This window comes from Streptomyces sp. RLA012, assembly GCF_056270325.1.
Genome location: NZ_JBWDPA010000006.1, coordinates 1 through 57671 on the forward strand (window position 1 = coordinate 1; position 57671 = coordinate 57671).

23 protein-coding genes and 8 pseudogenes (1 of these 31 running past the window's edge) are annotated in these 57671 nt (G+C 73.3%); 14 read left to right on the plus strand and 17 right to left on the minus strand.

The window, feature by feature from the left end; all coding sequences use genetic code 11:
- The 8 genes and pseudogenes from RV986_RS53855 to RV986_RS53890 form a co-directional block, all read right to left on the minus strand.
- A partial coding sequence (locus RV986_RS53855; protein ID WP_475924989.1) for a type I polyketide synthase occupies window positions 1–5624 on the minus strand: 5624 nt, incomplete at its 3' end.
- Window positions 5537–9145: pseudogene (locus RV986_RS53860) on the minus strand (type I polyketide synthase); the annotation flags it as partial. The gene RV986_RS53855 and the pseudogene RV986_RS53860, both read right to left, overlap by 88 nt.
- A 71-nt stretch (window positions 9146–9216) precedes the next feature.
- Window positions 9217–9267: pseudogene (locus RV986_RS53865) on the minus strand (hypothetical protein); the annotation flags it as partial.
- Window positions 9268–9402: 135 nt separating this feature from the next.
- The gene (locus RV986_RS53870; RefSeq protein WP_475925012.1) at window positions 9403–10728 is read right to left on the minus strand and encodes a beta-ketoacyl reductase; all 1326 of its coding nucleotides are present in this window, start codon (window positions 10726–10728) and stop codon (window positions 9403–9405) included.
- Window positions 10729–10819: 91 nt separating this feature from the next.
- The gene (locus RV986_RS53875; RefSeq protein WP_475924990.1) at window positions 10820–18496 is read right to left on the minus strand and encodes an SDR family NAD(P)-dependent oxidoreductase; all 7677 of its coding nucleotides are present in this window, start codon (window positions 18494–18496) and stop codon (window positions 10820–10822) included.
- 12 nt (window positions 18497–18508) lie between these two features.
- Window positions 18509–18625 (minus strand): annotated as a pseudogene (locus tag RV986_RS53880) (hypothetical protein); the annotation flags it as partial.
- Window positions 18626–18713: 88 nt separating this feature from the next.
- Window positions 18714–19892 (minus strand): annotated as a pseudogene (locus RV986_RS53885) (beta-ketoacyl synthase N-terminal-like domain-containing protein); the annotation flags it as partial.
- A 60-nt stretch (window positions 19893–19952) separates the two neighbouring features.
- The gene (locus RV986_RS53890; protein WP_475924991.1) at window positions 19953–20813 is read right to left on the minus strand and encodes a 1,4-dihydroxy-6-naphthoate synthase; all 861 of its coding nucleotides are present in this window, start codon (window positions 20811–20813) and stop codon (window positions 19953–19955) included.
- Between the two features lie 382 nt (window positions 20814–21195).
- Here RV986_RS53890 and mqnE point away from each other — a divergent pair, with 382 nt between their 5' ends.
- The 12 genes and pseudogenes from mqnE to RV986_RS53950 form a co-directional block, all read left to right on the plus strand.
- Window positions 21196–22359 (plus strand): aminofutalosine synthase MqnE, encoded by a 1164-nt coding sequence (gene mqnE, locus RV986_RS53895; RefSeq protein WP_475925013.1) that lies wholly within the window; start codon window positions 21196–21198, stop codon window positions 22357–22359.
- A gap of 75 nt (window positions 22360–22434) precedes the next feature.
- Window positions 22435–22737, plus strand: coding sequence for a ferredoxin (locus RV986_RS53900; RefSeq protein ID WP_475924992.1), 303 nt, complete (start codon window positions 22435–22437; stop codon window positions 22735–22737).
- A gap of 225 nt (window positions 22738–22962) precedes the next feature.
- Window positions 22963–23727 (plus strand): thioesterase II family protein, encoded by a 765-nt coding sequence (locus tag RV986_RS53905; protein ID WP_475924993.1) that lies wholly within the window; start codon window positions 22963–22965, stop codon window positions 23725–23727.
- 152 nt (window positions 23728–23879) lie between these two features.
- A complete protein-coding gene (locus tag RV986_RS53910; RefSeq protein WP_475924994.1) occupies window positions 23880–24782 on the plus strand; it encodes a menaquinone biosynthetic enzyme MqnA/MqnD family protein in 903 nt (300 codons plus the stop codon).
- A gap of 69 nt (window positions 24783–24851) precedes the next feature.
- Complete coding sequence (gene mqnC, locus RV986_RS53915) at window positions 24852–26087, plus strand: cyclic dehypoxanthinyl futalosine synthase (protein WP_475924995.1); 1236 nt, start codon at window positions 24852–24854, stop codon at window positions 26085–26087.
- Between the two features lie 82 nt (window positions 26088–26169).
- On the plus strand, window positions 26170–27162 hold the full coding sequence (locus RV986_RS53920; RefSeq protein WP_475924996.1) for an ATP-binding cassette domain-containing protein: 993 nt from the start codon (window positions 26170–26172) through the stop codon (window positions 27160–27162).
- A complete protein-coding gene (locus tag RV986_RS53925; RefSeq protein ID WP_475924997.1) occupies window positions 27162–28019 on the plus strand; it encodes an ABC transporter permease in 858 nt (285 codons plus the stop codon). Before RV986_RS53920 ends, RV986_RS53925 begins: the two co-directional genes overlap by 1 nt.
- A 29-nt stretch (window positions 28020–28048) precedes the next feature.
- A pseudogene (locus RV986_RS53930) lies at window positions 28049–28666 on the plus strand (AMP-binding protein); the annotation flags it as partial.
- 77 nt (window positions 28667–28743) lie between these two features.
- Window positions 28744–32226 (plus strand): AMP-binding protein, encoded by a 3483-nt coding sequence (locus RV986_RS53935; RefSeq protein WP_475924998.1) that lies wholly within the window; start codon window positions 28744–28746, stop codon window positions 32224–32226.
- A gap of 122 nt (window positions 32227–32348) precedes the next feature.
- Entirely contained in the window at window positions 32349–33380 is a 1032-nt protein-coding gene (locus RV986_RS53940) for a ketoacyl-ACP synthase III family protein (RefSeq protein WP_475924999.1), read from the plus strand.
- 513 nt (window positions 33381–33893) lie between these two features.
- Entirely contained in the window at window positions 33894–35015 is a 1122-nt protein-coding gene (locus tag RV986_RS53945; RefSeq protein WP_475925000.1) for a beta-ketoacyl-ACP synthase III, read from the plus strand.
- Window positions 35016–35334: 319 nt separating this feature from the next.
- A pseudogene (locus RV986_RS53950) lies at window positions 35335–35508 on the plus strand (PEP/pyruvate-binding domain-containing protein); the annotation flags it as partial.
- Between the two features lie 247 nt (window positions 35509–35755).
- On the opposite strand, the gene tgmC reads toward RV986_RS53950, so the two are convergent.
- The 5 genes from tgmC to RV986_RS53975 all read right to left on the minus strand — a co-directional run bounded on the left by tgmC (window position 35756) and on the right by RV986_RS53975 (window position 39118).
- Window positions 35756–36934, minus strand: coding sequence for an ATP-grasp peptide maturase system methyltransferase (gene tgmC, locus RV986_RS53955; protein ID WP_475925001.1), 1179 nt, complete (start codon window positions 36932–36934; stop codon window positions 35756–35758).
- A complete protein-coding gene (gene tgmB, locus RV986_RS53960) occupies window positions 36927–37886 on the minus strand; it encodes an ATP-grasp ribosomal peptide maturase (RefSeq protein WP_475925002.1) in 960 nt (319 codons plus the stop codon). The genes tgmC and tgmB overlap by 8 nt, the downstream gene beginning before the upstream one ends.
- 11 nt (window positions 37887–37897) lie before the next feature.
- A complete protein-coding gene (tgmA, locus tag RV986_RS53965; RefSeq protein WP_475925003.1) occupies window positions 37898–38170 on the minus strand; it encodes a putative ATP-grasp-modified RiPP in 273 nt (90 codons plus the stop codon).
- A 263-nt stretch (window positions 38171–38433) separates the two neighbouring features.
- A complete protein-coding gene (locus RV986_RS53970) occupies window positions 38434–38718 on the minus strand; it encodes a DUF7848 domain-containing protein (RefSeq protein ID WP_475925004.1) in 285 nt (94 codons plus the stop codon).
- 166 nt (window positions 38719–38884) lie between these two features.
- Window positions 38885–39118 carry a hypothetical protein gene (locus RV986_RS53975; protein WP_475925005.1) on the minus strand — a complete coding sequence of 78 codons (234 nt, stop codon included), beginning with the start codon at window positions 39116–39118 and terminating at the stop codon, window positions 38885–38887.
- A 143-nt stretch (window positions 39119–39261) separates the two neighbouring features.
- Between RV986_RS53975 and RV986_RS53980 the strand changes: the two genes are divergently transcribed.
- Window positions 39262–40092 (plus strand): helix-turn-helix domain-containing protein, encoded by an 831-nt coding sequence (locus tag RV986_RS53980; RefSeq protein WP_475925006.1) that lies wholly within the window; start codon window positions 39262–39264, stop codon window positions 40090–40092.
- Window positions 40085–40297 (plus strand): DUF397 domain-containing protein, encoded by a 213-nt coding sequence (locus RV986_RS53985; RefSeq protein WP_475925007.1) that lies wholly within the window; start codon window positions 40085–40087, stop codon window positions 40295–40297. Before RV986_RS53980 ends, RV986_RS53985 begins: the two co-directional genes overlap by 8 nt.
- A gap of 410 nt (window positions 40298–40707) precedes the next feature.
- On the opposite strand, the gene RV986_RS53990 is transcribed toward RV986_RS53985, so the two are convergent.
- From RV986_RS53990 to RV986_RS54005, 4 genes and pseudogenes are all read right to left on the minus strand, one after another.
- Window positions 40708–41085 carry a hypothetical protein gene (locus tag RV986_RS53990; protein WP_475925008.1) on the minus strand — a complete coding sequence of 126 codons (378 nt, stop codon included), beginning with the start codon at window positions 41083–41085 and terminating at the stop codon, window positions 40708–40710.
- Window positions 41086–41660: 575 nt separating this feature from the next.
- A complete protein-coding gene (locus RV986_RS53995) occupies window positions 41661–42305 on the minus strand; it encodes an alpha/beta fold hydrolase (RefSeq protein WP_475925009.1) in 645 nt (214 codons plus the stop codon).
- A 335-nt stretch (window positions 42306–42640) separates the two neighbouring features.
- Window positions 42641–52672 (minus strand): annotated as a pseudogene (locus tag RV986_RS54000) (type I polyketide synthase); the annotation flags it as partial.
- Window positions 52673–52710: 38 nt separating this feature from the next.
- A pseudogene (locus RV986_RS54005) lies at window positions 52711–57671 on the minus strand (type I polyketide synthase) (it continues 5361 nt past the right edge of the window).

Genomic DNA, 57671 nt, shown 5'->3' on the forward strand with positions numbered 1-57671 from the left:
CGGAAGGTCCGCCCGGGGGCGACGGCGGCGAGGTCGGTGTGTCCGAGGACGGCGGCGGCACGTCCCCGGACCAGGTCGAGGAGTTCCGCGTCGCGGTCCTCGGCCGGCCGTGCGGCGAGCCGCTCGCGCAGCGCGGCACCGGCACGCGCGCCGCCGGCCGTGGCCGCACCGGCGCCGTGCAGCGCGTCGGCGGCCTCCGGCAGGCCGGACAGCAGCGGGCTGGGGCGGCCGGTGGTGAACGCGGGGGCGAAACGGTCCCAGTCCACGTCGGCCACGACCACGGTGGTGTCGCCGAGTTCGAGGGCGCGGGACAGGGCGCGCAGCGCGCCCGCGGGCTCCAGCGGGAGCAGTCCGCGGCGGCGCAGCAGGTCCTGGGCGCCGGCGTCGGCGGCCATGCCGCTCTCGCCCCAGGGGCCCCAGGCGACGGCGGTACCGGCGAGGCCGCGGGCCCGGCGGCGCTCGACGAGGGCGTCCAGGTGGGCGTTGGCGGCGGCGTAGGCGGCCTGGCCGCCGCTGCCCCACACCCCGGCGATCGAGGAGAACACCACGAACGCCGACAGGTCCGTGCCACGGGTCAGTTCGTCGAGGAGGTCGGCGGCGACGGCCTTGGCGCGCAGGACGGCGGCCAGGCGCTCGGGGGTCACCGCGTCGATCACGTCGTCGTCCAGGACGCCCGCGGCGTGGAAGACCGCGTCGACCGGGTGCCGGGACAGCAGGCTCCCGACGGCCTCGCGGTCGGCCATGTCGCACGCCTCGACGACCACGCGGGCGCCGAGTCCTTCGAGTTCGCCGCGGAGTTCGGCCGCGCCGGGGGCGTCCGGGCCGCGGCGGCTGGTGAGGACGAGTTCCTCGGCACCGCGGCCGACGAGCCAGCGTGCCACCCGCGCGCCGAGGGCTCCGGTGCCGCCGGTGAGCAGCACCCGGCCGGGCGCGCTCCACTGCGCGCCGGTGGCGGCCGGCGCGGAGGCGTGGGTGAGCCGGCGGGCGGACACGGCCGCCGCGCGGACGGCGACCTGGTCCTCGGTGCCGTCGGCCACGACGGCGGCCAGCGCGCGGACGGCGACCTGGTCCTCGGTGCCGTCGGCCACGACGGCGGCCAGCGCGGCCAGGACACGGCGGTCGGGGCGGGCCGGCAGGTCGACGAGACCGCCCCAGCGGTCCGGGTACTCCAGCGCGGCGACCCGGCCCAGGCCCCACACGGCGGCCTGTGCCGGGTCGACGACACCTTCGGAGGGGGCGCCGACGGCGACGGCGCCCCGCGTCAGCAGCCACAGCGGTGCGCTCACTCCCGCGTCGCCCAGGGCCTGGACGAGTTCGAGGGCGGCCGTCGTACCGTCCAGGCACGACAGGACGCCCGCGACGGGCTCGTCCGTGACGGCCGCGGCGAGGAGCCACGCCAGTTCGGCGCGGTCCGCCTGCGGCGGGCAGGTCAGGCGCTCGGTCCCGGGCAGGAACTCCTCGATGCCGTCGAGGGCGGGGGCGCCGTCCGCCTGCAGCAGAACCCACCGCCCGGTGTCCGCCACGGTGGGCGGGCCGGTGACGGCCGGGCCGCCGGCAGCCAGGCCGGTGACGGGTTCCCAGCCGACGCGGTAGCGCCAGCCGTCGGCGCGCGACCGCTCGGCCTGACCGCGCCGCCAGGCGGACAGCGCCGGTACGACGGCGTCGAGTTCCTGCTCGTCGACGCCCAGGACATCGGCCAGTCCCTGCGCGTCGCCGCGTTCCACGGCCTCCCAGAAGCTCGCGTCCAGCGGGTTCACACCGGCCGACACGGCCGCGCCCCGCGCGGGCTCGGGCCAGTACCACTCGTGCTGGAAGGCGTACGTCGGCAGGGTCACCGTCCGGGCACCGGAACCGGCGAACAGGGCAGGCCAGTCGACACGGACCCCGTGCGCGAACACCGTCGACAGAGCGGCCACCGCGGTGTCCGCCTCCGGCCGGTCCTTGCGCAGAACGGGAACACACAGGTGATCCCGCATGTCACCCAGGCAGGCACGCGCCATGGCCGTGAGCGTGCCGTCCGGACCGACCTCCACGAACCGCGTCACACCACCGTGCCCGGCCAGCCACTCGATGCCGTCGGCGAACCGCACGGCCTCCCGCACATGCCGCACCCAGTACTCCGGAGACTCCAACTCCCCCGCCACGGCGGCCTGTCCGGTCACGTTCGAGACGATTGCGATACGGGGCTCGCCGTAGGTGACGCTCTCCGCGACCGTGCGGAATTCCTCCAGCATCGGTTCCATCAGCGGCGAGTGGAAGGCATGGCTGACACGCAGGCGCGAGGTGCGGCGGCCCAACGCCGCCACCTCCCCTGCGACCGCCTCGGCAACCGACTCCACACCCGAAATGACCACCGAGCGGGGTCCGTTGACCGCCGCGACCGACACCTCCGCCGCACGGCCCTCCAGCAGCGGGAGAACCTCGTCCTCGGACGCCTCGACGGCGAACATCGCACCACCGGACGGCAGTTGCTGCATCAGGCGGCCCCGTGCCGACACCAGACGGCACGCGTCCTCCAGCGACAGCACACCGGCCACATGGGCGGCGGCCAGTTCGCCGATGGAGTGACCGACCAGGAAGTCGGGGCGCACCCCCCACGACTCGACGAGCCGGAACAGGGCCACCTCGATCGCGAACAGGGCGGGCTGGGTCCACGCGGTGTTGTTCAGCAGGCCGGCGTCCGTGCCGAAGACCACGTCCGTCAGGCCGTCGTCCAGGTGGGCGCAGACGGCGTCGAAGGCTTCGGCGAACGCGGGGAAGGACTCGTACAGTTCACGGCCCATGCCGAGGCGCTGGGCGCCCTGGCCGGAGAAGAGGAAGGCGAGTTTGCCCTCGGAGGCGACGCCCTGTGCCACGCCCGGCAGGGTCTCGCCGTCGGCGGCGGCGGTGAGACCGGCGAGCAGTTCTTCGCGGTCGGTGCCGCGCACGACCGCGCGGTGTTCGAAGACGGACCGGGTCTGTGTGAGCGACAGGGCCACGTCGGCGGTGTCCAGGTCCGGATGGGCCTGTATGTGGGCGAGCAGGTGTGCGGCCTGGCCGCGCAGTGCGTCGGCGCTCTGGCCGGACACGACCCAGGGGGTGACGGGCAGCGGCAGCCGGGGCACCTCGGTCACGGCTTCTTCGACGACCGGGTCCGGTACCTGCTCCAGCACCACATGCGCGTTGGTCCCGCTCAGGCCGAACGAGGACACACCCGCACGCCGGGGCCGCCCAGGCTCCGGCCACTCGGCCGGCTCCGTCAGCAACCGCACATCACCAGCAGCCCAGTCCACATGCGAAGAGGGCTCATCAGCATGCAGGGTGGCGGGCAGCACACCGTGCCGCATCGCCTCCACCATCTTGATGACACCCGCCACACCGGCAGCAGCCTGCGTATGACCGATGTTCGACTTCACCGAACCCAGCCACAACGGACGACCCTCCGACCGCTCCTTCCCGTACGTCGCCAAAAGCGCCTGCGCCTCGATCGGATCACCCAGAGACGTGCCCGTGCCGTGCGCCTCGACCGCGTCGACATCGGACGCCGACAACCCCGCACTCGCCAACGCCGCCCGGATCACCCGCTGCTGCGAGGGACCGTTCGGCGCCGTCAGACCATTCGACGCACCGTCCTGGTTGACCGCGGAGCCGCGGACGACGGCCAGGACGGGGTGGCCGTTGCGGCGAGCGTCCGACAGCCGCTCCACCAGCAGCACACCGACACCCTCACCCCACCCCGTCCCGTCCGCACCCTCCGCAAACGCCTTGCACCGGCCATCGGTGGCGAGGCCGCCCTGGCGGCTGAACTCCACGAACGCACCCGGCGTCGACATCACCGTCACACCACCGGCCAGCGCCAGATCGCACTCGCCCGACCGCAGTGCCTGGACCGCCAGGTGCAGGGCGACCAGGGAGGAGGAGCAGGCGGTGTCGACGGTGACGGCGGGGCCTTCGAGGCCCAGGACGTAGGAGACCCGGCCCGAGAACACGCTCGCGGCGTTGCCCGTCCCGATGTACCCGCCGAAGTCCGCGTCCGACGCCGCCAGCAGCGCCGGATAGTCCTGGCCGTTCGTACCGGCGAACACACCCGTCCGGCTGCCCCGCAGCGCACGGGGATCGATACCCGCCCGCTCCACCGCCTCCCACGACGACTCCAGCAGCAGACGCTGCTGCGGGTCCATCGCGAGGGCCTCACGCGGCGACACCCCGAAGAAGCCCGCGTCGAAGCCGCCCACGCCGGCCAGGAAGCCGCCGCGGCGGGTGTACGCCGTGCCCTGACGCCGGGATTCGGCATCCAGGCCGTAGAGCGAACTCAGGCCTTCCCAGCCGCGGTCGTGGGGGAAGTCGACGATGCCGTCGCGCCCTTCGGACAGCAGGCTCCAGAACGCCTCCGGAGAATCCACTCCCCCGGGGAAACGGCACGCCATCCCGACGATCACCACCGGGTCACCCGCCACCGCGACCGCGACCGCCGGGGACACCTCCGTGACCACACCGCTCAACTCACCGTACAAAAACTCCGCCAGAGCGACCGGAGTCGGATAGTCGAACACCACCGTGGCCGGCAACGACAGACCGCACTCCGCACCCAGGGCGTTGCGCAGCTCAACCGCGATGAGGGAATCGACACCCAGGTCACGGAAGGCGGAGTCGGCGGGAACGGACTCCGGGCCGGAGTGGCCGAGGACCGCCGCCGCGCGGGCGCGGACCAGGTCCAGAGCGGCCTGGACGCCCGCCTCGCGCGGCAGGGAGCCCAGGCTGTCGGTGCGTGCCGTCGACGGCTCCGGACGGGTGGGCCGGGACAGGGCGGCCTCGGGCAGTTCCGCCAGGAGTGCGCTCGGCCGGGTCGCGGTGAAGGCCGGTGCGAACCGGCTCCAGTCGATGTCCGCGACGAACTCGCCCGCCACGCCCGAGTCCAGGGCCGTCGCGAGGGCGGCCAGGGCCAGGTCGGGGTCCAGCGGTGCCACGGCGCCCCGGCTGCGGCGTCGGTCGCCCGTGGCCTCGGCTGCCATGCCGCCGCCGGCCCACGGTCCCCAGGCGAGGGAGGTGGCGGGCAGCCCCTCGGCACGGCGGCGCTCGGCAGGCGCTCGGCCACGGCGGCGCTCGGCCAGCGCGTCGAGGACGGCGTTGGCGGCGGCGTACGCGCTCTGTCCGGCGCTGCCCAGGACCCCGGCGAGCGACGAGAACGTCACGAAGGCCGACAGGTCCTGGTCTCGTGTCAGTTCGTCGAGGTGCAGGGCGGCTTCGGCCTTGGCCCGCATGACGTGCCGTATGCGCTGGGGGTCGGTCCCGCGCAGGATGCCGTCGTCGAGTACGCCCGCGGTGTGGAACACGGCGTCGACGGGGTGAAGGGCGAGGAGTTCGGCGATCTCTTCCCTGACGGAGACGTCCACGGCGGCGACCGTGACGCGGGCGCCCAGCGCGGAGAGCGCGGTTTCGAGTTCCGCGGCGCCGGGTGCCTCGGGGCCGCGCCTGCTCACCAGAACGATGTCCTGGGCGCCGCGTTCGACCGCCCAGCGCGCCACGCGGGCGCCGAGCGCGCCCGTGCCGCCGGTGATCAGGACGGTTCCCCGTGGCTGCCACGCCTGTGGCGGCGTGGGCTCTGCCGGCCCACGCCGCCGCAGGCTGGCGAGGACCCGGCCCACGCCTGTGGCGGCGTGGGCCGGGTCCTCGCCAGCCTGCGGCCGAAGACACCGGTGCCGCGGATCGCGATCTGGTCCTCACCGGACGGCGCGGTGAGGGCGGCGGCGAGCCGTCCGAGCGCCCGTTGGCCGAGTTGGCCGAGGTCGTCCGGCAGGTCGACGAGTCCGCCCCAGAGATCGGGGTGTTCGAGCGCCGCCACCCGGCCGAGGCCCCATACCGCGGCCTGCTCGGGCGAGGTGACCGCGTCGCTGCGGCCGACGGAGACGGCTCCGCGCGTCAGGGACCACACCGGACCCGCCTGACCCACCTGACTGGCCTGACCCGCCGAACCGCGCGGGCCGATGTCCGTGAGTGCCTGGACGAGCGTGGCCGTGGCCGCTGCCGTCGCTGCCCGGTCCTGGGCCAGCGGCAGCAGGGACAGGACGGCCGTGGTGGGACCGAACTCGTCCTGTGCGTGGGTGAGTTGATCGGCCAGGGCGGCACGGTCGGCGCGGTCCGTACCGGGGGCAAAGTCCGCGACCTCGATCCGGTACAGGTCGGCCCCCTGTGCCTCCAGCCCGTCGAGTACGGCGTTGATCGTGGCGTCGGCCCGTTCGTCGCGTGCTTGCGGGAGGACCACCAGCCAGCGGCCCGGCGGCGGTGCGCTTGCGGCGCCGGTGATCTGCGTCAGGGGTTTCCAGGTGATGCTGTAGCGCCAGGAGTCGGTGACGTGCTGGTCGCTGCGCTTGCGGTACCAGCGCGAGAGCGCCGGGACGACCGCGTCCAGGGCGTCGGGAGCCACGGCGAGGTCTTCGGCGAGGGTGTCGATGTCCTGCCGTTCGACCGCCTCCCAGAACTCCGTGTCGACGAGGGCCGAGGCGAACGCCGTGTCGGTGCCGGGCTTCGGTCCCGGCGTGGACGGGTCGAGCCAGAAGCGCCGGCGCTGGAAGGCGTACGTCGGGAGTTCCACGGCTGTGGCGCCGGTACCGGTGAAGAGCGCCTTCCAGTCGACGTGGGCGCCGTCCGCGTGCAGTCGGCCCAGCCCGCGCAGGACCGCAGACGGCTCGGAGCCCCTCTTGTGCAGGACGGGGACGCAGAGGTGCTCCCGTGTGTCGCTCAGGCAGGGCTGGGCGAGGGCGGTGAGGGTGCCGTCCGGGCCGATCTCCACGAACCGTGCCACACCACCGTGCCCGGACAGCCAGTCGATCCCGTCGGCGAACCGCACGGCCTCCCGGACATGGCGCACCCAGTACTCCGCGGACTCCAACTCCCCCGCCGCAGCGCCCTGTCCGGTCACGTTCGAGACGACCGGAATACGAGCCGGCGCATAGGTCACGCTCTCCGCGACCGTACGGAATTCGTCGAGCATCGGTTCCATCAGCGGGGAGTGGAAGGCGTGGCTGACACGCAGGCGTGAGGTGCGGCGGCCCAGCGCCGCCACCTCCCCCGCGACCGCCTCGGCCACGGCGTCGACACCCGAGATCACCACTGAGCGGGGTCCGTTGACCGCCGCGATGGACACCTCCGCCTCGCGGCCTTCCAACAGCGGGAGAACCTCGTCCTCGGAGGCCTCGACCGCGAACATCGCACCACCGGCAGGCAGTTGCTGCATCAGGCGCCCGCGTGCCGACACCAGACGGCAGGCGTCTTCGAGCGACAGCACCCCGGCCACATGGGCGGCAGCCAGCTCACCGATCGAGTGACCCACCACGAAGTCCGGACGCACCCCCCACGACTCGACGAGACGGAACAGCGCCACCTCGATCGCGAACAGGGCGGGCTGCGCCCACTCCGTCCGGTTCAGCACCTCCGCATCCGTACCGAAAACCACACCCGTCAGGCCGTCGTCCAGGTGCGCGCAGACCGCGTCGAAGGCCTCGGCGAACACCGGGAAGGACTCGTACAACTCACGTCCCATACCGAGGCGCTGGGCGCCCTGGCCGGAGAAGAGGAAGGCGAGCTTGCCGTCGCCGCGGTTCCGGCCGGTCACGACCTGCGCTGTGATCTCGTTGTCGGCGAGGCTCCGCAGGCCGCTGAGGAGGTCTTCGCGCCGGTCGCCCAGCAGCACTGCGCGGTGGTCGAATGTCGAGCGGGTGGTCAGCAGTGACCAGCCGACGTTCAGCGGGTCGTGGCCGGGGTGTTCGGTCAGGAAGGCCGACAGGGTGCGGGCCTGTGCGCGGAGGGCCTCGGGGGTCCGGCCCGAGAGGGTCCACGGGAGGACCGGGAGCGTGACGGCGGGCGCCGCCGGGGTGGCATCGTCGTCCGGTGCCGGGGCCGGTTCCTGTGGTGTGGTGCCCTGTTCCAGGACGACGTGGGCGTTGGTGCCGCTGACGCCGAAGGCGGAGACGGCGCCGGTGCGGGGGCGGCCGGTCTCGGGCCAGGCGCGTTGCCCGGTGAGGAGGCGGACCTCGCCCGCGGCCCAGTCCACATGGGAGGAGGGTTCGTCGACGTGGAGGGTGGCGGGCAGCACGCCGTGCCGCATCGCCTCCACCATCTTGATGACACCCGCCACACCGGCAGCAGCCTGCGTATGACCGATGTTCGACTTCACCGAACCCAGCCACAACGGACGGTCCTCGGACCGCTCCTTCCCATACGTCGCCAGCAACGCCTGCGCCTCGATCGGATCACCCAGCGCGGTGCCCGTGCCATGCGCCTCGACCGCGTCGACGTCCTTGGCCGTCAGACCGGCGTTGGCGAGGGCGGCCCGGATGACCCGTTGCTGCGAGGGACCGTTCGGCGCCGTCAGACCATTCGACGCACCGTCCTGGTTGACCGCGGAGCCGCGGACCACGGCCAGGACGGGGTGGCCGTTGCGGCGAGCGTCCGACAGCCGCTCCACCAGCAGCACACCGACACCCTCACCCCACCCCGTCCCGTCCGCACCCTCCGCAAAAGCCTTGCACCGGCCGTCGCTCGCAAGCCCGCCCTGGCGGTCGAACTCGGCGAAGACGTCCGGCGTCGACATCACGGTCACCCCGCCGGCCAGCGCGAGGTCGCATTCACCGGACCGCAGCGCCTGGACGGCCAGGTGCAGGGCGACCAGGGACGAGGAGCAGGCCGTGTCGACGGTCACGGCGGGCCCTTCCAGGCCCAGGACGTAGGAGACCCGGCCGGAGACGACGCTCGCGGCGTTGCCGGTGAGCAGGTGGCCCTCGATGCCCTCGGGCAGATCGTGGCCGTTGGCGGAGCCGTAGTTCTGGTTGCTGCATCCGACGAACACGCCGGTGCGGCTGCCGCGTACGGTGGCCGCGTCGACGCCCGCCCGCTCCAGCGCCTCCCAGGAGGCCTCCAGGGTGAGGCGCTGCTGCGGGTCCATGGCGAGGGCCTCGCGGGGCGAGATGCCGAAGAAGTCGGCGTCGAACTCCGTCGCGGAGTTCACGAATCCGCCGCGCAGGGCCGCCGCGTCGGTGGTGGCTCCGGTCAGATCCCAGCCGCGGTCCTGCGGGAACTCGTCCATCGCGTCCCGGCCGTCGGCCAGCAGCCGCCACAGGTCGTCGGGGGAACGGACGTCTCCCGGGTAGCGGCAGGCCATACCGACGATACGACGATGGCGACGGGCTCGGTCGCCGCGCGCGCGAGGTGGTCGTTCTGTTTGCGCAGTCGCTCGTTCTCGAGCAGCGATGCGCGCAGGGCCGCGACAACGCGTTCCTCGGAGGTGGGCATACTCAGCTCCACTGTTCTTGCTTCGGGCTTCGGCGGACGCTTCGGGCTTCGACAGGCGCTTCGGGCTTCGGCGGGGTGAGGAGAGCGGGCGCTTCGGGCTTCGGCGGGGCGAGGAGAGGGAAGCGGGTCGGACGGTCAGTGGGCCGAGTCGCCGAGGGCCAGCTGTACGAGGTCGTCGACGTCCATCGTGTGGATCAGCTCGCTGTCCTCCGCGTCGGCCCCGGTGGCGCTCGGGTCCGTTTCCTCCGGCTCGGCGAGGGCCATCACCGCGGCCAGCAGGCCGCTCTCCTTCAGTCGGGCCAGCGGAACGGTCGCCAGCTTCCTGCGCAGCGCGGCCTCGTCGGCGTCCGTGGTGCCGGACGGGTCGGCGAGGGCGTCGGGGAAGAGCTCGGCGTAGAGGTGATCGGCCAGGTGTTCGGGGGTCGGGTAGTCGAAGACGAGGGTGGTGGGCAGGCGCAGACCGGTGTCGTGGTTGAGCTGGTCGCGCAGTTCGACGGCGGTCAGGGAGTCGAAGCCGACGTCGCGGAACGCCCGGGCGAGTTCCACGCTCTCGCCGCTCGCGCGGCCGAGGACCGAGGCGGCGTGGGTGCGGACGAGGTCGCGCAGGGCGCGCCTGCGGTCGGTGTCGGAGAGCGCGGAGAGCCGGTTCATCAGGTCCGTTCCCCTGGTCTCCGGCTCGGTGCGCGTGCCGTCCGTACCGGTGGTGGTGGCGGCCTCCGGGAGAGTGGACAGGAGCGGGCTGGGGCGGCGGCTGGTGAACGTGGGAAGGAACCTCTCCCAGTCCACGTCGGCCACCACGACCGTGCTGTCCCCGAGGTCCAGGGCGCGTCCCAGTGCGGTCAGCGCACGGTCGGGGTCCATCACGCGCAGGCCGCGGCGGGCGAGTTCGAGGGCTCCTTCGTCGGTGACCAGGCCGCCGCCGCCCCAGGGCCCCCAGGCCACGGCCGTACCGGCGAGGCCCCGGGCCCGGCGGTGTTCCACCAGGGCGTCGAGGTGGGCGTTGGCGGCGGAGTAGGCGGACTGGCCGCCGCTGCCCCACACGCCGGCGATCGAGGAGAACACGACGAAGGCGGACAGGTCCCGGTCGCCCAGGACAGCGTCCAGGTGGGTCGCGCCGGTGGCCTTCGCACCCCATACGTCGGCGAGGTACTGGTCGTCGACCTCGCCGAGCGGCATGGCGTCGCCCCTGCCCGCGGCGTGGAACACGGCATCGACGGGGTGCCGGTCCAGCAGCGTCTCGACCGCGGCACGATCCGTCGTGTCGCAGGCTTCCAGCGTGACGTGGGCGCCCATGGTCCGCAGTTCGTCGGCGAGTTCGGCGGCGCCCGGCGCGTCCGCTCCGCGGCGGCCGGTCAGCACGAGGTCCTTGGCACCGCGCTGCACGAGCCAGCGGGCGAGGCGCCCGCCGATGGCACCCGTCGCGCCGGTCACCAGGACGCGGCCGCGCGGGGTCCAGGGCACGGCCGGGGCCGAGATGGACGGGAGCGAGGCGGACGGGGCGTGGGCCAGGCGGCGGACGAGCAGTTCGGATCCGCGTACGGCGACCTGGTCCTCACCCGAGGCGAGAGCGGACGCGATGCCGGCGAGGGCGTGCCGGTCGGCCCGCCGGGCCGGGAGGTCGACCAGGCCGCCCCAGCGGTCCGGGTGTTCCAGCGCGGCGACGCGGCCGAGGCCCCAGACCGCGGCCTGGGACGGATCGGCGGGCTCCTCGGCCGTGCCGCCCGTCGATACCGCGCCCGGTGACAGCACTCCCGTCGATACCGCGCCCGTCGGCACCGCGCCGGTCGATACGGCGTCGGTCGATACGGCGCCGTGTGTCACCGTCCACAGCGGAACCGGAAGGTCTGCGTCGCCCAGCGCCTGGACGAGCGCCAGTGTCGCCCCCCACACCACCGGAGGGGGCGAGGTACGACAGCACGCCCGCGATGCCCCCGCATTCGGCGGCGTTCGTCAGGACCCGCCCCAGCGCGGCACGGTCCGCCGCCTCCGCCGGGCAGGTGAACCGCTCGATCCCGGGGACGAATTCCTCGATGCCCGCGAGCACGTCCTCGCCGGGGGGCTGCAGCAGCAGCCAGCGGCCCGGCACCGGCGCGGGTGGGGTCGGCACGGCCAACGGCTCCCAGCCGACGCGGTAGCGCCAGCCGTCCACGACGGACCGCTCGGCCGCACCGCGCCGCCAGGCCGACAGCGCCGGCACGACGGCGCCCAACTCGGCCTCGCCCACGCCCAGTACATCGGCCAGGCCCTGCGCGTCGCCGCGTTCCACGGCCTCCCAGAACTCCGCGTCCACGGGGTCGGCCGAGGTGCTCCCGGCCGGCGAGGCGGCCTGCTCCGGCCAGAACCGCTCACGCTGGAAGGCGTACGTCGGCAACGTGACGGTCCGGGCGCCAAACCCGGCGAGCAGGGCGGGCCAGTCGACGGGAACCCCGTGCACGAAGGCCTTCGCCACGGCCGCCGGCACCGTGTCGGTCTCGTCGCGGTCCTTGCGGAGCGCGGCCACGAACAGCATGCCCTCGTCACCGGGGACGCAGGAGGGAGCCAAGGCCGTGAGCGTCGCGTCGGGCCCGATCTCCACAAAGCGCGTGACGCCGTGCCCGGCCAGCCACTCGATGCCGTCGGCGAACCGCACGGCCTCCCGCACATGCCGCACCCAGTACTCCGGAGACTCCAACTCCCCCGCCGCAGCCGCCTGTCCGGTCACGTTCGACACCACGGCCAACTGCGCCGGCGCATAGGTGACGCTCTCCGCGACCGTGCGGAATTCGTCGAGCATCGGTTCCATCAGCGGCGAGTGGAAGGCATGGCTGACACGCAGGCGTGAGGTGCGGCGGCCCAGCGCCGCCACCTCCCCCGCGACCGCCTCAGCCACGGCCTCGACACCCGAAATCACCACCGACCGCGGCCCGTTCACCGCCGCGACCGACACCTCCGCCGCACGGCCCTCCAGCAGCGGGAGAACCTCGTCCTCGGACGCCTCGACGGCGAACATCGCGCCGCCGGGGGGCAGTTGCTGCATCAGGCGCCCGCGTGCCGACACCAGTCGGCAGGCGTCTTCGAGCGACAGCACCCCTGCCACATGGGCGGCGGCCAGTTCGCCGATGGAGTGCCCGACCAGGAAGTCGGGGCGCACCCCCCACGACTCGACGAGCCGGAACAGCGCCACCTCGATGGCGAACAGGGCGGGCTGGGTCCACGCGGTGTTGTTCAGCAGGTCCGCGTCCGTGCCGAAGACCACGTCCGTCAGGCCGTCGTCCAGGTGCGCGCAGACCGCGTCGAAGGCACCGGCGAACACCGGGAAGGACTCGTACAGTTCACGCCCCATACCGAGGCGCTGCGCGCCCTGGCCGGAGAACAGGAACGCCAACCTGCCGTTGGACGCGGCGCCTTGGGCGACGGTGGGAAGGTTCTCGCCGCGGGCGACGGCGGCGAGTCCCGCGAGCAGTTCTTCGCGGTCGGTGCCTCGGATCACCGCGCGGTGCTCGAAGACGGACCGGGTCTGTGTGAGCGACAGGGCCACGTCGGCGGTGTCCAGGTCCGGGTGGGCCTGTATGTGGGCGAGCAGGTGTGCGGCCTGGCCGCACAGTGCGTCGGCGCTCTGGCCGGACACGACCCAGGGGGTGACGGGCAGCGGCTGAGAGACCTCCGTGACGGCTTCGACGACCGGGTCCGGCGCCTGTTCCAGTACGACATGGGCGTTGGTGCCGCTGAATCCGAAGGCCGAGACTCCGGCCCGCCGGGGCCGCGCCGTCTCCGGCCAGTCGACGGATTCGGCCAGGAGCCTGACCTCGCCCGCGGCCCAGTCCACATGGGAGGAGGGTTCGTCGACGTGGAGGGTGGCGGGCAGCACGCCGTGCCGCATCGCCTCCACCATCTTGATGACACCCGCCACACCGGCAGCAGCCTGCGTATGACCGATGTTCGACTTCACCGAACCCAGCCACAACGGACGACCCTCGGACCGCTCCTTCCCATACGTCGCCAACAGCGCCTGCGCCTCGATCGGATCACCCAGAGACGTGCCCGTGCCGTGCGCCTCGACCGCGTCGACATCGGACGCCGACAACCCCGCACTCGCCAACGCCGCCCGGATCACCCGCTGTTGCGAGGGCCCGTTCGGCGCCGTCAGGCCGTTGGAAGCGCCGTCCTGGTTGACCGCGCTGCCGCGGACGACGGCCAGGACGGGGTGGCCGTTGCGGCGAGCGTCCGACAGCCGCTCGACCAGCAGCACACCGACACCCTCACCCCACCCCGTCCCGTCCGCACCCTCCGCAAACGCCTTGCACCGGCCGTCCGCCGCGAGCCCGCGCTGGCGGCTGAACTCCACGAACGCCGCCGGGGTCGACATGACGGTGACGCCGCCGACGAGTGCCATCGAGCACTCCCCCGAGGTCAGTGCGCGTGTCGCCCAGTGCAGGGCGACGAGGGACGCCGAGCAGGCCGTGTCGACGGTGACCGCGGGGCCTTCGAGGCCCAGGACGTACGAGACCCGGCCCGAGACGACGCTCGCGGCGTTGCCGGTGCCGAGGTAGCCCTCGGTGTCGGCGTCGGCCGTGCCCAGAAGGTGCGCGTAGTCCTGGCCGTTGGTGCCGGTGAAGACGCCGGTACGGCTGCCCCGCAGGGAACGGGGGTCGATGCCCGCCCGCTCCACGGCCTCCCAGGAGGTCTCCAGCAGCAGACGCTGCTGCGGATCCATGGCAAGGGCCTCACGCGGTGACACCCCGAAGAAGCCCGCGTCGAACGAGCCGACGTTCTTGAGGAAGCCGCCGCGGCGGGTGTAGGTCGTCCCGCGGCGCCGGGACTCGGGGTCGGGGTCGTAGAGGGCGTCCACGTCCCAGCCGCGGTCGCCCGGGAAGTCGGTGATGCCGTCGTCGCCCTTGAGGAGCATGTCCCACAGCTGCTCGGGGTTCTCGACCCCGCCGGGGAAGCGGCAGCCCATGCCGATGATCGCGACCGGGTCGGCGGCGAGGTCCGCCGGTGCTCCGGGGACCTGCTGCGCGGACTGCGCCGACCCCGCCTCGGTGGGGGCGAGTCCGGCGAGCAGGAGGTCGGCGACGGCGGCCGGGGTGGGGTGGTCGAAGATCAGGGTCGCGGGCAGGGTGAGGCCGGTCGTGTGGGTGAAGGCGTTGCGGAGTTCCAGGGCGGTGAGGGAGTCGAAGCCCAGCTCCGTGAAGGGCCGGTCGAGGCCGACCGACGCGTCGCTGCTGTGGCCCAGGACACTCGCGACGGTCGTACGGACCAGGGCGAGGACGGCCGAACGGCGCTGCTGCTCGGGCAGCGCGGCGAGCGCACCGCCCGCCGTCACGGTGCCCGCCCCGGCGCCGGCGGCCTGCCGCAGTGGTGCGCGGCCGGCCAGGGAGCGCAGGACGGGGGGCAGCCCGGCCGCGTTCCGGCGCAGCGCGGGCAGGTCGACGCGCAGGGGCAGCGGGGTGCCGGCGGTGTGGGACAGGCAGCGGTCGAAGAGGGCCAGGGCGTCCGGGGTGGGCAGGGCGCCGATGCCGCTGCGGCCGATGCGGTTGCGCTGTGAGGTGTCCAGGTCGCTGGTCATGGTGCTGTCCTGGGCCCACAGTCCCCAGCCGATGGCGAGGGCGGGGTGTCCTTCGGAGCGGAGGTGTCCCGCGAAGGCGTCCAGGAAGGAGTTGGCCGCGACGTAGTTGCCCTGGCCGGGGCTGCCGAGTGCGGCGGCGGCCGAGGAGAACAGAACGAAGGCCGTCAGGCCGAGATCGCGGGTCAGTTCGTGGAGGTTGACCGCGGCGTCCACCTTGGGGCGCAGTACGGCGTCGAGGCGTTCGGGGGTGAGGGAGGTGACGACGCCGTCGTCCACGACACCGGCGGCGTGCACGACGGCACCCAGCGGGTGCTCCGGCGGGACGGCCGCCAGCAGTCCGGCCAGCGCGTCGCGGTCGGCGGTGTCGCAGGCGGCCACGGTGACCTCGGCGCCCGCCTCGGCCAGCTCGGAGACGAGGGCAAGGGCGCCGGGCGCGTCCGCGCCCCTGCGTCCGGCGAGGAGCAGATGCCGTACGCCGTGCTCGGTCACCAGGTGGCGGACGACGGCGGCGCCGACGGTGCCGGTGCCTCCGGTCACGAGGACCGTGCGCCGGGGGTCGAAGTCGAGTGCCCGCGCGGGCTGTTCGGCATCGGCGGCAGTGAGGTCGGGGGCGGGGGCGGGGGTGAGATGGGGTACCAGGACCTGGCCGTCGCGGACGCAGACGTCGGTCTCGTCGTGGCGGAGGATCTCGGCGAGGTCTTCCTGCTCGTGGACACCGGTGCCGGTGTCCACGAGCAGGAAGCGGCCGGGGTTCTCCGCCTGGGCGGAGCGCACGAGTCCGCGGACGGCGGCGGCGGGCAGGTCGGTGACCGTCTCGCCGTCCGCCGCGGCGACCGCACCGGAGGTGAGGAACAGCAGGCGGGAGCCGGTGAAACGCTCGTCGGCCAGCCAGGTCCGCAGCAGGGTGAGGGCGGCGCCGGTGGCCGCGTGGACGGCCTCGGCACTCGCCCCGCGGTCGTCGTGGGGAGTGCGCCAGGGCAGGGCGACGACCTCGGGCACGGCGCCGTCGGCGGCGAGGAGGGCGTCGAGGCCGGTGTGGACGGCGAGTTCGGGGGCGGTCGGCAGCACCGGTCCCCGTGAGGCGGTCCAGGTGAGGCGGAAGAGGTCGTCGCGCTCCGCTGCCGCCGGGGCGGGCAGGTCCGCCGGGGTCAGCGTGCGCGCGGTCAGTTCGTCCGCGGTGAGGACGGGTGCGCCGGCGGGGTCGAAGAGGTCGAGCCCGACGGTGCCGTCCTGGCGGGGACGGATATGGACGCGTACGGATTCGGCGGCCGCGGCGTGCAGGGTGAGGCCGGACCAGGACAGGGCGTGGGGTGCCGGGTGTCCTGTCGCGCAGAGGGCGAGGAGAGCCCCTTCGAGGAGGGCCGGGTGCAGGGCGAAGCGGCCGGCCTCGGCGCGCTGCGACTCGGGCAGGACGGCTTCGGCGTACACCTCGTCACCGAGCCGCCAGGCGGCCGTCAGGGTGCGCAGGACGGCGCCGGGGACGGTGTCCTGGTCTTCGAGGGTGCGGTACGGCTCGTCGATGTCGAGGGGGGCGGCGCCGGCGGGCGGCCATGCACCGGGCGCCCGGTGCTCGCGGGGTGCCGGGCTCTGCGGCTGCCGTACGAGGACGCCGTGGGCGTGCCGCTGCCAGGGGCGGTCTCCTCCGTCGTCGGCGGGGCCGGCGGGAACGGCGGGGTCGAGGGGACGGGAGTACGCGGTGAAGGTCCACCGGCCCGCCTCGTCGGTCTCCTCGACCACGGTCTGGATCTCGCTCTCGCCGGTCTCGGGCAGGGCGAGGGGCGTTTCCACGACGAGTTCGGCCAGGTGCGGGCTGTCGAGCCGGGCACCGGCGTGCAGGGCGAGGTCCGTGAAGACCCCGGCGGGCACGAGGGCCGTGCCGAAGACGGTGTGGTCGGCGAGCCAGGGCTGGGTCCGGCGCGAGATACGGCCGGTGGAGACGACGGCGGTCGACTCGGCGAGCGCGACGGTCGCGCCCAGCAGCGGGTGTGCCGTCGTCCTGACGGTGCCCTGGGCCACCGGGTCGAGCCAGTAGCGGCTGCGCTGGAAGGCGTAGGTGGGCAGGGCGACCGGCGGGCGGTCCTCGCCCGGGGCTACGGCGGACCAGTCGACGGCGGTGCCGCGCGTGTGCAGGGCGGCGAGCGCGCCGAGCGCCGCGATCGGCTCGCCGCGGTCCTTGCGCAGGGTGGGGGCGAAGAGCATTCCGTCGCCCGAGACGGCGGACTGGGCGAGGGCGGTGAGGGTGGCGTCGGGGCCGATCTCGATGAAACGGCGGACGCCGCGCTCCTCCAGCCACCGCACCCCGTCGGCGAACCGCACGGCCTGCCGCACGTGGCGCACCCAGTACTCCGGAGACTCCAACTCCCCTGCCGCGGCGGCCTGTCCGGTCACGTTCGACACGACCGGAATACGAGCCGGCGCATAGGTCACGCTCTCGGCGACCGTGCGGAATTCCTCCAGCATCGGTTCCATCAGCGGGGAGTGGAAGGCGTGGCTGACGCGCAGGCGTGAGGTGCGGCGGCCCAGCGCCGCCACCTCCCCCGCGACCGCCTCGGCCACCGACTCCACACCCGAGATCACCACCGAGCGGGGTCCGTTGACCGCAGCAATGGACACCTCCGTCTCGCGGCCCTCCAGCAGCGGGAGAACCTCGTCCTCGGACGCCTCGACCGCGAACATCGCACCGCCGGACGGCAGTTGCTGCATCAGACGGCCCCGTGCCGACACCAGACGGCAGGCGTCCTCCAGCGACAGCACCCCGGCCACGTGGGCGGCGGCCAGTTCGCCGATGGAGTGGCCCACCAGGAAGTCGGGGCGCACCCCCCACGACTCGACGAGGCGGAACAGGGCCACCTCGATGGCGAACAGGGCGGGCTGCGCCCACTCCGTCCGGTTCAGCACCTCCGCATCCGTACCGGAAACCACACCCGTCAGATCGCCGTCCAGGTGCGCGCAGACGGCGTCGAAGGCCTCCGCGAACGCGGGGAAGGACTCGTACAACTCACGCCCCATGCCCAGGCGCTGGGCGCCCTGGCCGGAGAAGAGGAGGGCGAGCCTGCCGTCGGCGCGGCGGGCCGTGTTCATGACGACCTCGGGGGTGGGCTCGCCGTCGGCCAGGGACTTGAGGCCGCGGATCAGGGCGTCGTGGTCGCCGCCGAGGACGACGGCCCGGTGTTCGAACGCGGAGCGTGTGGTGGCCAGGGCGTGGGCGACGGCGTGGTCGCCGTCGCCGGGGTGGGTTTCGAGGTGGGTGAGGAGGGTGTGGGCCTGGGCCTGCAGGGCCTCCGGGGTCTGGGCGGACAGCAGCCAGGGCACGACCGGCGGGGCGGTGTCGGCGGGGGGTGTGGCGGCCTCGGTGCGGGTGCGGTCCTCGCTCGTTCCGGTGCTCTGCCCGGCCTGCCTTGCCTGCCCGGCCTGCCTTGCCTGGCCGGCCTGGCTGTCTTGGCCGTCCTGTTCTTGCTGCTCGTCCTCCGGTTCGGCGGGCGGGGCCTGTTCGACGATGACGTGGGCGTTGGTGCCGCTGACGCCGAAGGCGGAGACGCCCGCGCGCCGCGGCCGGCCGGGGTCGGTCCACTCGACGGGTGCGGTCAGGAGGCGGACGTTGCCTTCTGTCCAGTCGACGGTGGTGGAGGGCTGGTCGACGTGCAGGGTGCGGGGCAGCCGCTGGTGGCGGAGTGCCTGCACCATCTTGATGATGCCGCCGACGCCCGCGGCGGCCTGGGTGTGGCCGATGTTCGACTTGAGGGAGCCCAGCCACAGGGGTTGGTCGGCGGGCCGGTCCTGGCCGTAGGTGGCCAGCAGGGCCTGGGCCTCGATGGGGTCGCCGAGGGTGGTGCCGGTGACGGCCGTGGGCCTCGACGGCGTCGACCTCGCCGGCGCGCAGGCCGGCCGCGGTGAGGGCGGCGCGGATGACCCGCTGCTGTGCGGGTCCGTTCGGGGCGGTGAGGCCGCTGCTGGCGCCGTCCTGGTTGACGGCGGAGCCGCGGATGACGGCGAGGACGTCGTGCCCGTTGCGGCGGGCGTCCGAGAGGCGTTCCAGGAGGAGCATGCCCACGCCCTCGCCCCAGCCGGTGCCGTCGGCGGCGTCCGCGAAGGACTTGCAGCGGCCGTCGGCGGCCAGGCCGCGCTGGCGGCTGAACTCCATGAAGGTGACCGGGGTGGACATCACGGCGACACCGCCGGCGAGCGCGAGGTCGCACTCGTCGGCGCGCAGTGCCTGGACGGCCAGGTGCAGGGCGACCAGGGAGGAGGAGCAGGCCGTGTCCACGGTGATGGCGGGGCCTTCGAAGCCGAAGGTGTAGGAGATGCGGCCGGAGGCGATGCTGGCGGCGCTGCCGTTGCCGATGTATCCGTCGAGTCCTTCGGGGGGTTCGGGGAACCGTGAGCCGTAGTCGTTGTACATGACGCCGGCGAAGACGCCGGTGGCGGTGCCCCTGAGGTCGGCGGGGCGCAGCCCGGCGCGCTCCATGGCCTCCCAGGTGACTTCGAGGAGCAGGCGCTGCTGGGGGTCGGTGGCGAGGGCTTCGCGGGGTGACATGCCGAAGAAGCCGGCGTCGAAGTCGACGGCGTCGTGCAGGAAGCCGCCTTCGCGGGTGTAGCAGGTGCCGGGGCGGTCGGGGTCGGGGTCGTAGAGGGTGTCGACGTCCCAGCCGCGGTCCTCGGGGAAGGCGGAGATGCCGTCGGTGCCGGTGTCGACGAGCTGCCAGAGGTCTTCCGGGGTGCGGACTCCGCCCGGGTAGCGGCAGCTCATGGAGACGATGGCGATGGGTTCCGTGGCCTTCGACTCGACCTGGCGCAGGCGGGTGCGCGTGCGTTGGAGGTCTGCGGTGACGCGCTTCAGGAAATCGCGGAGCTCGCGAAGCCTGTCCTCGCTCACGGATCGGTTCCCTTCGACAGCGGGCCCATGGTCTCGCCGGTGGTGGCACGGGCAGTGACGGTCCCGGACGGGTGCGGGCGGCACGGGACGGGGTGAGGGGGTGCGGAGCCTGGCGAGCGGCGCGGCGGCGGTTCCCCGGGCGGATCCGACGTGCCGTGCCGGATGCCGGTGGGGAACATGCCTTCGGCCGATTATGCGGACGGGCACGGGCCCCCCGGATCCGCGCTGAGCGGCTCTAAGAGAACTTCTAGCGTTGGCCCGCGGGTGCTACGGCCCGGCGGGGAAGTCCAGGGCGCTGTCGGGCACGGCGGGCAGCAGTCCCTGTTCGGCGGAGCGGCCGAGGAGTGCGCGTACGGCGGCGCGGCCCTCGTCGCCGAGTTCCTCGGTGAACGTGTTGACGTACAGGTCGATGTGCTGGTCGACGACGTCCGGCTGCATTTCCTGGGCGTGCTGGAGGACGTAGGCGCGGGAGGCTTCGGGGGTGTTCCAGGCGGATCGTACGGAGGTGCGGATGGCCTGGGCGAGTGCGCCGAGGGTGCGTTCGCCGAGGGTGCGGCGGGCGACGATGGCGCCGAGCGGGATGGGCAGTGCGGTCTGCTTCTCCCACTCCTCGCCCAGGTCGGCGACGCGGTGCAGGCCGTACTGGCCGTAGGTGAAGCGGGCCTCGTGGATGACGAGGCCGGCGTCGACGAGGCCGTCGCGGACGGCGGGCATGATCTCGTGGAAGGGCAGGACGACGATCTCGCCGACGCCGCCGGGGACGGCGCGGGCGGCCCAGAGGCGGAAGAGGAGGTAGGCCGTGGAGCGGGTGCTGGGGACGGCGACGCGGGCGCCGGTGAGGGTGTCCGCCGTGCCGGGTTCGCTGCGCAGGACGAGTGGTCCGCAGCCGCGGCCGACGGCGCCGCCGCAGGGCAGCAGGGCGTACTCGTCGAGGATGTGGGGCAGCACGCCGTAGGACACCTTGAGGATGTCCAGGGCGCCTTCCTCGGCGAGGCCGTTGGTGATGTCGATGTCGGCGAACCGCAGGTCGACCTCGGGCGTGCCGGGGAGCAGGCCGTGTGTCCAGGCGTGGAAGACGAATGTGTCGTTGGGGCACGGGGAGTGCGCCAGGCTCAGTCGTGAGGTCATGCGGCCGCCTCTTTCTCTGCCGTTTTCTCTGCCGTGGGTGGGTCCGGTGACGGCGCTCGCACGCCCCCTCTCCAGGAAACCGGGAGTGGGTGTGGGGTTTTCCCCAGACTGCCGTCCGCGAGTATGAGAGCGCCTCACCCGATGTGGCCGGATCGCCTGTGTTCCGGTCGGGAACGGTCCACGTGCCGTTCGTTTCAAGGGGGTTCGGGCTGGTCCGGGAACGGGCGGGCCGGCGGTCCCCGGGGCACGCAGACGAGTCACGTGCCGCGCCGCGTGCTCACACTCACTTCGTGTGCCGCCAGGCACTGACCGAGGAGGTTCCCGGGTAATGGACGCTGGGCTCAAGCGTGAGCTGGAGGAGAAGGTGTTCTCCTCCCGGGTAATGGACGCTGGGCTCAAGCGTGAGCTGGAGGAGAAGGTGTTCTCCGGTGAGCGGCTGTCCCGCGAGGACGGCATCGCGTTGTACGAGTCGGACGAACTGGCCTGGCTCGGCGGGCTCGCGCACCATGCGCGCACCGTCAAGAACGGCGACCTGGTCCACTTCAACGTCAACCGCCATCTCAACATGACGAACGTGTGCACCGCGTCGTGCGCGTACTGCTCGTTCCAGCGCAAGCCGGGCGAGATGGACGCGTACACGATGCGTATCGAGGAGGCCGTGCGCCTCGCCAAGGCGATGGAGAACGAGCACCTCTCGGAGCTGCACATCGTCAACGGCCTGCATCCGACGCTGCCTTGGCGCTACTACCCGCGCTCGCTGCGGGAGCTGAAGAAGGCGCTGCCGAACGTGTCGCTCAAGGCGTTCACGGCGACGGAGATCCACCACTTCGAGACGATCTCCGGGCTGCCCGCCTCGGACGTCCTGGACGAGCTGATCGACGCCGGTCTGGAGTCGCTGACCGGTGGCGGCGCGGAGATCTTCGACTGGGAGGTCCGCCAGCACATCGTGGACCACCGCACGCACTGGGAGGACTGGTCGCGCATCCACAAGCTCGCGCACTCCAAGGGCCTCAAGACGCCGTGCACGATGCTGTACGGGCACATCGAGGAGTACCGCCACCGGGTGGACCACGTGCTGCGGCTGCGTGAGCTGCAGGACGAGACCGGCGGCTTCCAGGTGTTCATCCCGCTGCGCTACCAGCACGACTTCGTGGACATGAAGGACGGCAAGGTCCGCAACAAGCTCCAGGCGCGCACCAGCATGGCGACGGGCGCCGAGGCGCTGAAGACGTTCGCGGTCTCGCGTCTGCTGTTCGACAACGTGCCGCACGTCAAGGTGTTCTGGGTGATGCACGGGGTGCAGACCGCGCAGCTCGCGCTGCAGCACGGCGCGGACGACATGGACGGCTCGGTCGTCGAGTACAAGATCACGCATGACGCGGACAACTTCGGCACGCCGAACAAGCTGACCCGCGAGGACCTGCTCGACCTGATCCGCGACGCGGGTTTCCGGCCTGCCGAGCGCAACACCCGCTACGAGATCATCCGCGACTACGAGGGTCCGGACCCGGCGCGGCGCGACACGCCGCAGCCGATGCGCGTCTGACGCCGCGGTCGTCCTCCGCTCCTCCCCGTGCACCGCGGTGCACTTCCCACACAGAGAATCGGCAGGCAGGTGGAAATGTCTTCGCAGACGACCAACGGGCAGGCCTTCGAGGTCTGGATCGACCATGAACTGTGCACCGGCGACGGTATCTGTGCCCAGTACGCGCCCGAGGTGTTCGAGCTGGACATCGACGGCATCGCCTATGTGAAGGACCAGGACGACGAGCTCCTGCAGGATCCCCGCGCGACCACCCGGGTGCCCCTGCAGCTGCTGCGGGACGTCGCCGACTCGGCCAAGGAGTGCCCCGGCGAGTGCATTCATGTGCGGCGCGTCGAGGACTCCGTCGAGGTGTACGGGCCGGACGCGGACAGCGACTGAGTCTGCCGCCGCTGCGTGGCGGGTGCCGTCCGGCGGCACGCACGCACCCGCCCTCCGTCTCCGTACCGCCGTTTCCGTGACGCCGCTTCCGTACCGCCGTTTCCGTGACGCCGCCGTACCGCTGATCCGTACCGCCGAAAACCGCATGCCTCGGCCGCGCCGGGCCCCTCCCGCATCCTCTCGTCGGCCAGGTGCGCCGATCCGTTGGAAGGACATCCGCGTCCCATGAGTTCAAGCCCCTCGGACGATCTGTGGATCCGCAGGTTCCGCCCCGCTCCCGATGCCTCTGAGCGCCTGGTGTGCTTCCCGCACGCGGGCGGCTCCGCCAGTTTCTACGTACCGGTCGCCGCCGCGCTCGCGCCCGGCGTCGACGTGGTCGCCGTGCAGTACCCGGGCCGCCAGGACCGGCGTCTGGAGCCGGGGCTGACCTCGGTGGCCGAGCTCGCCGACCGGGTCGCCGAGGCGCTGGGCAACTGGGACGACCGGCCGCTGACCTTCTTCGGGCACAGCATGGGAGCGGTGGTGGCCTTCGAGGTCGCCCGTCGCCTGGAGCGGGCCGGCAGCGGTCCGGTGCGGCTGTTCGCGTCGGGCCGGCGGGCGCCGTCGTGCACCCGTGACGAGACGGTGCACACCCTCGGCGACGACGGTCTGATCGCCGAGCTGCGCGCGCTCAGCGGCACCGATGCCCGGTTCCTGGAGGACGCGGAGCTGCTGAGCATGGTCCTGCCGGCGATCCGCAGCGACTACACGGCCGTCGAGACGTATCTGGCGGCGCCGGCGGACACCGTGCGCTGCCCGGTGACGGTCCTGGTCGGCGACAGTGATCCCAAGACCTCGCTGGAGGAGGCGCGTGCCTGGGGCGGGCACACGCTCGGCGGCAGCGAGCTGCGTATCTTCCCCGGCGGGCACTTCTTCCTCTCCGACCGGCCGGCGGACGTTCTCGCCGTCCTCACCGAGCACTTCGCCGCGGCGACCTCCCGCAGGGCGTAGGGCCCGGCGGGAGCGCGGTGCAGGGGCCGCACGCGTTCGGCGGGCGCGGGGGCTTGCTCCTCGCACCGCATCCACCTCCCCTTCTCCTTCCGTGTGCCGGGCACCGAGTCCGCCCCGCCGCCCCTTCGATCCGTTCCGGGAGCTGTCCACAGATGACCGAACAACTCGTCGCAGAGCCGTCGCCGGCCCTGCGTCCCAAGCGCCGCCGGCCCAGGGTCGGGCACATCCAGTTCCTCAACTGCCTGCCGCTGTTCTGGGGGCTCGCCCGCACCGGCAGCCTCCTCGACCTGGACCTGCGCACGGACAACCCGGACGGCCTCAACGACGCGCTGGCCGCGGGCGATCTCGACATGGGGCCCATCAGCCTGGTCGAGTTCCTGCGGCACGCCGACGACCTGGTGGTCCTGCCGGACATCGCGGTCGGCAGCGACGGCGACGTGATGTCCTGTCTGCTCCTGAGCCAGGTGCCGCTGGAGCAGCTGGACGGCGAGCGGGTGGCGCTCGGTTCGACGAGCCGGACCTCGGTGCGGCTGGCGAGGCTGCTCCTTGAGGAGAAGATGGGCGTGCGGCCCGAGTACTTCGTGTGCGAGCCCGATCTGCAGACGATGATGTCGCAGGCGCGGGCGGCGGTCATCATCGGGGACGCCGCGCTGCGCGCCTCGCTGTACGAGGCTCCCGGGCTCGGTCTCCAGGTCCACGACCTGGGCCGGATGTGGAAGGAGTGGACCGGACTCCCGTTCGTGTTCGCCGTGTTCGCCGCGCGCCGTGAGTTCCTCGCCCGTGAACCCGCTCTGGTGCGTCAGGTCCACGCCGACCTGCTGGCCTCCCGGGACCTCTCGCTGGCCGAGGTGGCCAAGGTGTCCGAACAGGCCTCCCAGTGGGAGGAGTTCGACGCCGAAACGCTTGAGCGGTACTACACGACGGCGCTCGACTTCAGTCTCGGTGCGCGGCAGCTGGCCGGCATCGAGGAGTTCGCCCGCCGGGTCGGCGGCGAGGCCGAGGGCTTCCCGCCCGATGTGGCCGTACGCCTGCTGGACGCCTCCGCCGCCGGGTGACATCCCGTCTCCATCCGCCCGTTCCGCCATGACCCACAACCCCCTCCAGAGCCCGGAAAGGCCGGCACCATGCCCCGACCTACCCCGTCCCCGCTGCAGTCCGTCCTCGACCGTGCCGCCGCGGGCGGGCGGATCACTCCCGAAGAGGCCCTCGTCCTCTACCGCGACGCCCCGCTGCACGCGCTGGGCGCCGCCGCCGACGCCGTGCGCCGCCGCCGGTACGCGGGCACCGAGCACATCGCCACGTACATCATCGAGCGCAACATCAACTACACCAACGTGTGTGTCACGGCGTGCAAGTTCTGCGCCTTCTACGCGGCTCCCAAGGACACCGCCAAGGGCTGGACGCGCGACCTCGACGACATCCTGCGCCGCTGCGCGGAGACCGTCGAACTCGGCGGCACCCAGATCATGTTCCAGGGCGGCCACCACCACCCGGACTACGGCGTCGAGTACTACGAGAAGCACTTCTCGGCGATCAAGGAGAAATTCCCCCAGCTGATCATCCACTCCCTGGGCGCGTCCGAGGTCGAGCACATGGCCCGGATCTCCAAGGTGGGTGTGGAGGAGGCCATCCAGCGGATCCACACCGCCGGCCTCGACTCCTTCGCGGGCGCGGGCGCGGAGCTGCTTCCGGCGCGGCCGCGCAAGGCGATCGCCCCGCTGAAGGAGTCCGGCGAGCGCTGGCTGGAGATCATGGAGGTCGCGCACGGGCTGGGCGTGGAGTCGACGTCCACGATGCTGATGGGCACCGGTGAGACCAACGCCGAGCGCATCGAGCACATGCGGATGATCCGTGACGTGCAGGACCGCACGGGCGGCTTCCGGGCGTTCATCCCGTACACCTACCAGCCCGAGAACAACCACCTCAAGGGCCGCACGCAGGCCACGCTCTTCGAGTACCTGCGGATGATCGCGATCGCCCGGCTGTTCATGGACAATCGCGTCGCCCGGCTGTTCATGGACAACATCGCCCACATCCAGGGCTCCTGGCTGACCACCGGCAAGGAGGCAGGCCAGCTGTCCCTGCACTACGGCGCCGACGACCTGGGCTCGGTGATGCTGGAGGAGAACGTGGTCTCCTCGGCGGGCGCCAAGCACCGCTCCAACCTGGTGGAGATCCTGGACCTGATCCGCGGGGCCGGCCGGGTGCCCGCGCAGCGGTCCACGACGTACGAGCACCTCGTGGTCAACGACGACCCGGCGAACGACCCCGTCGACGACCGGATCGTCTCGCACATCTCGTCGACGGCCCTGGAGGGCGGCACCGCCCACCCCGAGCTGAAGCTGATCTCCGCGAACTGAAGCGTACGCCCGGGGCCGTCGTGCCAAGGCTCGGGCGCCCGGCCGGCACACCACCAGACGCACAGACAGGATGGAGAAGCCCATGACGGGCGCCATTCACGCCGAGGGCCTCGTCAAGACCTTCGGCAAGCTCCGGGCCCTCGACGGAGTCGACCTCGATGTCCCGCAGGGCAGCGTTCTGGGGCTCCTGGGCCCCAACGGAGCGGGCAAGAGCACCATCGTCCGCGTCCTCACCACACTGCTGCGCCCGGACGCGGGCACCGCGACGGTCGCGGGCCACGACGTGGTCCGCGCACCGGACCAGGTGCGCCTGTCGATCGGCCTGTCGGGACAGTCCGCCGCCGTCGACGACCGGCTGACGGGCCGTGAGAACCTGCGCATGATCGCCGAGTTGTACGGCATGCGGGCCCGGGCGGCCCGGCAGCGGGCGGACGAGCTGCTCGCCCAGTTCGACCTGACCGGCGCCGCCGACCGGATGTCCGTCACCTATTCCGGCGGGATGCGCCGGCGCCTCGACCTGGCCGCCGCACTGGTGGTCAGGCCGTCGGTGATGTTCCTCGACGAGCCGTCGGTGGGACTCGACCCCACCAGCCGCCTCATGCTGTGGGACGCCATCGACCACCTGGTGGACGCGGGGACGACGCTGCTGCTGACCACGCAGTACCTGGAGGAGGCCGACCGCCTCGCCCAGGACATCGCCGTCGTCGACCACGGCCGGATCATCGCCCGCGGCACGCCGCGCGCACTCAAGGCGCGCACCAGCGGGCAGCAGGTCGAGGTGACCGTGGAACGCGGCGAGCAGATCGACGCCGCCGCCTCGCTCGTCGGCCGCTTCGGCACCAGGAAGCCGGACGTGGACCGGGCCAGGTCGCTGGTCTCCGCACCCGTGGACGGCGGCGTCCGCCTGCTGACCGAGGTCATCCACGCCCTGGACGGCGCCGGGATCGAGATCAGCGACATCAGCCTGCGCCGTCCGACGCTCGACGAGGTCTTCCTGGCCCTCACCGCGCCGGCCCACGCCGACACCCCCGAACCCGCGCTGGCCGCCGCCGGCGCGCCCGGCGAGAAGGAGTGATGACCGTGTCGGTGACGGTACAGGCCGGCCCGGCGGAGCTGCTGCGCCCCGGGACCGCGGTGAAGGCGGTCCGTGACGTGGCGGTGGTCGCACGCCGCAACCTGATCAGGATGGTCCGTATCCCCGAGGTACTGATCCTGGGCCTCATCCAGCCCATCGTGTTCGTCCTGCTCTTCGCCTACATCTTCGCGGGCTCCTTCAGCCTGCCCGGCGCGGACGGCCCCGCGGCCTACCGCGAGTACATGATGCCGGGCTTCTTCGCCCAGACCATCGCCTTCGCGACCGCCAGCAACAGCAGTGTGAGCATCGCCAACGACCTGCAGAGCGGCATGATCGACCGGTTCCGCTCGCTGCCGATGGCCCGCGGCGCGCTGATGACCGGCCGCACCGTGGCCGACATGGTGCAGAACATCCTCGTGATCGCGGTCATGGTCGGCTGCGCACTGATCGTCGGCTGGCGCATCCACGACGGATTCCTGCGCGCGGTTGGGGCCTTCGGGGTGCTGCTGCTGATGGGCTACGCCCTGTCGTGGGTGGGGGTGGTCGTCGGTCTGTCGGTGCGTGCCCCGGAGGCCGCCGCGACCAGCAACTTCCTGTGGCTGTTCCCGCTGACGTTCCTGTCCAACGCGTTCGTCGCGCCGTCCACGCTGCCGGCCGTGCTGCGGTGGGTGGCGGAGTGGAACCCGATCAGCGCGACGGTGCAGGCGACCCGTGAACTGTTCGGCAACCCCGGACTGACCGTGTCGCACGCCTGGCCCGCGCACCACGCCCTGCTCGTGTCCGTCGTCTGGTCGGTGCTGATCGCCCTGGTGTGCCGGACACTTGCGGTGCGCCGCTACCGCTCGTCCGCATCCTGACCGTGGGGAGTCCGAGGAGCGTGAGTGAGATGTTCCGCGCCGATCTGGTCCGGCCGCTGCACGAACTGCTCGCCGAACACGCCGAGCGGCGGCCGCGGCAGACCGCGTTCCACGACGGCCGCCGCTCGGTGACCTACGCCGAACTCGACGGCCGCACCGCCCGGGTGGCCGGCCATCTCGCGGGGCTGGGCCTGGAACGCGGCACCCGCGCCGTGATCTATCTGCCCAACCGCGTGGAGACGGTGGAGAGTTACCTCGCCATCACCCGGGCGAGCGCGGTCGGTGTGCCGCTCAATCCGCGCTCGACCGACGCGGAACTGGCCTATCTGCTGGACGACTGCGCGGCCCGGGTGGTGATCGCCGGGACCGCGCAGCTGTCCCAGGTGCGCCGTGTGCTGGCCGAGCGCCCGGGCATCTCGGTCGTGGTCGTCTCCGACTCCCCCGCGGGGGAGGACGACGACCTGCCGCGCTACGAGACGCTGGCGACGACCTGGTCGCTGCGTGACCCGCCGCGCGACGACCTGGGCCTGGACGAGCCCGCGTGGATGCTCTACACGTCCGGCACCACGGGCCGGCCCAAGGGGGTCCTCTCCACGCAGCGTTCGTCGCTGTGGGCGACCGGCGCGTGCAACGCCCCGGTCCTGGGGCTGTCGCCCGAGGACCGGGTGCTGTGGCCGATGCCGCTGTTCCACGCCGTCGCGCACAACGTGTGTGTGCTGTGGGGGTGCTGGCGGTCGGCGCGAGTGCCCGGATCACCGACGGGCTGGCGGCGGACGAGATCCTGCGCCTGGCCCAGGAGGAGCGGTCCACGTTCCTCGTCGGGGTGCCGACGATGTACCACCACATGGTCGAGCAGGTGCGCTCCGGCGACGTCCACGCGCCGGACCTGCGGGTGTGCATGGTCGCGGGCTCCTCGTGCCCGGTGAGCCTGCACGAGGGCTTCCGCGCCGCGTTCGGCATCGCCCTGCTGGACAGCTACGGCAGTACCGAGACCGGCGGCGCGATCACCACCAATCTTCCGCAGGGCCCCTACGTGCCGGGCTCCTGCGGGCTGCCCGTGCCGGGGCTGACGCTGCGTCTGACGGACCCGCGCACCGGGGACGAGGTCCCCGAGGGCGAGGAGGGCGAGGTGTGGGTCTCCAGCCCCGCGCTGATGCTCGGCTACCACGGGCAGCCCGAGACGACCGCGACCGTGCTGTCCGACGGCTGGTACCGCACCGGTGACCTCGCACGCCAGGACGAGGCCGGGTACGTCACCATCACCGGCCGGCTGAAGGAACTCATCATCCGCGGCGGCGAGAACATCCACCCGGGCGAGGTGGAGAAGGTCCTGGCCAAGGTGGAGGGAGTCGCGGACGCCGCCGTGGGCGCCAAGCCGCACGAGGCGCTCGGCGAGGTACCGGTGGCCTATCTGGTGCCCGGGCCCGGCGGCATCGACCCGGACGCGGTACTGGCCGCGTGCCGGGCCGAACTGTCGTACTTCAAGGTGCCCGAGGAACTCCACGAGATCACCGAGGTCCCGCGCAACCCCGCCGGGAAGATCGCCCGCAAGCGCCTTACCGGCCTGACGGGCCGCCTGCTGTGGCGCAGGTCCCAGACCTCGACGCATGTTTCACGCCGCTACGAAGGCGCCCTGGAACTCGGCCTGCTGGGCGCCGCGCACCCGCTGCTGGAGGCCGCGGTCGAGCTCGCGGACACCGACGGTGTGCTGTTCTCGGGCCGTCTGTCGGGCACCGAACGCGACCCGCTGCTGTCGCGCACGGTGGCCGGCACCGCCGTCGTGGCACCCGCGGTGCTCACCGAACTGGCCCTGTACGCCGGGGGGTACGCCGGCTGCGGACGGCTGGTGGAACTGAACGCCGGCGAGCCGCTGGTGGTGCCCGAGCGGGACGGCATCCAGCTGCGGGTGAGCGTCGGGGCCGCCGGTGAGCAGGGCGTGCGGCCGGTGACCGTGCACGCGCGCCGGGACGGCGGGGGCGCGGCCGGGCGGCCGTGGACCTGCCACGCCTCCGGCACGCTCGCGCCCGGCACGGGCCCCTCGCCCGCCCGGGAGCCGGCCGTATGGCCTCCGCCCGGCGCCCGGCGCGTGCCGCTCGAAGAACTGCCCGCGGACGACGGCGACGCGGACAGCGCCGCGGCCTGCTCCGGCGCCGGCCTGCCGCGGGAGCTGCGCTCGGTGTGGCGGCACGACGGCGATCTGTTCGCCGAGGTCGCGCTGCACGACGAGAGCCTGGAGCAGGGTGCCCGGTTCGGGCTGCATCCGGCACTGCTGGACGCGGTGCTGCGGCCCGCGCTGCTGCGCGCCGCGGTGGACCCGGCCGTCCGGGAAGCCGCGCCGGAGCGCGCGGGCCTGTGGTGGCCGGACTCCTGGCACGGGGTGGCTCTGCACGCCTCGGGGGCGTCCGTGCTGCGCGTGCGGATACGGCCGCGGCCCGACGGCGGGTTCTGTGTCGAGGCCGCCGACGCGGCGGGCGACCCGGTGCTCAGCGTGGAGTCCGTGACCTCCGGCCGCCTGACCCGGACCGCCCTGACCCGGACCGCCCTGGCCCGGGCGTCCGCCGCCCAGCAGGACGGTCTGTTCGTACAGGTGTGGGACGACGTCGACCTCGCGCAGGCCGCACGGAAGGACGAACGGGCGGACGAACGCAAGGATGAACGCAAGGACGAGCGGTGGGCGGTCGTCGGTGACGATCCGCTGCGGGCCCGTGCGGGCCTGATGGCCGCCGGGCGCTACTCGGAGACGCATCCCGACCTCGACGCCCTGGCGAAGGCCGTCGCAGGCGGCGCCGCGCCCCCCGACGTGGTGATCGTCTCCCGTACCACCGGCGCCGCCGGGGCCGGCACGGACACCGCGGGCGCGGTGCGCCGTGCCGTGCGGGAGGGCCTGGACTGGGCGCGCCGGTGGGCCGATCCGCTGTTCGCACGGACCCGTCTGGTCGTGCTGACCCGAAACGCCGTGCCGGCCTGGAACGAGTCCTGCTCGCCGGACCTGCCCGGCGCCTCCCTGTGGGGGCTGGTCGGCGCGGCACAGGACCGGGCACCCGGGCGTTTCGTGCTCGTGGACACCGATGCCTCCAAACGTGCCTGGCGCGTCCTGCCGGACGCGGTGGCCTCGGGCGAGCCCCGGCTGGCCCTGCGCGGCCGGGCCGCGCGCGTGCCGCGCACCGAACGGGTCCTGCCCGGCGACACCGCACCGGTGTCCGCACCGGGCGGCGACGGCCCGGGCGGCGACGGCCCGCTGCTCGTCGCGGGCACCGCGGCGAGCGCGCTGACCCGGCACCTGGTGACCGAACACGGCGTCCGTGACGTGCTGCTGGCCGGCCCCTCCGGTGCGGACGACGCGGCGGAACTGCGCGCGCAGGGCGCGTCCGTGGCGCTGGCCGCGTGGGACACCGACGACCCGGCGGCGTCCGCGCGGGCGCTCCGGGCGGTCCGGACGGCCGCGAAACCGTCGGCCGTGCTGTTCACGGTGTCCGTGGACACCACGGCCATCGCCTCCGAGGGGCCGGACGGCAACGTCGACACGGTGCTGCGGCCCGTCGTCGACACCGCGCTCGCCCTCGGCGACGGACTCGCGCCCGGGGACGTGTCCGCGTTCGTGCTCAGCTCCCCCGCCACCGCCCCGGCCGCCCCCGGCCTCGTCGCCGAGGCGGTCGGCGCGTTCCTCGACGCGTGGGCGACACACCTGCGCGCCACAGGGGTGCCGGCCGTGTCGGTGCGCGGGGCCGACCCGAACTCGCGGGAGGCACGGGACCTGTTCGACGTGGCGCGCTCGCTGGGGCGGGCCGCGGTGGTCGCCGCACGCCCCGACCTGGGCGGCGTCCCCTCCCTGGGCCCGCTCACCGGCTCCGCCGCACTGCGGCGCGGGCTGGTGCGCGGCACGGTCCGCCGCACCGCCCGCAACGCGCTCGCCGATCCGTCCGGACTGCGCCACCGGCTGGCGGCCCTGCCGGACCCGGAGCAGGAGGAGACCGTCCTGGACCTGGTACGCGGCCACTTCGCCGCGTCCCTCGGGCTCACCGGCGGCGCCCAGATACCGCCGGACGGCGAGACACGGGAGCTCGGCTTCGACTCACTGACGGCGCTGACCGCGCGCAACGCGCTGGCCGAGGCCACCGGGCTGTCGCTGCCCGCGGCCGTGGTGTTCGACTTCGCCACGCCCGCCGGGCTCGCCCGCCATCTGAAGAAGGAGCTGCTCGCCGGCTGACGCGGGAGTTCCCGCCGGGCGGCGCGGCACCGGACGGTGACGCGGGAGTTCCCGCCGGGCGGCGCGGCACCGGACGGTGCCGCGCCGCCCGGCGCCGTCATGACGCTGACAGGAGAACGCCGATGAGGGTCGAGAACGTTCACATCGAATCGCTGGGAGTCGTGCTGCACGAGTGGGCCAGCGCCGAACAGGCCGTGGCCGAGGGGAAGCTGGACGCCGAGATCCAGGCGGCGAACGGGCTGACGGGCGTCCATGTCGCCGGTGACGTCCCGGCCATGGACCTGGCCGTGCAGGCCGCACGGACCGCACTGGAGCGTTCGAAGATCGACCCCGAGGACCTCGGGGCGCACATCCACACCGCCGTCCACTACCAGGGCCCCGAGGGCTCCTACCCGCCCGGCTACATCCTGCGCGAGCTCGGGCTGGGCACGCTTCCCGCGCTCTACCTCCAGCAGGGCTGCGACGGCATGCTCAGCGCCCTGGAGGTGGCGATCGGCAAGCTCACCGGAGCCGCCGAGGCCGGGGCGGTGCTGCTGACGACGGGGGAGAACTTCTCCTCCCCGCAGATGGACCGCTGGAAGGGCTTCGGCCAGGCCTACATCCTCGGCGACGGCGGCGTCGCGGCGCTGGTGAGCGACGAGGGCGGCTTCGCCGAGGTGCGCTCCCTCAACTCGGGTGTGCTGCACGAGCTGGAGTGGTGGCACCGCGGGGACGGTCCGCTGCTGCTGCGCGAGGACACCGGGGCGGCGTCCGACATGGTCGAGCGGGCCGAGCAGTTCGCCGAGCGGATGCCCCTGTCGGAGACGATGGAGAAACTCACCCTGTTCGGCCTGGACATCATCCACCGGTCGCTGGTGGACGCGGGTCTGAACGCGTCCGACCTGGCCAGGGTGGTGCCGATCAACATGGACGGCCGGATGATCGAGTACTCGATCATGATGCCGCTGGGCCTGCCGATGTCACGGTGCGGCTGGGAGTTCGGCAAGTCGGTCGGACACGTGGGCGGCGCCGATGTGTTCATCACCCTGGAGCACCTGGTACGCACCCGCGAGGTGTCCCCCGGCGACAACGTCCTGCTGTTCTCCCAGGGACCGGGCTGGCTGTGCAGCGCGGCCGTGGTCACCGTCACCGACACCCCGCACTGGGCGGTCTGAAACGCCGGGCCGAGGCCGCCGGCGGCCTCGCGGTGGAGGAAAGCCGCGGGGCGCGGGTGGGAAGCCGGCGTGGAGCTTCGGCGAACCGGCGGCACCACGCCGCGGATGCGCGGGCCGCACCCCGCGTCCCCGCCCCGCCGGTCGAAGCGGGCCGGGCCGCCGCACCGCCGGGGCCGCGGGGCTTCACCGCCAGGTTGTAGGACTTCGCCTAGGTGGAAAGGCCCTTGGGCGTGCGTCCCGGCGCGTGGGGCGCATTCTCTTCTTGTTCTCTTCTTGTTGCCGGGCGGCCTCCGAGGGCTGATCGCCGATCGCCTGCGGGCGGCGGGAACAGTCCGGGCCGGCCCGGTCGAGCGCTCACCGCGATCAGGCGAGGTGCCGTGTGGTCTTCGAACAACGTTGTCAGAGGGTGCGCGACAGAAGGAGCCCTCGCGGCCGGCGCGGCCGTGGCCACGGGACAAGTGCCCGCGCGGTGCTCGTCTCCCCTCTGGGCTGCGGCCCGGTGCCGGGCCCGTGGTGAGCAGTCCGGGAGGCCCTCTCCCCCGGACCGGGCAGCAGTCGCCGGAGCGGGCGGCGGTGCTGACCGGGCTGGGGAGCGCGGTGCCCTCCACCGTGGTCACCAATGACGACCTGGCCGCGCTCCTCGACACCGAGGACGACTGGATCCGCCGGCGTACCGGTATCCGCCGGCGGCGGGTGGTCTCCCCCGGGCAGTCCACCGGCGACCTGGCCGTCGAGGCGGGCCGCAACGCCCTGACGTCGGCGGGAGTGGACGGCGCGGAAGCCGTCGTCCTCGCCACGAGCACCCCCGACCGGCTCTGCCCGGCGAGCGCCCCGGAAGTGGCGAGCAGACTCGGGCTGGGCACGGTGCCGGCGTTCGACGTGCAGGCCGTGTGCACCGGTTTCGTGTACGCGTTGGCGTCTGCGGCCGGGCTGATCGCCGTGGGGGTGGCGGACAGTGTGCTGGTGATCGGCGCCGACACGTTCTCCACCATTCTCGACCCCGCGGACCGTGCGACCCGGGTGGTCTTCGGCGACGGGGCGGGTGCGGTCGTGCTGCGCAGGGGCTCCTCCTCGGAGCCCGGGGCGCTGCTGGGGTTCAGTCTGGGCAGCGACGGCGGCTCCGCCGGTCTCATCGGGATCCCGGCGGGCGGATCGCGCCAGCGCTCCACGGGCCTGCCGGCCAGGCCGGAGGACCTCTGCTTCACGATGCAGGGCCAGGCCGTCTTCGCACAGGCGATCCGCCGGATGGCGGAGTCGGTGGAGGAGACCGCCGCGCGGGCCGGATGGAAGCCGGAGGAGATCGACTCCTTCGTCCTGCACCAGGCCAACGCCCGGATTCTGGCGTCGGTCGCCCGACGGCTCGCGCTGCCCGCCGAGAAGTTCGTCTCCAACATCGCCGAGGTGGGCAACACGGTCGCGGCCTCCATCCCCCTCGCCCTCGCCGACGGTGCCGCCGGCGGTGAACTGCGGCCCGGTCACAAGGTGGTGCTGACCGGCTTCGGCGGCGGGCTCACCTGGGGATCGGTGGCGCTGGTCTGGCCCGGTCCGCAGCCGATCCGTACGGAACTGCCGGACCCGCCGGCCGGCCCGCTCCCCCGGGCCGAGCCCCTCGCCGCGAATCCGAACCGAAGGTGAACCGCATGCCCATCGCCCCGTTGTCCGAAGGGACACCCGGGTGTCCCGCCGCCGGATCCTGTCCTTACGTGTGCTCACACCTTCCGCCGGCCAGGCCGAGATCGCCGCAGGGGCCGGTGGGAAGGGAAGGAATCTCCACGCCCTGACAGCCGCCGGATTCCAGGTCCCGGACTGGCGGTGATCGGCCTCGGCATCTTCGCGGAATTCGCCCGCGGCAGCGGACTGGACCGACGCCTGGAGGCCCTGCCGGCCGCCGGCTGGGAGAGCAGGCCCCGGGGAAACCGCTGCGCGGATCGCCGCGCTCATCGAGCAGGCGCCCCTGGCCGAGAGCGTCGCCGCGGCCATCGACCGGGCCTACCAGCAGGTCGGCCAGGGTCTGGTGGCGGTCCGCTCGTCCGGGGCGAAGGAGGACGGCGCGGAGCGCTCCTTCGCCGGCCAGTTCGACAGCTTCCTCAATGTCCTCGGCCTCGACCAGGTCACCGCCCATGTCCGCCGCTGCTGGGCCTCCGGCTTCTGCGAGCAGTCCCTGGTCCACCGCTCGCAGCGTCGCCCGCATGACCGCCCGGAAAGCCGTTCGCGTGCTCGCCGACGAGGGGATTGTGTTCGTCATCCGGCAGCTCGGCGCGTTCGTCTCCGCCTCCGGGCAACCCGGCAACTAGGGCACAGGCGCTCAGCGGGAAGCCCCGCCCGCCACGGGAGAACGACGGACAGACGGGGCAGCATGAGGTTTCAACCAGCGGTCACGCCCAGGTGAGGCGTTGCCCGTCGGGGCCGACGTGCAGCCGCATGCGGTCGGCCGACGGGCGTCCATCCGCCTGCCACTGTGCAAGGCGAACGGTGATCTCGTCCCACAGGCGCGCCGCGCCACCCTGCCGCACCATCCACCGCGCGCCGTCTTGGAAGACGACGGCCCACGCTTCGGCGTCCACGTCGATCACGACGTGTTCCGTCCGGCCGTCACGCTCCATCGTGAGCCGCTGTGCCCGCGGCGCGGCGAACTGTGCGACGAACCGGGCCGTCCAGTCGTCGAGCACACCCGCTCCCAGCTCGGCGGGCACCGCGTCGCCCTCGCTGAGGTTCGGCAGGACGCCCAGCGGGGGCGGAAGGTGGGGACGGGCCAGCATGAACGAGACCTGTCCGCCGAGAACCGGGCCGCTGGCCGTGCCATCGTCGGCGACCGTAAGCCGCACGAGTTCGGATGCATGCATCCACCCGCCGACCGTGACCAGCACCTCACCGCCGGTCCGTGTCTGAGCGAGCCAGTCAGCCGGCACGGTGTGCACGCCGCACGTGGCGATCACGCGGTCATACGGGCCGCCCTCCTTGTAACCCGCCAGGCCGTCACCAACCACACGGGCAGGCCAGTATCCGGCGCCCGCGAGTGCCATTCCGGCACGGGCCGACACCTCGGCGTCGACCTCGACCGTGGTCACGTTGTCCTCGCCGACCGCATGGCACAGCAGCGCGGTTGAATAGCCCGTGCCCGTGCCAATCTCAAGGACGCGTGTCCCCTCGGCCGCCCGCAGGTCTTCGAGCATCCGCACGACCAGAGACGGCAGGGTGGACGACGACGACGGGGCCGCGGCGATGCGCCCCTCGACCTGGTCGGGGAAGACGCCCCCGGCGACCTGTGTGACGAGGGTGTCGTCTTCGTAGATCCGCGCGAGTCCTTCCGGAGAGTCCCCGGCCGCAGGCCGGTACCAGCCGCCCTCTTCATACTCGAACCAGCCGCGCGAGAGGAACGCCTCGCGGGGCACCGACATGACGGCCTCCCCCCATTCGGGGCCGCGCGAGAGGAACGCCTCGCGGGGCACCGACATGACGGCCTCCCCCCATTCGGGGCTGCGCAGGGTGCCGGACTTGGACAGACGCCGCGCGAGGTCGGCCCGTAGGTGTTCCGAGAGCAGGGGGTCAGTCATGCTGGCTCGCTCCGTTCTCCAACAGGTCTGCAATTGCGTTTGTGATGGGAAGTCCGGCCGCGTCTTCGAGCCACGCCCATTGGCCGTTGGGGTTGCACTCCAGAAACCACCATGCGCCGTCCACGGTCACGGCGAAGTCGAAGGCACCAAAGCTCAGCCCGAAGTCGGCGAGGAACCGGACCAGCGCCCCGCGTATCCAGTCCGGGCAGGCAATCGGCTCATAGGTGAGGCTCTGATATTCCGCTCGCCAGTCGACGACGCCGGGCGGCGCCGTTATGAGGGCGCTGAACACCCGCTCGCCGACGACGACCGCCCGCACGTCCGCCACCTTGGGCACCTGAGCTTGGAACAGGTGCGCGCTGTGGCTCACCGCACCGTCGATCTCGCCCGCCTCGACGGGCGCGGCCCAGATTCCGGCCGGCTCGCCCTCGACGTCGTACGCCCCGGCGTGCAGGGGCTTGTAGATGGTCGGCTGCTCGGCGCAAAACGCCTTGGCCTCCATTGGGTCGTTCGTGATCAGGGTGGCGGGGACCGTGAATCCGGCCCGCGTAGCCGCATCCAACTGCGCGGGCTTGTACTCCGCCCGCGCGATGGCCTGCGGATGGCTCAGGTACAGGCACCTCGGCAGCGCGCCGAGCACGCCCCCCAGGCCGCGCCTGTTCTCCTGCGCGGCGAACCGGGCGGACTGCTCGCCGCTGTCCGTCGGGTAAACGTTGGGGCGACGGTGGTACAGGGCGCGAACGGCGGATAAGTCGGCCGTACGCTCCCCGACCGTGAGCCGTCCACCCCATCCGCCCGCCCCGGTTCGTGCGGCGATCACCGCCGGGGCGGGAAAGTCCCGTCCGGGATCGAACCGGAGGACAGGCACCTGGCGCCGGTTCAGTTCCGCGATGACCAGATCAGCGGTTGCGTCTTCTTCCTGCGTGCAGACCAGCACCGGGCGTCCGTCCATGGCTCTACCCCCTAGTCCTGCGTGGCGTCGTGGCCGGAGTCAGCGTCTACCTTGCCGTCCTTGCCAACCTGCGTGGGCGGGTAGGTGTTCACGCTCGTACCGTGCTTGCCAAGTTCAGCCGGCGTCATCGCTCCGTCCTCCCCGACCCATCGGCCGGTCTGCGTGGCCGGGTCGACGCCCGCGTACTGCCACGACGAGGGGGAACCGTTGCGCAGCGGAACCATACGACGCAGCCCCCACGGGGCTTGGGTGGCCGTCTGCGTACCTGCGGTGCTTGTCTGCAAGTCTCCTCCTTGATTCGTGCGTTCCGAACAGTGCTGGCGGTACAGGACCCGCCCCGGCAGGCGCTCGACCTGTCCAAGGGTTGCGGGCGGATGATCCGCCGGGGCGGGAGTCTTCGAGCGATGCCGCCCGCGCGGTGCAGTCTCACGGCGGTTGACGGGTCACAGCCACGACGATTACGGCGACCGAGCAGGCCGCCAACGCTGCTGAGCACGAGCCCCCCGGAACGCGCCGTCGGCCGTGACCCTCCACCCGCGTAAGCGCGTCATGCGCGCACCCGACGGACGCTCGCCGGTTCGAGTCCGAGCGGAGTACCGGACGGGGGCTCCATGACCGCGCAGTCGGTGAAGTTCCGGCGGTAGCGCGTGTGCCGGGTCTCCTGCGTGTGCTTGCGCTGCCACTCCTCGGCCTCCGCCGGGTGGTGCCGTACGCCAGACTCGGCGCCGGACTCGGATTCATCCCCCGAAACACAGCGCGCTGCGTACTCCGGCTCTGCCGTCGCGTCCTGCACGATCGTGAACGGCACGTAGCGGAACGTCCGGCGGGTCACCCGCGGTGCTCCTGCCGCTGGTGCTGACGCATCAACACGTTGGCGTCCGTCTCCTTGCTGCCGTCGAACTCGGCGCGCGCGGCCTCGCGTTGCTTGGCTGGTCCGGCGCACGTCGCACAGCCTGCAACGGGTACGGGCGGGCGGCACGTGTCGTAGTTCGGCGCGGTCACAGCGTCCGCCCGGCACAGTTGTTCGCCGCCCTCACTCCGGCGCTCAGCCGCTCCGTCGCGGTGGCCGGGCGGATCTGCCCCGGGTCGGCCTCCCACTCGCAGCCCCCGCCCACGGGGCGCAGCATCGCGTACGGCCCCGCCTTGTCCCGGTACTCCCCCACCTTGCGCGTCTCCGGGTCGTAGACGAGTGCCCCGCGCTCCGGGGGCCGTTCCTCCGCGTGCTGCGTCATGGTCACTCCGTAACACCGTTGGTTGTTCGTCCCTCACCTGAGGCGGGCACTCACGCTGTGTACTCCCAGCATCACCACCGCGACGTACGCTCAACAGGTCGGAAGCCATTCCAACGCAAGCGGAATACCGGGGAGTTGAACACGTGAGCGAGGAAGCCGATCAGGCACATGAGCCCACGAACGGCGCCGCGTACTTCGGGGAGGAGACGAAGGCGCTCCGGGAAACGTTGGGGCTCTCGCAAGGCGCGTTCGCCGACAAGCTGCACTACCAGCAAGCACAGGTCAGCAAGGTTGAGAACGGCGTCGTACTGGCATCGGAGCCGTTCGCAGAGGCCATGGATCGCGTCGCCGGTACACCTGGGGTCTACGCCCGTCTTCGGGCCAAGCTGAGCAAGCAAGGACACCCTGAGTGGTTCATCCCCTACGTCGAGCTTGAGAAGAGTGCGGCGAAGGTTGAAGACTACTCAAACGCGTTCGTAATGGGTGCGCTACAGACTGCGGAGTACGCCGAAGCTGTCTACCGAGCAGCGCACCCACGCGAAACGGATGCACAGATCAAATACAGAGTTGAACTTCGGTTGCGCCGCCACGAGATCCTTGAGCTTGAGGCTCCGCCTCTTCTGTGGGTGATCCTTCACGAATCGGTCCTACGGGCGGTGGTTGGTAGCTCTGCCGTCATGGTCGGACAGCTTGAGCACTTGCTCAGGATGGCTGCAAGCCCTCATGTCTCCCTGCAAGTCCTACAGTTCAAAGCGGGTGCCCCTGCGTCGGGACTCCCGTTTACCCTGCTTACGCAAGCCGACGGGACAACAGTCCTGTACTCGGAAACGACAGGGCAGGGGCACGTGAACGACTCCACGACGGCCGTACGTGACTGGACGGCCACGTACGAGCGGCTGCGCGCTTCGGCCGAGTCAGAGGCCCGGTCACTGCGCCTTATCCACTCGATCATGGAGGAACACGCGAATGAGTAACACGCCGGACCCGCGTGACATGCGTTGGGTCAGCAGCACGTACAGCGATGGTCAGGGAGGGCAGTGCGTCCAATGGGCCCCCGACCATGCACGGGCCACGGGTGAGTTCCTGGTCCGTGACAGCAAGGATCCGAACGGCCCGCACCTGTCCCTGGCCCGTGAGGGGTTCGCCGGTCTCGTGGAGTTCGCCAAGCACCACGGGTGATCCGCTCCCCAACCGGCCCCCGAGTGACCGGCCCTCGCCACACGGCGGGGGCCGTCGTCCTGTCGGCACACGAGCGGCGCCACGCTCGCCCCTGGCGCGGTGACCTGCGGCGGCTGACGCTGCGTGTCGTTGGTCCTTGCGAAACTTGACAGGCATGGATTACGGGACCACGAACCCGTTCGCCGCCCTGCTGCTCGGAGAGGGCACCGACGACCGGCTGTACGTGGCCGCCGAGTGGCGCCACGGCTCCCGCACCACACACCGCAGCATGACCGACGCGCAGTACAGCGCTGCCGTCCGGCCGAAGAGCGGCTGTTGGGCATCATCGCCCGGCAGCTCCCCGCCGACCTCGACGCTCCCGGGTGGGCGCCGCGCAGAAACTCGCCGCCGTGCAGGCCCTACGGCGCGCCTCACAGGCCGTTGTCGACGAACTCGGCAAGGCCGTGACGCTCGAAGTGTTCGACGTCGTCGCCGAGTCGTACAACGTTGGCCACCGTGCCGCCGTCGTCGAACTGGGCGCCCTGTCCGACGAGGCCCGCGCCCTGGTCGAGGCCCTCACCCCGAACGTGCAGCCGGTCGACTGTCTCGCACAGGAAACCGTCGACGTCGTCACCGGCCGGCACCGCTCGATTCTGCGAACGGTCGTCAACAAGTTCCGGGGCGTCGTCGCCCGCGTCACCTCGCTCCCCGGCCGGGGGCGTGACAGTCCGTGGCCAGTTCAGGCGGCACATCGCCATCCACCCCTTGGACGGCAGCGCCCCGCCCGTCCACCCCGACTGCCGGCACATCCAGGGACTCCTCATCCCACCGGGAAGCCACCAGAGCACCGGCCGGCTCCCGGCTCAACTCCGCCAGAAAACCCACCCGTTCCAGCACACTGCCCGACCCGCTCACCCGTGCCCTACAGGGCGCCGCGGAAAGCGGTGCACGTCGCCATCAGCCTGGCCATGCCCGCCGCCCCGCTTTCCCGCACGTGTCCGGTCATCTCCAGGAGCGGCCGCATCCCGGTACTCCGATCGGCCTAACGGCCGCCCATCGCACAAGGACCCGGCCTTCCCGCACCCTGAGGGTGCGGGAAGGCCGGGGAAAGTGCGGGAAGACCACGTTCGTCGGCATCCGGCGAGGACGAGACGGGGAACACCCGTATCTCTCAAAGTCGACGGAAGCCGTAACCGACCAGGATGAAAGCAGTGGCAGGTCCTGAGGATCCGCACCGATGACGCGAAGTAGCATCAACCAGCCTGCTCAAGCCAAACACCCAACAGTTGAAGACCTTTCGCCCATCACCTGCGAAACCCGGTTTTCCCCTGGCTAGGCCCTGTCCTTGGACGCCTCACCCGCACGCCGCCGGCCCGGCCCCGTCTCATTCCACCTGCTTGAGCCAGTCGGCGGTGGCCGCCGCTGTGGTGCGGGCGTGGGCCTCCATCATCGTGAAGTGGTTGCCGGGGACGTCGACCACGGTGTGCGCCCGCTCCCAGGACGCCTGCCACTCATGCGGCTGCAGGGGATCGCTCGCGTCGGCCGGCACCGGGGGCTCGCTGGAGCGCACCAGCAGGACCGGGCTGTCGAAGGGGCCGGGCTCCCATTCCCCGATCATGGCGGCGTACCAGCTCATGGCGGTCAGCCGGTCGGTGTCCATGTGGGCGAACATCGACTCGCGGTCGAACATGCCGCCCAGCATCTGCTGGGAGAACCGCAGGAACGGCGAGTCCGCGCGCGGCATGTAGGTGTCGAGCAGGACCACGGCCGCCGGGGGCCTGCCCTGTTCGTGGAGGTGGCGGGCGGCGGCCAGGGCGAGGATGCCGCCCGAGGAGGAGCCGACGAGGACGACGGGGCCGTCGCCGGCCAGCCGGGTGACCGTCTCGGCCTGGAGCGCGGCGACGGCGTCGAACGAGGCGGGCAGCGCCTCACCGGTGCCGAAGCCCTGCGTGGGCAGGGCCCATACGTCGCGCTCTGAGCGGAAGGCGGAGGCGAACCGCGCGTACTGGTGCACGCCCGCCAGGGCCACGTAGGAGCTGAAGCAGACGAACGGTGTGCCTGCCTCGCCCTTGGAGAGCCTGACCGGTCCGGGGAGCCAGGGCCACGTAGGAGCTGGCAGACCGGTCCGGGCGCCTCGGCCAGTTCCCGCGGGGAGGTGAAGGTCGGCCGCAGTTCGGCGGCGGCCTGCAGCAGGGCGAACCCCTCGTCGACCCGGCCGCTCTGGCAGGCCTGCTTGAACAGGCCGCTGAGCGTGTCCTCGGCGCGCGGGGCGGGCCCCTCGGCCGGTGCCGTGCCGCCTGCGGCGGCCGGTGCCGTCTGCGGGGTGTCCAGCAGCCGCTGGTCGAGGTGGACGGCGAGGAGTTCCGGGGTGGCGTGGTCGAACAGCAGGGTCGGCGGCAGTTTCAGGGCGGTCGCGGTGGCGAGGTGGTTGCGCAGTTCGACGGCGGTCAGGGAGTCGAAGCCCTGTTCGGTGAAGAGCCGGTCGGCCTCCACCGCCTCGGCGGACGTGTGTCCCAGGACCGCCGCGGCCAGTTCGCGGACCAGGCCCACCAGTGCGGTGCGGCGCTCGGCGGGGGCCAGGCCCGCCAGCCGTGCGGACGCGGTCGCCGCCGCCGGGGCGCCCGCCGCGGTGCGGCGGCCGGCCGGCCGGTCGGTGGGCCGCAGCAGGGCGTCCAGGGCGCCGTGTCCCGCCGTGGTGTCCATGGCGATGAGTGCGGGGTGGTCCGTGGTGAGCGCGGTGTCGAGCAGCAGGAGCCCGTCCTTGGCGGACAGCGGCCGCACGCCGCCGCGGGCCATGCGGCGGCGGTCGGTCTCGGAGAGGCCGGCCGTCATGGCGCTGTTGCCCTCCCACAGTCCCCAGGCGAGGGAGGACGCGGGCAGGCCCAGGGACCGGCGGTGGGAGGCGAGCGCGTCCAGGAAGGCGTTGGCGGCGGCGTAGTTCGCCTGGCCCGGCGAGCCGAAGGTGCCCGCGGCGGAGGAGAACAGCACGAACGCGGACAGGCCCAGGCCCGCGGTGAGTTCGTGCAGCAGCCAGCCGCCGTCGGCCTTCGGGCGCAGGACCCGCTCGAAGCGCTCGGCGTCCAGGGCGGTGACCGCTCCGTCGTCCAGGACGCCCGCGGCGTGCACCACGCCGGTCAGCGGCGCCTCGGCGGGGACGGCGGCGAGGAGTTCTTCGACCTCGGCGCGTTCGGCGGTGTCGCAGGCGACGAGGGTGACGCGGGCGCCCAGTTCCCGCAGCTCGTCCACGAGGCCGTCCGCGCCCGGCGCCGCCGGGCCGCCGCGGCTGGTGAGCAGCAGGCTGCGCACCCCGTGGGCGGTGACCAGGTGCCGGGCGACCGTGCTGCCGAGGGTGCCGGTGGCGCCGGTGACCAGGACGGTGCCGGAGGCCAGGTCGGGTGCGGCCGTGCCGGGGCCGACCGGGGCCAGCCCCGGCAGCAGGACCCGGCCGGCGCGCACCGCGCTCTGCGGGGGGCCCGCGGTGACGGCGGCGAGGAAGGCATGGTCGTCCGCCCCGCCGGACACACCGCCGTCGGCGTCGTGCGTTCCGCCGGTGTCGCCGGTTTCGTGCGTTCCGCTGGTGTCGTCGGTTTCGTTGGTGTCGGGCAGGTCCACGAGCTGGAAGCGGCCGGGGTGTTCGGACTGCGCGGAGCGGACCATGCCCCACAGGGCGGCGGCGGCCGGGTCCCGGACGCCGGCGCCGTCGTCGTCGGTGGCCACGGCGGACCGGGTGGCGAACACCAGGCGGGAGGCGGCGAAGCGCTCGTCGCCGAGCCAGCCGCGGATCTGGTCGTGTGCCGGTGTGAGCACCGTGCGGACCGTGCCGGGGACCTCGCGTCCCTGGGGGCGGTGGCCGTCCGGGGCGATCAGTACGACGTCCGGCAGGGTCATGCCGGTGTCCACGGCCTTGCCGAGCGCTTCGAGATCGGCGTAGGTCTCCAGGTGGACGCCCGCGGCGTCGACGGCCCGGGCCACCCGGTCGTCGCCCTCGCCGAGGATGATCCAGCGGACCGTCTCCGGGCGGGGCGCGGTGAGGGCCGACGGTGCGGGGCTCCAGGCCAGGCGCAGCAGTCCGGGTGTCCGGTCGGCGCGTTCGGGCAGCCGTCCGGCGGGGACGGCGCGCAGGGTGAGGGACTCGGCGAAGGCGACGGGGTGGCCGGCGGTGTCGCAGGCGAGCACGGAGAAGCCGTGGTCGTGACCGGCCGGGGCCAGCCGCACCCGCAGGGCGGTGGCGCCCTCGGCGTGCAGGGTCAGGCCGCTCCAGACGAAGGGCAGCATCGCCTCCCCGGCGCCCTCTTCACCCTCTTCGTCCGTCGTGCCCGGGAGGGCGACCAGGAGCGCATGCGTGGCCGCGTCGAACAGGGCGGGGTGCAGGCCGAAGCGTCCGGCGTCGGCGCGGTACTCCTCGGGCAGCGCGACCTCGGCGAACACCTCCTCGCCGCGCCGCCACACGGCGCCCAGGCCCTGGAAGCTGGGCCCGTAGGCGAACCCGGCGGCGGCGAGCCGCTCGTAGTGGTCGCCCGCGGGCACGGCTTCCGCGCCCTGCGGGGGCCAGACGGTCAGGTCGGTGGCGGGGGCGGCCGGTGCCTCGGGGGCCAGGGTGCCCTGGGCGTGCAGCTCCCACGGGGTGCCGGCGCCCGCGGGGCGTGCGTACACGCCGAAGGCGCGCCGGCCTCCCTCGTCGGGTGCCTCGACGGCGACCTGGAGCTGGACGGCGCCCTCGCGGGGAATCACCAGGGGGCTGTACAGGGTGAGTTCGCCGAGGTGGCCGCAGCCGGCGTGGTCGCCGACGTGGACGGCGAGGTCGAGATAGCCGGTCGCGGGCAGGATGACCTGGCCGAGTACGGCGTGGTCGGCGAGCCAGGGGTGGGTGCGCAGCGACAGGCGTCCGGTGAACAGGAGGGTGTCGGAGCCGGCCGGGCTGACGGCGGCGCCCAGGAAGGGGTGTGCGGCCGTCTCCAGGCCGGCGCCCTCCAGGTCGCCGGTCCATGGCGCGCTGGGCATCCAGTAGCGCTCCCGCTGGAAGGCGTAGGTGGGCAGCGGGACGGGCCGGGCGCCGGGGAACAGGGCGCGCCAGTCGGGTTCGGTGCCGTTCGTGAACAGCCGGCCCAGTGCGGTCAGGACGCCGCGGACCTCGGGGACGTCCTTGCGGACGGCCGGGACGAGCAGGGCCTCGGCGCGGTCGGGGTCCTCCAGGACCGCCTGGGCCATGGCGGTGAGGGTGGCGTCGGGGCCGACCTCCAGGAAGCGGGTGGCGCCCAGGTCGTCGCGGGTGCGGCGGACGGCGTCGTGGAAGCGGACGGGCTCGCGGACGTGGCGCACCCAGTACTCGGGGTCGGTCAGCTGCTGGGCGCCGGCCGGCCGGCCGGTCGTGCCGGAGACGACGGTCAGGCGCGGCGCGGCGTAGGTGAGCTGGGCGGCGACGGTCCGGAAGGCGTCGAGCATGGGTTCCATCAGCGGGGAGTGGAAGGCGTGGCTGACGCGCAGCCGGGAGGTCTTGCGGCCCATCGCCGTCACCTGGTCGGCGACGGCGGTGACGGCGTCCTCGGTGCCGGAGACGACGGTGGCGAGGGGCCCGTTGAGGGCGGCGACGGCGATCTCCGTCTCCCGTCCGGCGAGCAGGGGCAGTACCTCCGCCTCGGAGGCCTGCAGGGAGACCATCGCTCCGCCCTCGGGCAGGTCCTGCATGAGCCGGCCGCGGGCGGCGACGAGGGTGCAGGCGTCCCCCAGGGAGAGCACGCCGGCGACGTGCGCCGCGGCGATTTCGCCGACGGAGTGGCCGGTGACCTGGTCGGGCACGATGCCCCAGGACTCCAGCAGGCGGTAGAGGGCGACCTCGAAGGCGAACAGGGCGGGCTGGGCGTGCTCGGTGCGGTTGAGGATCTCGGCGTCGGCGCCGGCGTCCAGGACGAGGTCGCGCAGCCCGGGCAGGTGGGCGCAGACGGCGTCGAAGGCCTCGGCGAACACCGGGAACTCCTGGTGGAGTTCGCGTCCCATGCCGGGGCGCTGGGCGCCCTGGCCGGTGAAGAGGAACGCGGTCCTGCCGCCGCTGCGCGCGGTGCCGGCCGGTGTCTGGGGGCCGCCGTGTCCGGCGGCCAGGGCGGTGAGGCCGTCGGTGAGTTCGGTGCGGTCGGCGCCCAGGACGAGGGCCCGGTGCTCGAAGGCGGTACGGGTGGCCGCGAGGGACAGGCCCACGTCGCGGGGGTCCGCGTCCGGCCGGTCGGCGAGGTGGGCGAGCAGGCGGCTCGCCTGGTCGCGCAGGGCGGCGGCGCTGCGGCCGGTGAGTACCCAGGGGGTGAGGGATCCGCCGCGGTGGGCGTCGCTGTGCGGTGTGTCCTCGGCGGGCGGGGCGGCTTCGATGATGACGTGGGCGTTGGTGCCGCTGATCCCGAAGGACGACACTCCGGCGCGGCGGGGGTGTCCGGCCCCGTCGGCGGGCCAGCCGACGGCCTCGGTCAGCAGCCGGACATCACCCGCCTCCCAGTCCACGTGGGTGGAGGGTTGGTCGACGTGCAGGGTGGGCGGCAGGACCTCGTTCTGCAGGGCCAGGACCATCTTGATGACACCCGCCACCCCCGCGCCGGCCTGGGTGTGGCCGATGTTCGACTTCACCGACCCCAGCCACAACGGCCGCCCCTCCGGCCGCTCCTGGCCGTAGGTCGCCAGCACCGCCTGGGCCTCGATCGGGTCACCGAGGGTGGTGCCGGTGCCGTGCGCCTCCACCACATCCACCTCCGCCGCCGCGACGCCCGCGTCGGCGAGGGCCGCGCGGATCACCCGCTGCTGCGCGGGCCCGTTGGGAGCGCTCAGACCGTTGGACGCACCGTCCTGGTTGACCGCCGAGCCGCGGACCACGGCCAGCACCGGGTGGTGGTTGCGGCGGGCGTCGGAGAGGCGTTCCACCAGGAGCATGCCGCCGCCCTCGGAGAAACCGGTGCCGTCCGCCGCGTCCGCGAACGCCTTGCACCGGCCGTCGGCTGCCAGACCGCGCTGGCGGCTGAAGTCGACGAACAGGCCGGGGGTCGACATGACGGTGACGCCGCCGGCGAGGGCGAGGTCGCACTCGCCGGTGCGCAGGGACTGGATCGCGAGGTGCAGGGCGACCAGGGAGGCCGAGCAGGCGGTGTCGATGGTGACCGCCGGGCCTTCCAGGCCGAAGGTGTAGGAGAGCCGGCCGGACATGACGCTGGCGGAGTTGCCGGTGCCGAGATGGGCGCCGGCGTCCTCGTCGTGGGCCAGCGGGCGGGAGGTGTAGTCCTGGTAGTTGGTGCCGGCGAAGACGCCGGTGCGGCTGCCGCGCAGGGTCTTGGGGTCGATGCCGGCCCGTTCGAAGGCCTCCCAGGAGACTTCCAGCAGCAGGCGCTGCTGCGGGTCCATCGCGACGGCCTCGCGGGGCGAGATGTTGAAGAACCCCGGGTCGAAGTCGGCGAAGGTGGAGAGGAATCCGCCGACGCGGGTGGAGACGCGGCCGGGCTGTCCCGACTCGGGGTCGTAGAGGGCGTCCAGGTCCCAGTCGCGGTCGTCGGGGAAGGCGGTGATCGCGTCGGTGCCGTCGGCGAGCAGCTGCCAGAACTCCTCGGGTGTGTTCGCCTCGTGGGGGAAGCGGCAGGCCATGCCGACGATGACGATCGGGTCGTCCGGGTCGTCCGGGTCGTCCTCGGTATCCGTGCCCCGTGCCGCGAGAGCGGTGGTGGCCGTGGTGGCCGGGGCGGGGGCGGCGGGGGCGAAGGCGGCGCTGAGGTGTTCGGCGAGGGCGGCGGGGGTGGGGTAGTCGTAGACGAGGGTGGTGGGCAGCCGCATGCCGGTGGCCTCGCCCAGGGTGTTGCGCAGTTCGACGGCGGTGAGCGAGTCGAAGCCGAGTTCGCGGAAGGCCCGGGTGGGTTCCACGTCCTCGGGGCTGGGGTGGTTGAGGACGTAGGCGATGTGGGCGCGGACGAGGGTGAGCAGGGTGTGCCTGCGGTCGCTCTCGCCGAGCGGGGCGAGCTGCTCGGCGAGGCCGGTGGCGCCGGTGTGTTCCTGCTCCGGTCCGGGGCGGGGGGCGGCGGTCAGGGCCTGGCGCAGTTCGGGCAGGGCGGCGTAGACGCGGCGCGGGCGGCCCTTGAGGAGTTCGGCGCCGAACAGTTCCCAGTCGGTGTCGGTCACCACGAGCGTGGTGTCGTCGTGGTCGAGGGCGTGCTGCAGCGCGGTGACGGCGGTGGCGGGGTCCATGAGGCGTATGCCGTGGCGCTCCAGGCGTTCGCCGATGCTGTCGGAGACCATGCCGCCGTCGGCCCAGCCGCTCCAGGCGACGGCGGTGGCCGGCAGGCCGCGGGAGCGGCGGTCCTCGGCGAGGGCGTCGAGGAAGGCGTTGCCGGGGGCGTAGTTGCCGTGGCCGGGGCTGCCGAAGATGCCGGAGGAGGAGGAGAACAGGACGAAGGCCGACAGGTTCAGGCCGGCGGTGGCGGCGTCGAGGTTGAGGGCGCCGCCCGCCTTCACGCGCAGGACCTCAAAGAGGCGTTCGGGGGTGAGGGAGGCGATGACGCCGTCGTCGAGGACGGCGGCGGTGTGGAACACGGCGGTCAGGGGCCGCTGGTCGGGTATGGCGGCGAGCAGGCGGGCGAGGTCGTCGGGGTCGGCGATGTCGCAGCGGGCGAGTTCGGTCCGGGCGCCGAGGGCGGCGAGTTCGGCGGTGAACTCCTGGGCGCCGGGCGCGTCGGGTCCCGAGCGGCTGACGAGCAGCAGGTCACGGGCGCCGGAGCGGGCCAGCCAGCGGGCGACGTGGCGGCCGAGGGCGCCGGTGCCGCCGGTGACCAGGACGGTGCCCTCGGGTGTCCAGTGGCGGCTGCCGGGCAGTCCTCCGGTGGCGGCGTGCAGCAGCCGGCGGGCCAGGACGCCGGTGGCGCGGACCGCGACCTGGTCCTCGTGGTCGCGGCCGGCCAGCACGCCGGTGAACCGGTCGGCGGCCCGGTCGTCGAGGGTGGCGGGCAGATCGACGAGACCGCCCCAGCAGTCGGCCTGTTCGAGGGCGACGACGCGTCCGAATCCCCAGACCAGCGACTGGGCGGGGGCGTCGATCCCGGTGTGGGGTGCGGTCGCGACGGCGCCCCGGGTGGTGAACCACACCGGGAGGTGCGCGGCGAGGTCGTCCAGCGCCTGGACGAGGGTGACGGTTGCGGCGAAGCCCCGCGGCACGGCGGGGAACGCGGGCAGCGGGTCCTCGTCGAGGGCGAGCAGGCTGACGATTCCGGCCGCGCCGGCGACGGCGTCGGTGAGGCGGGCGGTGAAGGCGGCGCGGTCGGCGGCGCAGTCCACCGCGACGGTGAGAGGGGTCGCGCCGGCGCGCTGGAGGGCGGCGGCGAGGGCGGTGGCCTCGGGGCCGTCCTCGCGGCCGGCGGGGACGACGAGGGGCCAGGTGCCGGTGAGGGCGGGCGCGGGCGTGTCCTGGAGGGGGTGCCAGGCGATGCGGTAGCGCCAGGAGTCGGCGACGGCTCCCTCGGCGCTGCGCCGGCGGTAGTGCGCCAGGGCCGGTACGAGGGCGGAGACGGCGTCCGTGTCGAGGCCGAGGGCGGCGGCGAGGGTCGCCCGGTCGCCCTGTTCGACGGCCTCCCAGAAGGGTGCGTCGGCGGTGGTGGCGGGTGTGGCGGAGGCGGCGGCGCGGGTGAACTCGGGCCAGTAGCGGCGGCGTTGGAAGGCGTAGACCGGCAGGTCGACGCGGTGGGCGGGGCCGCCCTGGGCGGCGCTGAAGTCGACGCGGCAGCCGCGTACGTCGAGTTCGGCCAGGGAGAGCAGGAAGCGGCCCGGTCCGCCGTCGCCGCGGCGCAGGGTGCCGGCGACCGCGGTGTCGGCGACGCCGAGGGTGTCCAGGATGTCGCCGACGGTGGGGGCCATCACCGGGTGGGGGCCGACCTCGACGAAGACGCGGTGGTCCGCGGCGGCCAGCGCCTTGACGGTGTCTTCGAGGCGGACGGTCTGGCGGACGTTGCGGTACCAGTAGTCCGCGTCCAGTGCGGTGGTGTCCTCGATCCGGCCGCCGGTGACGGTGGAGTAGAACGGTATGTCGGCCTGGTGCGGGACGATCGGTGCGAACCCGGCGAGGAGGTCCTCGCGCACCTCTTCGATGCGGGCGGAGTGCGAGGCGTAGTCGATGGCGACGCGGCGGGCCCGTACGCCCTCGTCGGTGAGCTGGGCGAGGAGGGCGGTGAGTGCCTCCTCGTCGCCGGAGACGACGACCGCGCGGGGGCCGTTGATGCCGCCGACGGACAGCCGGTCCTCCCAGCGGGCCAGGCGGTGTTCGACGTCGGCGAGCGGCAGCGGGACGAAGAGCAGGCCGCCGCGGCCGGCGAGCGGGCGCAGGGCGTGGGCGCGGGCGACGACGACCTGGGCGGCGTCCTGCAGGGTGAGGGCGCCGGCGATGTGCGCGGCGGCGATCTCGCCCTGGCTCTGGCCGGCGACGGCGACGGGGTGCACGCCGCAGGACTGCCACAGGCGGGCGAGGGCCACGCACACCACGAACAGGGTGGGCTGGACGATGTCGAGGCGCTCCAGCGGCGGGGCGCCCTCGGTGCGGCGCAGGACGTCGAGGATCTTCCAGTCGGTGAGCGCCTCGACGGCGGCGGCGGTCTCGGTGAAGTGGGTGCGGAAGCGTTCGTCGCCGTCGAGGAGTGCGGTGGCCATCTCCTCCCACTGCGGGCCGTGTCCGGGGAAGAGGAAGACGGCTCCGCCCTCGGTGTCGGCGACGCCGCGGACGACGCAGGGGGCGGGGGTGCCCTCGGTGACGGCGTCCAGGCCGGCCAGGAGTTCGTCGTGGTCGCGGGCGACGACGACGGCGCGGTGTTCCAGGGCGGGCCGGGTGGCGGCCAGCGACCAGGCGATGTCGGCGGGGTGCTGGGTGCGTCCCCCGCCCGTGCGCAGGTGTTCGCCCAGGCGCCGGGCCTGGGCGCGCAGGGCGGTGTGTGTGCGGCCGGACACCGGGAAGGCGAAGGGGCCGCCGGAGGCGGTCGGGGGTGGTGTGTCGGTGGCGGGCTGTTGCTGTTCCTCGGGCGCGGGGGGCTGTTCGAGGATGACGTGGGCGTTGGTGCCGCTGACGCCGAACGAGGAGACGCCGCAGCGCAGCGGCCGGCCGGCGGCCGGCCAGGGCCGGTCGGCGGTGAGCAGTTCGACCCTTCCGGCGGACCAGTCGACGTGGCTGGAGGGCTCGTCGACGTGCAGGGTGGCCGGCAGGTGCCGCTCGCGCAGCGCGAGGACCATCTTGATGATGCCGGCGACGCCGGCGGCGGCCTGGGTGTGGCCGAGGTTGGACTTCACCGAGCCGAGCAGCAGCGGCCGGTCGGCGGGCCGGTCCTGGCCGTAGGTGGCCAGCAGGGCCTGGGCCTCGATGGGGTCGCCCAGCGCGGTGCCGGTGCCGTGCGCCTCGACGGCGTCCACGTCTGCCGGGGCCAGGCCCGCGGAGGTGAGGGCCTGCCAGATGACGCGTTCCTGGGAGGGGCCGTTGGGGGCGGTCAGGCCGTTGGAGGCGCCGTCCTGGTTGACGGCGGAGCCGCGGACCACGGCGAGCACGGGGTGGTTGTTGCGGCGGGCGTCGGCGAGCCGTTCGACGACCAGGACGCCGGCGCCCTCGCCCCAGGCGGTGCCGTCGGCGGCGTCGGCGAAGGCGCGGCAGCGGCCGTCGCGGGAGAGCCCGCGCTGCCGGCTGAACTCCAGGAAGACCGTGGGCGTCGACATGACGGTGACGCCGCCGGCGAGCGCGAGGTCGCACTCGCCGGAGCGCAGCGCCTGCACGGCCAGGTGCAGGGTCACCAGCGAGGACGAGCACGCGGTGTCGAGGGACACCGCGGGGCCTTCCAGCCCGAGGGTGTAGGAGATGCGGCCGGACAGAACGCTGGAGGAGTTGCCGACGCCGTCCTCGCCCGCGTTGTCCGACAGGCTCAGCAGGGTGGTGTAGTCCTGCAGGTTGGTGCCGGCGAACACGCCGGTGCGGCTGCCGCGCAGTGCCACCGGGTCGATGCCGGCGCGCTCCAGGGCCTCCCAGCAGATCTCCAGCAGGATCCGCTGCTGCGGGTCGGTGCCGACGGCCTCGCGCGGCGAGATGCCGAAGAAGCCGGCGTCGAAGTCCCCCACGCGGTCGATGAATCCGCCCATGCGGGTGTAGCTCTTGCCGGGCGTCCCGGGTTCGGGGTCGTACAGGGCGTCGGTGTCCCAGCCGCGGTCCTGGGGCCACTCGGTCATGGCGTCGGCGCCCGACCGCAGCAGCCCCCACAGTCCCTCGGGGTCGCTCACGCCTCCCGGGAAGCGGCAGCCCATGGCGACGATCGCTATGGGTTCCTGGCTGCGCGCCTCGACCTCGCGCAGTCGCTGCCGCGTCTGGTGAAGGTCGGCCGTGACCTTCCTCAGATAGCCGAGGATCTTCTCCTCATCGCTCATGCGTCATTCACCCGTTCCCCGGTCCCGTAGCCATGCGCTCAGGAGATGCCAAGATCGTTCTCGATGAAGTCGAAGATCTCGTCCGCCGCGGCGGAGTTGATCCGGTCGGTGACGTCGTCGGCCGTCGCGGTGCCGGCGGGGGCCGGAGCACGGTCCGTACCGTTCCACTGGGTGAGCAGGGACTGCAGCCGTACGCCGATCCGGTCCCGCCGCGCGTCGTCGTCCGCGAGCCCGCTCAACGCGGCCTCCAGGCGGTCGAGTTCGGCCAGCACCTGCGCCGCGCCGTCCAGGCCGTCGGTCAGCCTGCCGCGCAGATGTGCGGCGAGGGCCGCGGCGGTGGGCTGGTCGAACAGCAGGGTGGCGGGCAGCTGGAGCCCGGTGACGGTACCGAGCCGGTTGCGCAGCTCGACCGCCATCAGCGAGTCGAAGCCGAGCGCGTTGAACGCGCGGGTGGCACCGACCTTGTCGGTCGTGGCGTGCCCGAGGACTCCGGCGACCTGTGTGCGGACCAGGGAGAGCAGCGTCCGCTCCTGCTCGGCCGCGGACTGCCCGGCCAGGCGGGAGCGGAGCTCCTGTGCGGCGTTGTCCGGTGTCTCGGCAGGCCGCACGGCCGCCAGGTCACGTACTTCCGGCAGGTCCGACAGCAGCGGGCTGCGCCGCGCCGAGGCGAAGCCGGGCGCGAAGCGTGCCCAGTCGACGTCGGCGACGGCCAGGGCCGCGTCGTCGCGCGCCACGGCCCGCCGTCGGCGACGGCCAGGGCCGCGTCGCGCGCGCCACGGCCCGCCCGATCGCGTGCGGGGCACGCGCGGGGTCGAGCGGGGTCATCCCGCTGCGCCGCATGCGCTGTTCGGTGTCGCTGTTCTCGGCCGCCATGCCGCCGCCGGCCCACGGCCCCCAGGCGAGCGAGGTCGCGGGCAGTCCCGCGGCCCGCCGCTGCTGGGCGAGTGCGTCCAGGTAGGCGTTGGCCGCACCGTAGTTGGCCTGTCCGATGGAGCCGATCGTGCCGGCCACGGAGGAGAACAGGACGAAGGCGGACAGGTCCCGGTCCCGGGTCAGCTCGTGGAGATTGCGGGCGGCGGTCAGTTTGGGCCGCAGTACGGTTTCCAGGCTGTCCGGGGACAGGGAGTCGATCAGCCGGTCGTCCAGGACACCGGCGGTGTGCACCACCGCGTCCACCGGGTGCTCGGCCAGCAGCCCGGCCAGTGCCTCGCGGTCGGCGACGTCGCAGGCGACGACGGCCAGTTCGGCCCCGGATCCGGCGAGCGCGGACTCCAGGCGGGCCGCGCCCTCGGCTCCGCCCCCGGACCGGCTGGCGACCACCAGACGGGTGGCGCCCTGTTCGGCGAGCCAGACCGCCGTACGCACCCCGAGGGCGCCCGTACCGCCGGTCAGCAGGACGGTGCCCTTCCAGACCGGCTCCGGCGTGTGCTCCTCACCGAAGTGTTCGGCGCGGACGAGGCGGCGCAGGAAGGTTCCGGATCCGCGCACCGCCACCTGGTCCTCGCCGTCGCGGCCCGCGAGTACGGCGCACAGCCGCCGGGCGACGTCCTCGGCCACCGGGGCTTCGGTGCCGGCCGGCAGGTCGACCAGACCGCCCCAGCCCTGGGGGTATTCCAGGGCAGCGGAGCGCCCCAGTCCCCAGACGGCGGCCTGTTCGGGCGCTTGTGGTGCCTCCTGGCCGTGGACGCCGACAGCGCCCGCGGTCAGGCACCACACCGGCGCACCCAAGGGGCCGGCCGCGCCCTCGGACAGTGCCTGCAGGAGGCCGACGGTGGCGGCCAGACCGCTCGGTGTGGACGTGTGCCCCGGCAGCGGCCGCGCGTCGGCGGCCAGCAGCGACAGGACTCCGGTGACGGCGGGAACACCGTCGGCTTCGCTGACGCGGGTCAGTTGGGCGGCGAGGGCCGTGCGGTCGGCCGTGGCGCAGTCCACGGGGACGGTCACGACGTGCGCGCCGTGGGAGGTGAGCGCATCGGCGAGTGAGCCGGCCCAGCCGCCGCCGGCCAGTGCGGCGGGAACGGGCAGCAGCCAGGTGCCGGCCAGGGCCGCGTCGGTGCGCTCGGCGGCGGGCGTCCAGACGATCCGGTGTTCCCAGCCCTCGGCCTGCGAGCGCTGCCTGCGCTCGCGGCGCCAGGAGGCGAGTGCGGGCAGCACCGCGCTGAGGGGGGCTTCCTCGTCGAGGTCGAGCCTGGCCGCCAGTTCGCCGGGGCCGGCCTGCTCGACGAGGTCCCAGAACTGGGTGTCCTCGGCGGGCGCGGCGGGTGCGGCGGCGGACTCCAGCCAGAAGCGCTCGCGCTGGAAGGGATAGGTGGGCAGTTCGGTGCGCCGTGCGTCGGCGGGGTGCAGCCGCGTCAGGTCCACCCCGCGGCCGTGTGCGTACAGCTGTCCCGCGGCGAGCAGCGCGGTGCGCTGCTCACGGCCGTCGCGGCGCAGCAGCGGGAGGGCGAGAACGGCGGCGGGTTCCACGGCGCTGTCGAGGACCATCGTGGTGAGCGTGGCGTCGGCGCCGAGTTCGAGACAGGTGGTGACGCCCTCGGTCTCCAGGGTGCGCACTCCGTCGCAGAAGCGGACCGCGTCCCGTACGTGGCGGGTCCAGTAGGCGGCCGTGCGCAGGTCGTCGCCCTCGGCGAGCCGTCCGGTGACGTTGGACACGACGGGCACCGCGGGCGGTGCGTACCGCACTGCCGCGGCGACCTGTTCGAACTGCGTGAGCATCGCGTCCATACGGTGTGAGTGAAACGCATGGCTGACCCGCAAACGCCTAGTCTTGCGGCCGCGGTCCGTGAACTCGGCGGCGATCCGCTCCACTTCGTCCGTGTCACCGGAGAGCACCACCGACGCGGGCCCGTTGAGCGCGGCGATCTGGGCGCGTCCGCCGGCGGAGCCCAGGAGCTGGAGGACCTCGTCCTCGGTGGCCTCGACGGCGACCATGGCGCCGCCCTCGGGCAGGGCCTGCATGAGCCGTCCGCGGGCCGCCACCAGGGCGCAGGCGTCCTGCAGTGTCAGCACCCCGGCGGCGTGGGCGGCCGTCAGCTCGCCGATGGAGTGGCCCATCAGCAGGTCGGGGCGTGCGCCCCAGGACTGTACGAGGGCGTGGCCGGCGGTGCCGACGGCGAACAGCGCCGCCTGGGTGTAGGCGGTGCGGTCCAGCAGGGCGGCCTCGGGGGAACCCTCGGCCGCGAAGACCACCTCGCGCAGCGGCGGGCCGTCGAGGTGGGTGTCCAGTTCCGCGCAGACCGTGTCGAACGCCTGGGCGTAGACGGGGTGGGCGTCGTAGAGCTCGCGGCCCATGCCGGGGCGCTGGGCGCCCTGGCCGCTGAACAGGAACGCGGTCCTGCCGCCGCTGCCGGCGTCCCCCACGGCCAGGTCCGGGGCGCTCGCGCCCTGGGCGAGGGCCGTGAGGGCGGCCAGGAGCTCCTCCTCGTCGGCGGCGACGGCGACGGCCCGGTGGTCCAGTGCCTGCCGGGTGACGGACAGGGAGTGGGCGAGGTCGCGCAGGTCGCCCCCGGGACGGGCCAGGAGATGGGTGCGCAGCCGGGCGGCCTGGTCGCGCAGCGCCGCGGGGGTGTGGCCCGAGACGGTGAACGCGTGCGGTCCGGTGGCCGGTTCGCGCGGTTCCTCGCGATGTTTCCGCGCGGGCGGTTCCTCCAGGATGACGTGCGCGTTGCTGCCGCTGATGCCGAAGGAGGACACGCCGGCCCGGCGCTTGCGGTCGTCCGCGGGCAGCCAGGCCTGGGGTTCGGTGAGCAGCTGGACATGGCCGCTGGACCAGTCGATGTGCGGGGACGGCTCGTCCACGTGCAGGGTCCGGGGCAGCTTGCCGTGGCGCATCGCCATGACCATCTTGATGACGCCCGCGGCGCCCGCCGCGGCCTGGGTGTGCCCGAAGTTGGACTTGGCGGAGCCCAGCCACAGCGGGCGGTCCTCGGGCCGCTCCTGGCCGTAGGTGGCGAGGAGAGCCTGGGCCTCGATGGGGTCGCCGAGGCTCGTGCCGGTGCCGTGCGCCTCGACGGCGTCCACGTCCGCCGCGGACAGTCCGGCGGAGGCGAGTGCCTGGCGCACGACGCGCTCCTGGGAGGGCCCGTTGGGGGCGGTCAGTCCGTTGGAGGCGCCGTCCTGGTTGGTCGCGGAACCCCGTACGACGGCCAGCACCGAGTGCCCGTTGCGTTCGGCGTCGGAGAGGCGTTCCAGCAGCAGGACGCCCACTCCTTCGGAGAAGCCGGCGCCGTCCGCGGCGGCGGCGAAGGCCTTGCAGCGGCCGTCGGCGGCCAGCCCGTTCACTCGGTGTACGTACCGGGGCCAGCCCGTTCTGTGCGCTGAACTCGGTGTACGTACCGGGCGTGGCCATCACGGTGACGCCGCCGGCGAGCGCCAGGCCGCACTCGCCCTGCCGCAGTGCCTGGGCGGCGAGGTGCAGCGCGACCAGCGCGGAGGAGCAGGCGGTGTCGACCGTCATGGCGGGCCCTTCGAGCCCGAAGGTGTAGGCGACGCGGCCGGACAGGACGCTGCCTGAGATGCCGAGGCCGAGGTGGCCCTCCACGCCTTCGGGAACGTCTGCGAGGCCGGAGGCGTACCCCGAGCCCATCGCTCCGACGAACACGCCGGTCCGGCTGCCGCGCAGGGACAGCGGGTCGATGCCGGACCGTTCGAGGACCTCCCAGGAGGTCTCCAGGAGCAGCCGTTGCTGGGGGTCCATCGCCAGCGCCTCACGGGGCGAGATGCCGAACAGCGCGGCGTCGAAGTGGGCGGCGCCGTAGAGGAAGCCCGCCTGCAGTCCGGGCAGGCGTTCCAGGTCCCAGCCGCGGTCGGTGGGGAAGGCGGAGATCGCGTCGCCGTCCGCGTCGACGAAGCGCCACAGGTCCTCGGGCGAGGCGACTCCGCCGGGGAACTGGCAGGCCATGCCGACGATGACGACGGGGTCGTCGTCGGCCACGGCGACCGTGGCCTCGGCCGTGCGTACGGCGCTGCCGGCGAGCTGCTCGCGCAGGTGGCGTGCCAG

What these genes read in the sequence shown, in the direction of transcription:
- RV986_RS53875 (WP_475924990.1), bottom strand. Translation starts at nt 18,496, where the DNA reads ATGGTGCAGGCACTCCGCCACCAGCGGCTGCCCCGCACCCTGCACGTC.
- RV986_RS53890 (WP_475924991.1), bottom strand. Translation starts at nt 20,813, where the DNA reads ATGACCTCACGACTGAGCCTGGCGCACTCCCCGTGCCCCAACGACACA.
- mqnE (WP_475925013.1), top strand. Translation starts at nt 21,196, where the DNA reads ATGGACGCTGGGCTCAAGCGTGAGCTGGAGGAGAAGGTGTTCTCCGGT.
- RV986_RS53900 (WP_475924992.1), top strand. Translation starts at nt 22,435, where the DNA reads ATGTCTTCGCAGACGACCAACGGGCAGGCCTTCGAGGTCTGGATCGAC.
- RV986_RS53905 (WP_475924993.1), top strand. Translation starts at nt 22,963, where the DNA reads ATGAGTTCAAGCCCCTCGGACGATCTGTGGATCCGCAGGTTCCGCCCC.
- RV986_RS53910 (WP_475924994.1), top strand. Translation starts at nt 23,880, where the DNA reads ATGACCGAACAACTCGTCGCAGAGCCGTCGCCGGCCCTGCGTCCCAAG.
- mqnC (WP_475924995.1), top strand. Translation starts at nt 24,852, where the DNA reads ATGCCCCGACCTACCCCGTCCCCGCTGCAGTCCGTCCTCGACCGTGCC.
- RV986_RS53920 (WP_475924996.1), top strand. Translation starts at nt 26,170, where the DNA reads ATGACGGGCGCCATTCACGCCGAGGGCCTCGTCAAGACCTTCGGCAAG.
- RV986_RS53925 (WP_475924997.1), top strand. Translation starts at nt 27,162, where the DNA reads ATGACCGTGTCGGTGACGGTACAGGCCGGCCCGGCGGAGCTGCTGCGC.
- RV986_RS53940 (WP_475924999.1), top strand. Translation starts at nt 32,349, where the DNA reads ATGAGGGTCGAGAACGTTCACATCGAATCGCTGGGAGTCGTGCTGCAC.
- tgmC (WP_475925001.1), bottom strand. Translation starts at nt 36,934, where the DNA reads ATGACTGACCCCCTGCTCTCGGAACACCTACGGGCCGACCTCGCGCGG.
- tgmB (WP_475925002.1), bottom strand. Translation starts at nt 37,886, where the DNA reads ATGGACGGACGCCCGGTGCTGGTCTGCACGCAGGAAGAAGACGCAACC.
- RV986_RS53975 (WP_475925005.1), bottom strand. Translation starts at nt 39,118, where the DNA reads ATGACGCAGCACGCGGAGGAACGGCCCCCGGAGCGCGGGGCACTCGTC.
- RV986_RS53985 (WP_475925007.1), top strand. Translation starts at nt 40,085, where the DNA reads ATGAGTAACACGCCGGACCCGCGTGACATGCGTTGGGTCAGCAGCACG.
- RV986_RS53990 (WP_475925008.1), bottom strand. Translation starts at nt 41,085, where the DNA reads ATGTGCCGGCAGTCGGGGTGGACGGGCGGGGCGCTGCCGTCCAAGGGG.